Raw genomic sequence first — 54,742 nt, 5'->3', positions numbered from 1 at the left:
GGGACGCCCAGGACGTGCCCGGGATCGGCGCGTACCCGGAGATCCACTGGCAGGTCGACCACCCCAGCTTCGCCTGTTCCCGTGCCCCCGGCCCGACCGACCGGCGCTACCAGGCCGTGGTGCGGCTGGCCGACGCCGACGCGCGTGCCCTGAGCGCCGCGTGGGCGTGGACGCCGGTGGCCGGCACGGCGCCCGAGGTCTGGCCGGGCCTGACCGCGTACGTGCCCGACGGTGTGCGCTGGCACCGCAGCGTCGACCGGGACGCCGCGGGCGGCCCGGAGCTGCGCTTCGACCCGCAGCGGTCCCTGGTGCTGTTCACCGTCGCCCAATCCTGACCGGCGTCTCCCGGCGGCGGTTGAGTGCCGGTGAGCATCACCGGGGCCTGCCGGGGGTACTGCGGTGGCACGTGCGTGACAGTCGGGAGGTGTGCGGTGGGGGACGGGGCGCGACGCCGGCGGCGGGGGCCCCTGGCCGGGCTGGTGGTGGCCGCCCTGGTGGCGGCCGGCTGCATGGGCGGCGGCGGTTGGGAGCAGGGCGAGCCGCAGCAGCCCGCGCCCCGGCAGAGCGGGCAGCCCGCGTCGACGCCGGAGGCGGAGACCACCCGGGCGGACGGCACCACGAGCGTCGCCGAGTTCCAGAAGGACATCCAGGACGCCCGGCGATCGGCCGAGCAGTACTGGGCGGCGCAGTTTCGGGCCTCCGGAGAGCGGTTCCGACCGATCCGGCGGTTGGTGCCGTACACCCGCGAGGGTGAGGTGTCCTGCGCCGGGCAGGGGCTGCCGCGCAACAACGCCGTGTACTGCTCGGCCGGCGACTTCATCGCCTACGACGTGAACTGGTCGGTGGCGGCGTTCCGGCGCATCGGCGACGCGTTCCTGTTCTACCTGCTGGGCCACGAGTACGCCCACGGCGTGCAGGTGCGCCTCGGCATCCGCTACAACTTCACCATCCAGCAGGAGTTGCAGGCCGACTGCATGGCCGGGGCGTACCTGGGTGACAGCGTCCGCTCCCGCACGTTGACGTTGGACGACGGGGACCTGGAGGAGTTCCGGGAAGGGCTGCTGGCGGTCGGCGACGACCCGGACCAGCCGTGGTTCGCCGAGGGTTCGCACGGCACCGCCGAGCAGCGCGCCGACTCGTTCTTCCGCGGCTACGAACGGTCGTTGGACGCCTGCGACCTCGGCTGAGCGCCGGCGCGGGCGGGCTGGCAGGATCGACGGGGTGCGCGTACCGAAGGAAGCTCCGCTGAGTGGCCCACATCCCGCTGCCGTGCTCTTCGACATGGACGGCACCCTGGTCGACAGCGAGAAGCTGTGGGACGTCGCCCTGCAGGAGCTGGCCGCCGTGTACGGAGGCACCCTGTCCGACGAGGCCCGGCGGGCGATCGTCGGCACCGGGATGGCGGACGCCATGCGGATCGTGCACGACGACCTGGGCCAGCCGGAGCGGGACGTGGGAGCCAGCGCCGACTGGATCAGCGTCCGGATCCTCGACCTGTTCCGTACCGGGCTGCGGTGGCGTCCCGGCGCGCTCGCCCTGCTGCGGGCGGTACGCGCCGCAGGCATCCCCACCGCGCTTGTCACCTCCAGCGGCCGGTCCCTGGTCGAGGTGGCCCTGGACACGTTGGGCCGGGACAGCTTCGACGCCGTGGTCTGCGGGGACGAGGTGGGTGCGGCCAAGCCGCACCCGGAGCCGTACCTGACCGCCGCGCGTCTGTTGGGTGTGCCGGTGGAGCGGTGCGTGGCGATCGAGGACTCGCCGACGGGCGTGGCGAGCGCGTTGGCGGCCGGGGCGGCGGTGCTGGCCGTGCCGGCGGAGGTGCCGCTGCCGGCGACCGACGGCGTGCACCAGGTGGACAGCCTGACGGCCGCCGATCTGGAGTTGCTGACCGCCCTGCTGAGCCGTTAGGAAGGGTCCCTTCTTATCGCCCAGGCGATAAGAAGGGACCCTTCCTTCACTCACTCGTGGGCGATGGCGCCCAGGACGTTGATCCGCGCGGCGCGGATCGCCGGCAGCACCGCGGCGACCACGCCGATGATCGCGGCCAGGACCAGGAACGTCACCATCTGCCCCCAGGGCAGGATCAGATCGGTGATGCCCTCGTCCCGCAGTGCCTCCACCACGGCCGCGCCGAGGCCGGCGCCGACCACCACGCCGAGCAGCGCGCCGAAGATCGAGATGACCACCGCCTCGACCGTGATCATCCGCATGGTCTGCGCCCGGCGCAGGCCGATCGCCCGCAGCAGACCCAGCTCGCGGGTCCGCTCCAGCACCGACAGGGCGAGCGTGTTGATGATGCCCAGCACCGCGATCACGATGGCCAACGCCAGCAGGATCTGGATCATCTGCAGCAGGGAGTCCAGCTGGCTGGTCTGCTGCTTGATGAACGCGGCCCGGTCGGCCACCGACACCTCGGGGCTGTCCGCCAGCAACCGCTCGACCTGCGGGCGCACCGCGTCGACGGACGTGCCCGGGGCGAGCTGGACGAAGCCCTGGATGGGTTGCGGGATGGCGAAGTCCACCGCCGCCTGCGGGGGCAGGGTCACCGGGTTGGTCAGCTGCGAACTTACGTAGATGCCGCTGACCGTGTAGGTGCGGGCCTCGCCGCGGGACAACTGCACCGGCACGGTGGAGCCGACCGACAGGTTGCGGGCCTTCGCGGTGTCCTCGTTGACCAGCATCTGGCCCGGGGCCAGTCGGCTGATGTCACCGGCGACGGCCTTCGCCCCGAAGATGGCCTGCAACGCGGCGACGTTGCTGGGTGCGGCCACCCAGGTGCGCTCGCCGCCCACCACGGCCATGTCGCCGTACTCGCCGTCGACGAGCCGCACCCCGGGGATCGCGGCCGTCCGCTCCAACACCGCCGGGTCGAAGGTCGCCGGACGCGCCCCGGACGACGGACCGGCGATCACCAGCTCGGCCTTGATGGTGTCCTCGGCCAGGGCGCCGATGCTGCCCTTGGCCGAGTCGAGGATCACGGTCACGCCGGTCACCAGGGCGATGCCCACCATCAGCGCCGCCGCGGTGATCGCGGTCCGGCGCGGGTTGCGCCCGGAGTTCAGCCGCCCCAGCTTGCCCGGCACCGACCAGGAGAAGAGCATGCCGAGCAGCCCGACCACCGGCCGACTGATCAGCGGCGTCAGCAGTGCCACGCCGATGAACGTGAACAGCACCCCGCCGAGGATGGTGGCCAGGGTGTTGCCGCGGACGTGCCCCCCCAGGCCGAGGAAGAGCAGCACCGCGCCGATCCCGGTGACCACCGCGCCGCTGACGGTCACCTTGGTCAGCGGCCGGTCCGGCGTGGCGACGTCCTGCATCGCGGCGATCGGCGGGATCCGCGAGGCGCGCACCGCCGGCAGCAGCGCCGCGAGCACCGTGATCAGCATGCCGACGGCGAACGCGCCGATCACCGCCGACGCCGGTACACCCAGCCCGGCCAGGGTGAGCCCGCCGGCGAGCTGCCCGAACAGGTACGCCAGCAGCGCGCCCACCCCGATGCCGGCGGCGAGCCCCAGCACCGAGGCGATCAGGCCGACCGCGAGGGCCTCCAGCACCACCGAGCCGATGACCTGCCGGCCGCTCGCGCCGATGGCCCGCATCAGGGCCAGCTCACGGGTGCGCTGAGCCACGATGATCGAGAAGGTGTTGAGGATCAGGAACGTGCCGACCAGCAGCGCCACCGCGGCGAAGCCCAGCAGGATCTTGTTGAAGAACGACAGCCCCTCCTTCAGGCCGGCCGAGGCGTCGTCGGCGAGTTGCTCGCCGGTCTTCACCTGGTAGTCGGCGCCGAGGGTGCGGGCCACCTCGTCCCGCAGCGCCTGCGGCGTGGTGCCGTCGGTGGCCCGCACGCTGACGCTGCTGAACACGTCCGGCTTGCCGAGCATCAACTGTTGCGCGACCGGGGTGGTGAAGCAGATCTCGTTGGCACCGCCGATCGAGTCCCGGCCGCCGCTGTAGCCGAACACGCCGACCAGCGTGAACTCCTTCTTCGGCACCAGGGTCAGCACGCCGACCCGGTCGCCGACCCGCACGCCGGCGGCCTTGGCCAGCGCGGCGTTGACCACGATCTCGTCGTCCGCCTGCGGCGGACGACCCTCGCGCATGGTCAGCAGGCCGCTCTCACCGGGCCAGTTCTCGCCAAGCTGCGGCGGGCCGAACGAGGTGACCGCCTTGCCGTTGCTGCCGATCAGGCGGGCACCGTCGGCGGCGACCACGCCCTGAGCGTCCGCGACACCCGGGATCGCCTTCACCCGGTCGAGCAGGGCGGCCGGCACCGAGGTGCTCACCGGCGCGCCCCCGGTCATGGACGCGTCGATCTTCGGCTTGGCCTCGACGCTCACGTCGAGTTCGGAGTAGGCGTCGGCGAAGACCGAGTCGAAGGAACGCCCCAGCGTGTCGGTGAGCACGAACGCGCCGGAGACGAACATCACGCCGAGCACCACCGCCAGGCCGGACAGCAGCAGGCGCAGCTTGCGCGCCAGCAGGCTCTTCAGGGTCGCCCGCAGCATCAGTTGCCCACCTCGACCGGGGCGTCCAGCTTCTTCATGGTGTCCAGGACCGTCTCGGCGGTCGGCTCGATCAGCTCCGAGACGATCTGCCCGTCGGCGAGGAAGACCACCCGGTCGGCGTACGCAGCCGCGTTCGCGTCGTGGGTGACCATCACGATGGTCTGGCCGTGCTCGCGTACCGAGTCGCGCAGGAACCCGAGCACGTCGGCGCTGGAGCGGGAGTCCAGGTTGCCGGTCGGCTCGTCCGCGAAGATCACCTCGGGACGGGAGACGAGCGCCCGCGCGCACGCCACCCGCTGCTGCTGACCGCCGGAGAGCTGCGCCGGGCGGTGCCCGAGGCGATTCCGCAGGCCCACCGTGTCGATCACCGTGTCGTACCAGGCGGGGTCGGGCTTGCGTCCGGCGATGGACAGGGGCAGCAGGATGTTCTCCTGTGCGGTCAGCGTGGGCAGCAGGTTGAACTGCTGGAAGATGAAACCCACCTTGTCCCGGCGAAGCTTGGTCAGGCCGGAGTCGTTGAGGCCGGTCACGGTCGTGTCGCCGATCAGCACGGTGCCCTTGGTGACCGTGTCCAGGCCGGCCAGGCAGTGCATCAACGTCGACTTGCCGGAGCCCGACGGCCCCATGATCGCGGTGAACCGGCCGCGTTCGAACTCGGCGCTGACCCCCCGCAGCGCGATGACCTGCGCCTCGCCGCTGCCGTACACCTTCCACACGTCGTTCGCCCGGGCTGCGGCCTGGGGCTCGCGGCCTACCGTCGCGGTCACGTCCATCTACCTCTTCCGTCCGTCTGCTGATCCGCACCGCCCCCGCTGGCCGGTGCGGCCGATCCCATCCTGGGGGCGCGGAGTCGGAAATCCCTCCGCCCACGGATGGAACCTCTGCCGATCTTTCGGTGCGGGTCGACCCCGACACGACCTCAGGGTGACTCTCGGGCCGGCCGCCCGACCCGACGCGGAAATCCCACCTCCCGCAAGGGTCAACACGCCAGCTTCATTGCTGGTCACGGTAGGTGAGTGGCGCCACCTCACCCGCGCTCCGGACCAGGCCCGTCTCGTACGCGAGCACGACCGCCTGCACCCGGTCGCGCAGACGGAGCTTGGTCAGCACGTGCCCGACGTGGGTCTTGACCGTGGTCTCACCGACCGACAGCGCCCGGGCGATCTCCGCGTTGGACAGTCCCCGGGCCACCTGCGTGAGCACCTCCCGCTCCCGGTCGGTCAGCAGGTCCAGCGCCTTCGCCGGGGTGGCCGACGGGTCCGGCAGCAGGTGGGCGAAGCGGTCCAGCAGCCGGCGCAGGACGCGCGGGGCCACCACCGCCCCGCCGGCGGCCACCGTGCGGATCGCCGCGATCAGGTCCGCGGCCGGCAGGTCGCTGGTGAGGAAGCCACTCGCACCGGCACGCAACGCCCCGACGACCTGCTCGTCCTGCGCGAACGCGGCGAGGATCAGCACCCGTACCGGCAGCCGGGCGGACACGATCGCACCGGTCGCGGCGATCCCGTCGCGTCGCGGCATCCGCAGGTCCATGAGCACCACGTCCGGCAGCAGCCGCCGGGCCAGTTCCACCGCCTCCACACCGTCACCGGCCTCGCCCACGACGTCCAGGCCGCCCTCGGCGCCGAGCACCGTCCGGAGGCCGGTACGCAGCAGTGGCTGCTCGTCGGCGAGCAGGACCCGCACCGGTCGGGACGCGACGCCGTCGGTCATGGATCCCCCTCGTCGTCCGGGGCGGGGTCGGGCCGCCGGCCACGCCGCGCACACGGCCGGTGCCGGACCGGTTCCGCCCCGACCACCGTAGGGGGCGACAGGTGTCCGCGCGCCCCGCGGGGCGTGCCGGTCCCGCAGGGTGGCCGCCCCGGTCGAGGTGCGTCGGCGTGACCGAGAGGCGCCGTCCGAGGCCCGGCCCGGGTGTGCGGGCTCCGCCGGGTGTGCCGGCCCTGGCCCGGGTGTGCGGGCTCCGCCGGGTGTGCCGGCGTCGGCGCGTCAGCCGGGGGCCGGCGCTCCGGCCGGGGTCACTCGTCGGCGCCGGGGGTCGCCGGGCGGGACCGGGCGTCCACGAGCGGGTCGGGCGCGGCGACGGCCACCGGGAACGGCGGCGGCGTCCCGCCGAAGGTCGGGCACCGCGCCTGGTGGCTGCACCAGTCGCAGAGCCGACTCGGGCGGGGACGGAAGTCCTGCCGGGCGGTGGCCTGCTCGATCGCCCGCCACAGCGCCACCACCGTGCGCTCGAAGCGCACCAGTTCCTCGGCGTCCGGTGCGTAGTCGCAGATCTCGGCGTCCTTGAGGTAGAGCAGGCGCAGCACCCGCGGCACCACCCCCCGGGTGCGCCACAGCACCAGGGCGTAGAACTTCAACTGGAACAGCGCCCGCGCCTCGAACGCCTCGCGCGGCGCTCCGCCGGTCTTGTAGTCCACCACCCGCAGCGCGCCGTCGGGCGCCACGTCGAGCCGGTCGAGGTAGCCCCGGATGAGCAGCTCGCCGTCGACCACCGCGGAGATCAGCGCCTCGCGCTCGGCCGGCTCCAGCCGGCGTGGGTCCTCGACCGCGAAGTAGCCCTCCAGCAGCGCCGCCGCCGAGCGCAGGAAATCCTCCCGCCCGGCCGTGTCGCCGTCGGCGAACAGCGTGGCCAGCTCCGGCTCCTCGGTGACCAGCCGGTCCCACTGCGGGGTGACCAGGTCACCTGCCGACTCCGGGGTGCGTGCCGTCGCCGGCAGGTCGAACAACCGCTCCAGCACGGCGTGCACGAGCGTGCCCCGGGCCTGCTCGACCGTCGGGCGTTCGGGCAGCCGGTCGATGCTGCGGAACCGGTAGAGCAGCGGGCAGGTCTTGAAGTCGGCCGCCCGGGACGGCGACAGGGAGGCCCGCACCGTGACCGGCACCGGGGTCGCCGTGTCGTCGCCGTGGGTGTCGATCACCTGGTCCGCCGTCATGCCCGGAAGGTTAGGCCACGCGTGTGACAGAGCCGACGTCGCCGCACCGGAGCATGATCGGCGGCGCGTAGCATCGGGCCGGTGCGACAGCGGAGCCGACCACCGCGCCGGCCGGGGCTCAGCCTCGGCCGGGTCTTCGGGGTGCCGCTGCGCGCGAACGCCTCGATGCTGCTGCTCACCGTCGTGGTCACCGTGCTGTACGCGGGACTTGCCCGCCGCCAGCTCGACCTCGGCCCGCTCGGTGGCTACCTGGTCGGCCTCGCCTTCGTGGTGTCGCTGCTCGGCTCCGTGCTGCTGCACGAGCTCGGGCACGCGTTGACCGCGCGCCGGTACGGCATCGGTGTGCGGGGGATCACGCTGGAGTTGCTCGGCGGCTACACCGAGATGGACCGGGACGCGCCCACCCCGCGGGTCGAGTTGCTGGTCTCGCTGGCCGGCCCGGCGGTGTCCGCCGTGCTCGGCGCCGGCGCGGTCGCCGCCACCCTGGCCCTGCCCGCCGGCACACTCGGCCACCAGCTCGCCTTCCAGCTCGCGGTCTGCAACGTTGTGGTGGCGGTCTTCAACAGCCTGCCGGGCCTGCCGCTGGACGGCGGGCGGGCGCTGCGCGCCGCGGTCTGGGCGTTCACCCACGACCGGCACCGGGGCACCGTGGTGGCCGGCTGGGTGGGGCGGGCGGTCGCGCTGGCCACGGTGGCCCTGGTGGTGGCGCTCACCCTGCGTCGGGCGCTGGCCCCGCTGGCCCTGCCGCTGCTGCTGCTCGTCGCGTTCACGCTGTGGCGCGGCGCCGGCCAGTCCATCCGGCTGGCGCAGATCGGCCGCCGGCTGCACCTGGTCGACCTGGCCCGGCTGGCCCGTCCGCTGCTGCCGGTGCCCAGCGGCACCCCGCTGGCCGAGGCGCAGCGCCGTCGCGACGACGCCGCGCGCCCGGACGCGGCGTTGGCCGTGGTCGACTCCGCCGGCCGTACCGTCGCCCTGGTCGACCCGGCGCGCGCCGCCGCCGTTCCGCCGGACCGGCGGCCGTGGCTCGCGGTGGACGAGGTGGCCCGTGAGCTGGCCGCCGTGCCGAGGCTGCCGCTCGCCGCGGACGGCGAGCAGGTCCTGGAGACCGTGCGGACCCACCCGGGCGCGCAGTACGTGGTGACCGCAGGCGAAGATGTGGTCGGCGTGCTGCACATTGCGGATCTCGCCCAGCTCCTGGAACCCGAACGGAAGACGAACACGTGACCGCAGAGAACCCCACCGCCCCGGCGTTGCCCCCGGTCCACCGGGGGCCGTTCTGCACCGGCGACCGGGTCCAGCTGACCGACCCGAAGGGCCGGATGCACACCGTGACGCTGGAGCCCGGCAAGGAGTTCCACACCCACCGCGGGATCCTCCAGCACGACACCCTGATCGGCCTGCCCGACGGCAGTGTGGTCACCACCGCCGGGGGCGGCACCGCGTTCCTGGCGCTGCGGCCGCTGCTGTCGGACTACGTGCTCTCCATGCCGCGCGGCGCCCAGGTGATCTACCCGAAGGACTCGGCGCAGATCGTCGCCATGGGCGACGTCTTCCCCGGGGCCAAGGTGCTGGAGGCCGGCGCCGGCTCGGGCGCGCTGTCCTGCTCGCTGCTGCGGGCCGTCGGCACCGAGGGCGAGCTGCACTCCTACGAGCTGCGCGACGACTTCGCCCAGATCGCCCGGCGCAACGTCGAGGCGTTCTTCAACGGCCCGCACCCGGCGTGGCGCCTGCACGTCGGCGACGTCGCGCAGTGCGCCGAGACCGGCTTCGACCGGATCATCCTCGACATGCTCACCCCGTGGGAGATGCTCGACATGGTCGAGCGGGCGCTCGTGCCCGGCGGCGTGCTGATCGGCTACGTGGCCACCACGCCGCAGCTGTCCGAGTTGGTCGAGGCGCTGCGCGAGCGCGGTGGCTGGACCGAGCCGCGCGCCTGGGAGTCGTTGGTCCGCGACTGGCACGCCGAGGGCCTGGCGGTCCGCCCGGACCACCGGATGATCGCCCACACCGCGTTCCTGGTCTCCGCGCGCAAGCTCGCCCCCGGGGTCACCGCGCCGCCGCGCCGGCGTAAGCCCAGCAAGGGCGCCGAGGCGTACGCGCAGCGCCGGGACGCCCTGCGCGCCGCCGCGGCGGCCCGGTCGGCGGAGGAACCCGGACAGCCCTGACCCCCGCCGCGCGGGGGCGCGCACACGGGCGGATCATGTCCCGATGGGGACGGCACGAAGCGGGCGGAGACGGTGGGGATGAGCGAGCGGATCGGGACGCGCGCCGGGCGGCGTGCCCGTCCCGGCGACCGGGACCGGTGGGAGCACGCGCGCGGCGGCGACGCGGGCCGGTGGGAGGTGGCGTGAGCGATCCCGGCTACGGCAACGGCGAGCTGCCCGCCGTCTTCCCGGACTGGTCGCCCTATACCGACCTGGAGTCGGCCACCCGGGCGTACCTGCGGGACCCCGACATCGCGTTGGAGGCGCTCGACGGCGTGCTGCGCGGCGCGTCGGTGCTCGGCTTCACCCTGGAACGCTTCGTCAACGAGGTGAACGGGGTGTGGCAGGAGGCCGTCGTCTGCGACGGCAGCCGCCTGGTGCTCTGGCACGGCGAGGACGTGCCGCCGGGGGAGGGGCCGCCGGGCGCGATGACGTCGTCGCTGCGGGTGGTGCCGCTGTCCACCGTCACCGAGGTGGGCTGCCGGCGGCGACTCATGCGCGCCGACAACGGCACCGTACGGGTCGACAGCATCGACGTGTATCTGCTGCTCAGTTCGCTCGACGAGGCGCCGCCGAGCGACGAGGTGGTGGGTGCGCCCCGGCACGACGCGCTGCGCTTCGGCAAGACGCTCGACGACGGTGGCGCCGGGCAGATCGCCCGGTTGGAGGAGTTCGCCCGACTGGTCGCCTCGGTCGTCGGTCGGCCCCTGCTCTGACCGACGACGCCAGCCGGGACAGACACCGGCCGGGACGCACACGGCCCGGACAACACGAGGGCCGGGGACAGCAGCCCCCGGCCCTCGTGCACGCTGACGAGCTCAGTCCTCGGCCTCCGGGCCGGCCACCTCGACGCCGTCGCTGCCGCGCACCACGTGGATGCACTCACCCGGGCACTCCTTCGCCGAGTCGATCACCTCGAGGCGCAGGTGTTCCGGCACGTCAGTCCGGGCGCCCGGGGTCTGTCGCAGTTCGCCGTCCGGGCCCTTGACGTACGCCAGGCCGTCGACGTCGAACTCGAAGACCTCCGGCGCGTACTGCACGCACAGCCCGTCACCGGTGCAGAGATCCTGGTCGACCCAGACCTGCAACTGGTCGGTCGCGACGTCGGTCACGAAGCACCCCCCATGTTCTCCCGTCCCACACTCCGACGGTACCCGAACCCGGTTACCCGCCCCGCGACCAGCCCTTCCCGATCAAGCTTCGGTGACGAGCGCGTTGCTGTGGACCGAATCGGGCTCATAGCGGCTAGTGTTAGCTCAGAACGTTCAAGCCCCCGGGGAGGTGGGACGTGGCACGCAGCGACGACGCGGACTCGCGCGCCGCACGGTGGGAGAAGGAAGCCCACGATCTCTCCACGCAGGTCGCGTTCCTGCAAGAGGAACTCGCCCTGGTGCGGCGCAAGTTGACCGAGAGCCCCCGACACGTACGGCAGCTCGAGGAGCGGCTGGCCGGCACCCAGGCCCAGTTGGCGCGGCTGACCGAGAACAACGAACGGCTCGTGAGCACCCTCAAGGAGGCTCGCGCGCAGATCGTGACGCTCAAGGAGGAGATCGACCGGCTCGCCCAGCCACCCAGTGGCTATGGCGTCTTCCTGGCCAAGCACGAGGACGGCACGGTGGACGTGTTCACCGGCGGGCGCAAGCTCCGGGTGGCCGTCTCGCCCTCGCTCGAGACCGACGAGCTCCGTCGTGGCCAGGAGGTCCTGCTCAACGACGCGCTCAACATCGTCGACGCGTTCGGTTTCGAGCGGGTCGGCGAGGTGGTCATGCTCAAGGAGATCCTGTCGGGTCCCGACGGCCGCCCGGGTGACCGGGCGCTCGTGGTGTCGCACTCCGACGAGGAGCGCATCGTGCACCTCGCCGACACCCTGATCGGCAGTCCGATCCGGGCCGGCGACTCGCTCATGATCGAGCCCCGCTCGGCGTACGCCTACGAGCGGATTCCGAAGAGCGAGGTCGAGGAGCTGGTCCTGGAGGAGGTGCCCGACGTCAACTACGAGGACATCGGTGGCCTCCAGTCGCAGATCGAGCAGATCCGCGACGCGGTGGAGCTGCCCTTCCTGCACGCCGACCTGTTCCGTGAGCACCAGCTCCGGCCGCCGAAGGGCATCCTCCTCTACGGCCCGCCCGGCTGCGGCAAGACGCTCATCGCCAAGGCGGTGGCCAACTCCCTCGCCAAGAAGATCGCCGAGCGCCGTGGCGAGGAGAAGCACACCAGCTTCTTCCTCAACATCAAGGGCCCGGAGCTGCTCAACAAGTACGTCGGCGAGACCGAGCGGCACATCCGGCTGATCTTCCAGCGGGCACGGGAGAAGGCCGGTGAGGGCACACCGGTGATCGTGTTCTTCGACGAGATGGACTCCGTGTTCCGCACCCGCGGTTCCGGTGTCTCCTCCGACGTGGAGAACACCATCGTCCCGCAGCTGCTCAGTGAGATCGACGGCGTGGAGGGCCTGGAGAACGTCATCGTCATCGGCGCCTCCAACCGGGAAGACATGATCGACCCGGCGATCCTGCGCCCCGGACGACTCGACGTGAAGATCAAGATCGAGCGCCCGGACGCCGAGGCGGCCAAGGACATCTTCTCCAAGTACATCCTCGCCGGTCTGCCGTTGCACGCCGACGACCTGGCCGAACACGGCAGCGACCCCCAGGCCACCGTCGCGGCGATGATCGACGCGGTGGTCCTGCGGATGTACTCCGAGACCGAGGAGAACCGTTTCCTCGAGGTCACCTACGCCAACGGGGACAAGGAAGTCCTCTACTTCAAGGACTTCAACTCCGGCGCCATGATCCAGAACATCGTGGACCGCGGCAAGAAGATGGCCATCAAGGAGTTCCTCACCTCCGCTCGCAAGGGCCTGCGCCTGCAGCACCTGCTCGACGCCTGCGTCGACGAGTTCCGGGAGAACGAGGACCTGCCCAACACCACAAACCCCGACGACTGGGCCCGCATCTCCGGCAAGAAGGGCGAGCGGATCGTCTACATCCGTACGCTCGTCTCCGGCGGCAAGGGCACCGAGGCCGGCCGGTCCATCGAGACCGCCAGCAACACCGGCCAGTACCTGTAGCCCGTCGACCGACGAAGGCCCGCGGCGCGCCACCGCCGCGGGCCTTCGCCTGTGCCGGGCGTGACCGCCACACCCGACGGCGGCAGCCGCCACGCCCCCTCGATGCGTAACGGCGACTACGCTCGACGTGACGGGGACCGGGACGGGCGAGCGGAACGGGCAGGTCGATGAGCGTTAGACGAATCATGGGCACCGAGGTCGAGTACGGGATCTCCGTGCCCGGCCAGGCCGGGGCCAACCCGATGGTCACCTCCTCCCAGGTGGTCAACGCCTACGGCGCGCGGCCGGAACTCAACCGGGGCGGCCGGGCCCGCTGGGACTACGAGGAGGAGTCGCCGCTGCGCGACGCCCGCGGGTTCACCTACTCCGGGGCGGCCTACGACCCCGCCGAGGCGCTCGCCGACGAGGACCTCGGCCTGGCCAACGTCATACTCACCAACGGCGCACGGCTCTACGTGGACCACGCGCACCCGGAATACTCCACCCCCGAGGTGACCAACCCCCTCGACGTGGTGCGGTGGGACAAGGCGGGGGAGCGGGTGATGGCCGAGGCGGCCAAGCGGGCCGCGACCATCCCGGGCACCCACCCGATCCACCTCTACAAGAACAACACCGACAACAAGGGCGCCAGCTACGGCGCGCACGAGAACTACCTGATGCGCCGGCAGACCCCGTTCGCCGACATCGTGGCGTACCTGACGCCGTTCTTCGTGACCCGCCAGATCGTCTGCGGTGCCGGACGGGTGGGCATCGGCCAGGACGGCGGCCAGAGCGGGTTCCAGATCTCGCAGCGGGCCGACTTCTTCGAGGTCGAGGTGGGGCTGGAGACGACCCTCAAGCGGCCCATCATCAACACCCGGGACGAGCCGCACGCGGACGCCGACAAGTACCGCCGGCTGCACGTCATCATCGGCGACGCCAACCTGTCCGAGATCTCCACGTTCCTCAAGGTCGGCACCACGTCGCTGATCCTCGCCATGATCGAGGAGAAGGCGCTCGGCGCGGACCTGGGCATCGCCGACCCGGTGGCCGAGCTGCGTGCGGTCAGCCACGACCCGTCGTTGAAGCACCTGATGCGGATGCGCGACGGCCGCCGCCTCACCGCGCTGGACGTGCAGTGGGCCTACCTGGAGCGGGTCGGCTCCTTCGTGGACGACCGCTACGGCCAGGACGTCGACCCGCAGACGGCCGACGTGCTGCGCCGCTGGGAGAGCGTGCTGGACCGGCTCGGCCGGGACGCCTTCGAGTGCGCCGACGAGCTGGACTGGGTGGCGAAGCTGCGGCTGCTGGAGGGCTACCGGGAGCGGGAGAAGCTCGGCTGGGGCTCGCACAAGCTGCAACTTGTCGACCTGCAGTATTCCGACGTGCGGCCGGAGAAAGGGCTCTACCACCGGCTGGTGCAGCGCGGCTCGATGAAGACGCTGCTCACCGACGAGCAGACCCGTACCGCGATGACCGAGCCGCCGGAGGACACCCGGGCCTACTTCCGGGGCCGCTGCCTGGACCGGTACGCCTCGGAGGTGGTGGCCGCGAGTTGGGACTCGGTCATCTTCGACGTGGGACGCGAGTCGCTGGTGCGGGTGCCGATGATGGAGCCCGAGCGGGGCACCCGGGCGCACGTCGGTGAGCTGTTCGACAGGTGCGAGAGCGCCAAGGACCTGCTGGAGACGCTCACCGGCGGGTGAGGGTGGTGCCGGAAGGCCCGCCGGGTGCCGGAAACGGGCGCACGGCGGGCCGTTCGTCGCTCCTGCGGGGTAAGTTGATCGCAGGCGATCGTGGAGGAGGCACCACCATGGCGACGCAAGAGGGTGGGCAGACCCAGTCCGGCAAGTCCCGCGAGGAGGTCGAGGAGGTCACCGCGCAGGCCAACCCCGAGGTGGCCGAGCGGCACGCCGAGATCACCGAGGATGTCGACGACCTGCTCGACGAGATCGACTCCGTCCTGGAGGAGAACGCGGAGGAGTTCGTACGGGGCTACGTGCAAAAGGGTGGACAATAGGGCATCGTCCGTCGAATCGGATATGCGCAAGGCGCCTGACGACCGAGACGGCTGCCGGTGCCCCGACGGCCGGGGTCGCCGCCGCATGCCGTGCTTCCCGCCGGGTCGTGCTTCCCGCCGGGTCGTGCTTCCCGCCGGGTCGTGCTTCCCGCCGGGGCGAGCTACGCCGAGCGTCCGGAGGAAAGCGGGCAACCGCACGCCCCGCCACCACGGGAGGGCAACCAGACACGCGGCCGCCGCCACGGCGGTAGCCGCGAGTATCACCCGCGTCGCCGGCGCGGCGTCGAGGAGAAGGAGTTCCAGGAGCTCCTGGCCGTGTGCTTGATCTGTCGGCGTCCCGATCCGGAACATCTGGACCACGATCATCGCACCGGATGGGTACGCGGGATACTCTGCTTCAACTGCACCGGTGGTCCTGGCCGGTCCGGGGGCCGCCCCGACAGGCCGGCCAGGGCGATCACGTACCTGAGAGGAACCACGTGGCAGCGGGTTTTGATCCATCCGGGCGTCTTCCAGATGTGTTCACCAACGCGGGGACGTCCTCCTTCACCGCTTTCCTGAGCAAGGTCGCCCCCGAGATGCTGCCCGGCCGCCGGCCGCTGCCGCCCGGCATGGCCGCCGACCTGGCACCGCACGCGACCACCATCGTGGCCATCGTGGCCGCCGGCGGTGTGGTCATGGCCGGCGACCGCCGCGCGACGATGGGCAACCTGATCGCCCAGCGCGACATCGAGAAGGTGCACCCCGCCGACGCGTACTCGCTCGTCGGCATCGCCGGCACCGCAGGCATCGGCATCGAGCTGATGCGACTGTTCCAGGTGGAGCTGGAGCACTACGAGAAGATCGAGGGCGCGATGCTGTCCCTCGACGGCAAGGCCAACCGGCTGGCCTCGATGATCCGCGGCAATCTGGGCGCGGCCATGCAGGGCCTCGCCGTGGTGCCGCTCTTCGCCGGCTTCGACCTTGCCGCGAGCGACCCGGCCGGAGCCGGACGGATCTTCAGCTTCGACGTGACCGGCGGCCCCTACGAGGAGCACGGCTACGACGCGATCGGCTCCGGCTCGCTGTTCGCCAAGTCCGCGCTCAAGAAGCGCTTCCGGGCGGGCCTGTCGGTCGACGACGCGACGCGGCTGGCCGTCGAGGCGCTCTACGACGCGGCGGACGACGACACCGCCACCGGCGGTCCCGACCTGACCCGACGGATCTACCCGGTCGTGATGACCGCGACGGCCGACGGCACCCACCGGCTCACCGACGCCGAGACGGCCGCGATCGCGGAGGGCGTCGTGGCCGGCCGGATGGAGAACCCCGGCGGCTGACCCCGCTCGTACGTCCCGCAGTTCCGCATCAGTTGGTGAAGAAGGAGAACCGCCGACGTGGCCATGCAGTTCTACGCCTCCCCCGAGCAGATCATGCGCGACCGCTCCGAGCTGGCCCGCAAGGGCATCGCCCGGGGCCGTAGCGCGGTGGTCCTGAGCTACGCCGGCGGGGTGCTCTTCGTCGCCGAGAATCTCTCCAGCACGCTGCACAAGGTCAGCGAGATCTACGACCGGATCGGCTTCGCCGCGGTCGGCCGGTACAACGAGTTCGAGAACCTGCGGCGCGCGGGCGTGCGGATGGCCGACCTCAACGGCCTGAGCTACGACCGCCGGGACGTGACCGGCCTGGCGCTGGCAAACGCGTACGCGCAGACGCTGGGCGCGATCTTCACCGAGCAGTCGAAGCCGTTCGAGGTGGAGATCTGCGTGGCGGAGGTCGGCGCCACGCCGGAGGACGACTCGCTCTACCGGGTGACCTACGACGGTTCGGTCAACGACGAGCCGGGCCGGATGGCGATGGGTGGTCAGGCCGAGGCGATCACCGGGGTGCTGAAGAACGAGCACCGGCCGGAGATGTCGTTGTCCGAGGCGGTCCGCGCCGCGATGAAGGCGTTGAGCAGCGTGGGTGGTGAGGGCGGGGCCGCCCGCACCATCGCCGCGAACCAGCTTGAGGTGGCGGTCCTGGACCGCGGCCGGGTGGGGCGGACCTTCCGTCGGATCACCGGTGCGGCGCTCACCGCGCTGCTGGAGGGCGACGCGGAGGCGGACGTCGCGCCGGCGCCCGGCCGGGCGAAGACGCCGACGACGCCGACCGACGAGGCGAAGAAGCCGACCACGTCGGCCGGCTCGGCCGACCTGGAGGGCAACCAGGAGGATCAGTCCGGCCGGTGACGTCCGCTGCCGACCCCGCCACTTCCTCGAAGTGGCGGGGTTCGTCGTCGGTGGAGCCGCCACCTCGCCGAACCAGCGCAGATGGACGCGACGACGACCGCGGGCCCTGCCCATCGGAGGCTCCGGGCGGCTAGTGTCTCATCATGGAGCGGCGAATCTTCGGCCTCGAAACCGAGTACGGCGTCACCTGCACCTATCGCGGGCAGCGCCGGCTTTCCCCCGACGAGGTCGCGCGGTACCTGTTCCGGCGGGTGGTGTCGTGGGGCCGGTCGAGCAACGTGTTCCTGCGCAACGGCGCCCGCCTCTATCTCGATGTGGGATCACACCCGGAGTACGCGACGCCGGAGTGCGACTCGGTCACCGACCTGGTGGCCCACGACCGGGCCGGCGAGCGGATCCTGGAAGGACTGCTCATCGATGCGGAGAAGCGGCTGCACGACGAGGGCATCGCGGGCGAGATCTACCTGTTCAAGAACAACACCGACTCGGCCGGCAACTCCTACGGCTGCCACGAGAACTATCTGGTGTCCCGGCACGGCGAGTTCGGCCGACTCGCCGACGTGCTCATCCCGTTCCTGGTCACCAGGCAGTTGATCTGCGGCGCCGGCAAGGTGTTGCAGACACCCCGCGGCGCGGTCTTCTGCCTGTCCCAGCGGGCCGAGCACATCTGGGAGGGCGTCTCCTCGGCGACCACCCGCAGCCGTCCGATCATCAACACCCGCGACGAGCCGCACGCGGACGCCGAGCGCTACCGCCGGCTGCACGTCATCGTCGGCGACTCGAACATGAACGAGGTCACCACTCTGCTGAAGGTCGGCACCGCCGACATCGTGCTGCGGATGATCGAGGCAGGGGTGGTGATGCGCGACCTCACCCTGGAGAATCCGATCCGGGCGATCCGCGAGGTGTCGCACGACATCACCGGCCGGCGCAAGGTGCGGTTGACCTCCGGCAAGGAGGTCTCGGCGCTGGAGATCCAGCAGGAATACCTGGCCAAGGCGACGGAGTTCGTGGAGCGCCGGGGCGGTGACCAGACCGCCAAGCGGGTGGTGGAGCTGTGGGGGCGGGTGCTGAGCGCGGTGGAGAGCGGCGACCTGGGCCCGGTGGCCCGGGAGATCGACTGGGTCACCAAGCTGAAGCTGATCGAGCGCTACCAGCGCAAGCACGACCTGCCGTTGTCGCACCCCCGGGTGGCGCAGATGGACCTCGCCTACCACGACCTGCGGCGCGGACGCGGCCTGTACGGGCTGCTGGAACGCCGGGGCGACGTGGACCGGGTGGCCACCGACCCGGAGATCTACGAGGCGAAGGAGACACCGCCGCAGACCACCCGGGCGCGGCTGCGCGGTGAGTTCATCCGGCACGCGCAGGAGAAGCGGCGGGACTTCACCGTGGACTGGGTGCACCTGAAGCTGAACGACCAGGCGCAGCGCACCGTGCTGTGCAAGGATCCGTTCCGCGCGTACGACGAGCGGGTGGAGCGGCTGATCGCCAGCATGTGACGTGGAGGCGGCCGGTGCCCGGCCCGGCCGAGCCGGGCACCGGTACGCTGGCGTCGCGATGGACACTTCCGAACCGCAACCACAGGGCCGTGAGCGCGGCCGGGCCGCCGGACGCGAGCGTGACGGCGGCGCCGAGAAGCTCAACTGGATCGACCGCCGGCGGGAGAAGATCCGCGCCGAGGTCGAACGCAACCGGCGCGGTGACTACACGGTGCCGACCTGGGTGTTGGCCGTCGCCCTGGTGCTGATCGTGGGCGCCTGGCTGGGACTGGTCCTCTTCCTCGGCTGAGCGCGGTACGCAGCCGAGCGGGTGCGCGGCTGAGCGCGGCACGGCACCGAGCGGGAGCCTCGGGTGCTCAGCCGAGCAGGCCGGCGGCGTACCGGCCGGCGGCGGCCGCGGCCAGGAAGTAGGCGTGGTCGGAGTCGAGCCCGCGACCCATCGTGGACAGGCCGACCGGGCTCGCCCGCAGCGCCGCGTCGAGGCCCTCGGTGGGAACGGTGACGATCCGGTGCCGGGCGGCCAGCGGCGCCAGCGCGGCGGCCACCTCCGTGGCCAGGTCGGCGTCGAGGCCCTCCGGCACCACCAGGTCCGCCGGGGCCAGCGCCACCCGGCCGTACGCGGTCAGGCTGTGGTGGGAGACGCCCCGGTGGCGGGGCCGGGGGTCGGCGTCGGAGATCCGCAACGAACCCACCGGGCGGCCGCCCAGCGTGACGACCGCGTTGACGGCCTCACCGACGGCCACGCCGGAGAAACCCCAGCGGGTGCCGGTGCCGAGGTTGCCCGGCCCCTGGGCGACGATCGCCAGGTCGGCGTCGAGCACGTGCCGGGCCGCGAGCAGGCCGCTGTGCAGGGTGCTGGCCTCCAGGTCGCCGCCGAACGCCTGGCCCACGGTGATCGTTCCGGCGAGGTGTCCGGCCAGACCGGCGAGGGTGCGGGAGAACCAGGCCGGCAGCGCGCCGCCGTCGGTGAGCAGGTACGCGACCCGGGCGCGGGGGGCGTCGGCGTGCACGCCGGCCAGGATCGCCGGCAGCGCCGAGTGCAGGTCGGCGGTGACCACAGGCATGTCCTGGACCGAGTCGGCGGCGGCCAGCCGGGCGTGGTGCGGCGAGGCCTCCTCGTCCACCCCGAGCAGGATCGGTTGCAGCGGGGTGTAGCGGGCCTTGACCAGGTGACCGGTGTCGCGGCTGTCGCCGGCCTGCGGCGGGTCGGCGGGCAGCCGGTCGGGCAGCGCGACGACCAGGGCGTAACCGCCGGTGCCCAGCCCCATCAGCAACGCGCCGGCGTTGAGCAGCACCCGGTCGCCGGGTTCCGGCTCGCCGACGAGCGGCGGGTAGGCCAGCGCCCGCATCCGGGTGCCGTCGGGCAGGTCGACGTCGAGTTCGACCGCACCGGCCCACCGTCGCCGTACCGTCGTGACCGTGCCGGACCGCCATCGCACCATGCGGTGCACCGTATCGGCCGATGCGGTGGCCCGACCCGGCCGGGTCAGGCGTCCCGGCCGGGCGAGGGTTCCTCCTGCGTGGTCCGGGCGCGTGGGCCGGTCTCGCGGGACCGGGTGGGGTCGAGGAAGACGTACGCGATCTCGGGGAAGTGTCCGGTGAGCCGGCGTTCGGCCTCGTCGGCGGCGGCCTCGATCTCGGCGCCGGTGGCGTCGTCCCGGAAGTCGACCTTGGCGGCGACGAGGATGTCCTGGGGACCGAGGAACATGGTCATCAGTGTGTCGACCCGGTCCACCGTCGGGACCGCCGCCAGTTCCTGCTCGATGCGCCGGTGCAGCGGGCCCGACACCGCGCGGCCGACCAGCAGCGAGATGTTGCTGTGCGCCAGGACCGCGGCCACCACGAGCAGCAGCACGCCGATGAGGATCGAGGCGACGCCGTCGTACAGTTCGTCGCCGGTGAGGTGGGACAGGGTGAGCCCGCCGGCGGCGATCAGCAGGCCGATCAGCGCGGCCGTGTCCTCCAGGAAGACCGCCTTGACCGCGGTGTCGGCGGTCGACCGCAGATAGCGGCGGGAGGTGGTGCGCCAGCGACGCGACTCACCGCGCACCTGCCGCACCGCCCGGGCCAGCGACACCGACTCGATGGCGAACGAGACGGCCAGCACCACGTACGAGGTCAGGTAGTTGCCGCTGTGCTCGTGCACCAGGATGGTGGTGACGCCGTGGGTGATGGCGAAGCCGGCGCCGGCGACGAACGTGAACAGCGCGGCGAGGAACGCCCAGACGTAGCTCTCCTTGCCGTACCCGAACGGGTGCCGGGGGTCGGCGGGTCGCGCCTCCCGGCGAAGCGCCAGGTAGAGCAGCACCTCGGTGGTGGTGTCGGCCACCGAGTGGACGGCCTCGGAGAGCATCGCCGCGGAGCCGGAGAGCAGACCCGCGACGAGCTTGGCCACGGCGATGGCGAGGTTCGCGGCGCCGGCCACCACGACCGTGCCCACGCTCTCGGTCTTGACCTGTGCGTCCGCCACCCGTTCAGCCTATGACCGACGCCGATCCGCCGCCCGGCGGGACGAACGGCCGCAGGTGTGCGCCGCGCCCGCGCGGGTGCCCGCGCCGCACGCGCGGGCTGCTAGCGTTTGCACGTGTCCCGGACCCGCACCGAACGCCTGGTCAACCTGGTGATCTGCCTCCTGTCCACGCGGCGCTTCCTGACCGCCGCCCAGATCGCCGCGACCGTGCCCGGTTACGAGCACGACCCGGACGACGCCAAGGACCACGAGGCGTTCCAGCGCAAGTTCGAGCGGGACAAGGCCGAGCTGCGTGAGCTGGGGGTGCCGCTGGAGACGGGCACGGCGAGCGTGTTCGACGCCGAGCCGGGCTACCGCATCGCCGCCCGCGAGTACGCGTTGCCTGACATTCCCCTGGAGCCGGACGAGGCCGCCGCGGTGGGCATCGCCGCCCGGTTGTGGCAGCACGCCGGCCTGGCCGCCGCCGCGTCGTCCGGGTTGGCGAAGCTGCGGGCCGCGGGCATCGACGTGGATCCGCAGGCCACCCTGGGCCTGGAGCCGATGGTCACGGTCGACCCGGCATTCGCGCCGCTGACCGCCGCCGCGCGGGACCGGCGGGAGGTCAGCTTCGACTACCGGGTGCCCGACCGGGACGCGTCGAGCCGCCGCCGGTTGCAGCCGTGGGGCGTGGTCTGCTGGCGTGGCCGGTGGTATGTGGTCGGCCACGACCTGGACCGGGCGGCGGCCCGCTGTTTCCGGCTGTCCCGGGTGGTGGGCGCGGTCCGCGTCACCGGGGAGCCGGCGGCCTACGAGCCCCCTGTCGGGGTCGACCTGATCAGTCACGTGGCCCGCTGGTCCGGGCCGGTGGAGCGCACCGGCCGGGCCACCGTGCTGGCCGCGCCGGGGCGTGCCGCCGGGTTGCGCCGGTGGGCGGTGGAGTGCCGGTCCGGGCCGGACGGCGACCGGCTGGTGCTGCCGTACGCCGACGCCGACTACCTGGCCGGCCAGATCGTCGGGTACGGCCCGGACGTGCGGGTGGTGGAGCCGCCGGAGGTGCGGGAGGCGGTCATCCAGCGGCTCAAGGAGGTCGTCGCCCGGCACGAGGAGCTGGCCGTGGCCGGGGGTGCCCGGTGACCCGCCCGGCGGCCCGTGCCGGCCGCGCCTCCGCCGACCGGCTGGCCCGGCTGCTCAATCTGGTGCCCTACCTGCTGGCCCGCCCCGGCATCGAGATCGCCGAGGCGGCGCACGACCTCGGGGTGACCGAGAAGCAGCTGCGGGAGGACCTGGAACTGCTCTGGGTGTGCGGGCTGCCCGGCTACGGCCCCGGTGACCTGATCGACATGGCGTTCGACGGCGACCGGGTCACCATCACCTACGACGCCGGCATGGACCGCCCGCTGCGGCTCACCCCGGACGAGGCGCTGGCCCTGGTGGTGGCGTTGCGGATGCTCGCCGAGACGCCCGGGGTGGACAACCGGGAGGCGGTCGAACGGGCGCTGGCCAAGATCGAGAGCGCGGCCGGCGACCTGGCCGGCGCCCCGGTGGAGGTGCGCCTGCCCGGCGACACCGCCCGGGTGCGCGAGCTGCGCGCCGCCGTCGAGCGGGGCCGGGCGCTGCGCATCACCTACTACACACCGGCGCGGGACGAGACCACCGAACGCACCATCGACCCGCTGCGGATGCTGATGGTCGGCGGCCGGGCGTACGTGGAGGCGTGGTGTCGCCGCGCGGAGGGGGTCCGGATGTTCCGGGCCGACCGCATCGACGCCGTGACCGAGCTGCCCGAACAGGCCGTCGTGCCGCCGCAGGCCCGTCCGCACGACCTCCGCGACGGCGTGTTCCGCCCGTCAGCCGACCTGCCGCTGATCACTCTTCGGATCGGTCGGGGGGAGCGGTGGATCACCGAATACTATCCGTGCGAGCGGGTCGAGTCCGACGGCGAGCAGTGGCTGGTGTCGCTGCGGGTCACCGGCCTCGACTGGGCCCGGCGGTTCGTGCTCGGACTGGGCCCGGAGGTGACCGTGGTGGCTCCCCCCGAGCTGGCCGAGCAGGTGCGCGAGCAGGCGGTGGCCGCGCTCGACGCGTACGCCACCCCGCCGACCGACGCCGTCGGACCGGCGCCCGTCGACCCTGCGCCCGTCGGCCCTGCGCCCGCCGGTGTCCCGACCGGCAGCGCCGACCCGGCGGCGGCCGGCGTCACCCGATAGGCTGACCGGCGTGGTGATCTGGATCGTGCTCGGCGTCGTGCTGTTCGCGCTTGTCGTCCTGGCCCTGGCCATTCGTCCGGTGGTGGCACGACTGCCCCGGCTGCGCCGTTCGGCGCTGGCGTTGCAACGCCGGGCGGCCGAGGCCGAGGCGCTGCGCACCGCCGCCGAGGAGTTGCAGGCGCGGGCCGAGTCCCTGCAGGAACGGGTGGCCGTCGCGCAGGAGCGCCTCACGGTGATCAAGGCCAGGCGCGGCGACTGATCGGCCCACCAGCTCACCTGGCGCTCGCCGGCCGCGTGTTCCGAGGCGGTTCCGCGCCGAAATGCGCGGATCGGAACGGTTGACGGGACGCTGCGGGTTAGTCGAAACTTCACGGATCGGGACCGCGCCGGCGGACCCGGTGGGGGTGGCAAGCCGTCGCGAGGCACGTACGATGGGCGGCGACCACCCCGTCACCGACACAGAGCGACTGGAGCTTCCCATGGGTGCCCTCAGGCCGTGGCACATCGCCGTACTCGTGGTCGTGCTGATCCTCCTCTTCGGCGCGAAGCGGCTCCCCGACGCGGCACGCTCGCTGGGCCGTTCGCTGCGGATCATCAAGGCCGAGACGAAGAGCCTGCACGACGACGACGATCGTGACCTGGCTGAGAAGGCCGATGCGCAGACCGCCTACCAGCCGCTCCCGCCGCAGCAGCAGGTCGCGCAGCCCCAGCAGCAGCCGTACGTGCAGCAGCCGCAGCAGCAGTACGCGCAGCCGCAGCCCCAGCCTCAGCAGCAGCCGTACGCCCCGCCGGTCGACCCGGTGCAGCGCGTCCGCGAGAACTGATTCGAGAGGGCCTCAACCACCGTGGCCTTCGGGTTGAAAAAGCGCGGGCCGAGCACGTTCGAGCGCGCGGCCGACGGCTCGATGACGCTCATCGAGCACTTCCGTGAGTTGCGGAAACGGCTGTTCCGGGCCTCCCTGGCGGTCGTCGGTGGCCTGATCCTCGGCTTCTGGCTGGCCGACCCCGTCTTCCTGTTGCTCAAGCAGCCCTACTGCCGGCTGCCCGGCACCACGGACGCGCTGGGCAACTGTCAGGACCTGTTGGCGCTGGCCCCGACGACGGGTTTCGTGCTCAAGCTGAAACTGGCGCTCTGGCTCGGTCTGATCATCGGCGGGCCGGTCTGGCTCTACCAACTCTGGGCGTTCATCGCTCCGGGCCTGCACCGCAACGAGCGCAAGTGGGCCTACGTGTTCGTCGCGATCGCCGCGCCGCTGTTCGCGGCCGGCGCGGCGCTGGCGTACGTGGTGGTCGACAAGGGCCTCGGGTTCCTGATGGAGTCCGGGGTGGGCGGGCTGTCCAACCAGTTCGAGGTCAGCGCCTACATCGCGTTCATCACGAACATGATCCTGCTGTTCGGGGTGGCGTTCGAGTTCCCGCTGATCCTGCTCATGCTCAACTTCGCCGGGGTGGCCAGCGCCCGTCGACTGCTGAGCTGGTGGCGTGCGGTGATCTTCGTGTCGTTCGCCTTCGCCGCGATCGCCACGCCCGACCCCGGGCCCTTCGGCATGACGTTGCTGGCGCTGTCGCTGTCGCTGCTCTACTTCGTCGCGGTCGGGGTGGCGTTCCTCAACGACAAACGCAAGGGTCGTGGCCGGGAGGTCTACGCGGGCATCGCCGACGACGAGGTGTCACCACTGGACCTGTCGAACGAACCGGTGCCCACGGGGGGCCGGATCGAGGCGTCCGCGCCGATCGGCGTGCCCGAGCCCGTCGCCGCCCCGGCGCCGATCGAACGCCGCTACGACGACATGACCTGATCGGCCGGACGCCGCCCCGCGAGAAGGGGTGGCGTCCGCCCGTCCCGGTGCGCCCTCGGGCCTTGCCGCAACTCCCGGCCCGCTTAGACTCTGCTGACCCGTCGAGCCCCCCGGGCGGTGTGCCGGGGCGGGTCGGCGCCCCGTCCCCCGGTCAGCGCGCTGACCTCCGCTGCGGAGAGCCCGATGAAGAGCCGTACCCCCGCCGTCCTGACCCTCCTCTGCGCCGTCGCCGCGCTCACCGCCTGCGGTGACGACAAGCCCGCGCCGAAGGGCGAGCAGGTCCCGGTGACCGCCACCGACACCAGCTGCGAGGTCACCACCACGCTGTTCACCCCCGGCACCGTCACGTTCACGGTGACCAACCGCGGGCAGCAGGCCACCGGCGTCTACGTCTACGCGCGCGAGGGTGACGCCTTCACCAAGGTGGTCGCCGAGGTGGCGGACGTGCCGCCGGGGCGCACCGGGGACCTGCGCGCCTCGCTGCAGACCGGGTCGTACGAGATCGCGTGCAAGCCGGGACGGCAGGGCGACGGCATGCGAACCCGGATCACCGTGTCCGACGACGGCAGCCTGGCCAGCGCCGCGGCCGAGACGGCGTACGATAGGTCGGTGGCGATCGAACTGACCGGTGACGCGATCAACGGGGCGGACGCGCTGATCGCCGAGCCGGGCGAGAAGCTGGCGTTCAAGGTGACGAACAAGACCGCCGGGGCCCGGACGCTGTACGTGCTCAACCCCGACGGCAAGCGGGTGGCCGAGATGAAGGCGGAGGCGAACGGCACCGCCGAGACGGTGGTGACGCTCGGCGCGGCCGGCGACTGGACGTTGAAGGTCAAGGGCGACGGGGTGCCCTCGATCAGCAAGCGGCTGGTGGTGCGCTGAGGCGGCGCGACTCCGCCGGAGCAGGTACTGATCCGGGTGCATCCACCGGGGACGGTCCGGGCGAAGCATGGGTCGTGACGACAAGTCACGGACCTGGTCGCTTCGACGAAAGGCTCCTCGATGAACATCGCTCGTCTCGCCGCCCGACTGGCCGTGGGTGCCACGGCTGCGGCGGTGGCCACCACCGCCGTCGCCGTGCCCGCCCAGGCCGGCGGCAAGCAGCCGGGCACGCGGTCGCTGGCCGCCGTGCTCACCGCCGACAAGAGCGGATTCGACCGCAACCCCGCCGACTTCGACGTGCTCACCAAGGCGGTGCTGACGGTGTTGCAGGCGAAGCCGAACTCGCCGGTGAAGGTGCTCACCGACGGCACCGTCGCGTTGACCGCGTTCGTGCCGAGCGACTACGCGTTCCGTGAGCTGGTCCGCGACATCACCAACGCCCGGAAGCTGCCAGGTGAGAAGGCCACCTTCGACGCGGTTGCCGGCCTCGGCGTGGACACCGTGGAGAGCGTGCTGCTCTACCACGTGGTGCCGGGCGCGACGATCGACCGGAAGGCGGCGCAGAAGGCCGACGGGGCGGAGCTGCCGACCGCTCTCGGTGCGACCGTCGAGGTCGACGTGCAGCACTGGTGGTTCGGCCGCCAGGTGCGTCTGGTCGACGCCGACACCAACGACCGCGACGCGCGGGTGGTCTGGTACGACATCAACAGGGGCAACAAGCAGATCGCCCACGCGGTGGACCGGGTGCTGCGCCCGATCGACCTGCCCTGACGGCCTTCGCGCCCGGACGGCGCCCGGCATCTCCTGCCGGGCGCCGTCCGCGTGCGTCGGGCGGGGTGGTCGCGGCCTCTGGTGAGCGGCGCGACGCGTGTCGTACGGTGCTCGCCGTGACCGCGCCCGAGCAGGCTCCGCCCGGCCCTGTCGCCGTGCTCGCGAATCCGACCGCCGGTCGGGGCCGGCACCGGGGTCTGCTGCCCCGGATACTGGAGCGACTCGGCGCGGCCGGCCGTCCGGTCGAGGTGCTGCGCGCGCGTTCCGCGCAGGAGGCGGAGGCGGCCTGCCACGCGGCGGTCGCGGGCGGCGTGGGGGCGCTCGTCACGGTAGGCGGGGACGGCACCGTGCACCGCGCCGTGCAGGCGGTGGCCGGCACCGGCGTGCCGTTCGGCCCGGTCCCGGCGGGCACCGGCAACGACTTCGCCGTGGACACCGGCTTCCCGGCCGACCCGATGGCCGCCGTCGACGTGATCGCCGCGGCACTGGCCGCCGGCCGTACCCGTGCGGTGGATCTGGCCCGACTGTCCCACGCCGGCGTCGAGGACCGCTGGTACGCGGCGGTGCTGGCCGCCGGGTTCGACGCGATCGTCAACGAGCGGGCCAACCGGATGCGCCGCCCGCGCGGGCCCCGCCGGTACGACCTGGCCATCCTGGCCGAGCTGGCCCGGCTGCGCCCGCGTCGCTACCGGCTGACGCTCGACGGCGAGCCGCACGAGGTGGACGCGGTGCTGGTGGCGGTCGGCAACACGGCCAGCTACGGCGGTGGCATGCGGGTCTGCCCGGATGCCGACCCGGCCGACGGGTTGCTGGACGTCGTGGTGGGGGGCCGTTTCGACAGGCGCACCCTCATCCGGGTCAAGCCGCGGATCTACCGGGGCACCCACGTCACGCATCCCCTGGTCCGGACGTACCGGGCCCGGACGGTGGAGGTCGCCGCCGAGGGCATCACCACCTACGCCGACGGGGAGCGGGCGCTGGACCTGCCGGTGACGGTCACCGCCGTGGCGGCGGCGTTGCGGCTGCTGCGCTGACCGCCGCGGACTCCGCGACCGGCGGCGGCGGGGACGCGGACCGCACCGCCGGTGGGGTGGCGGCCCGGACCGCGCCGGCGCTCGCGACGACCACAAGCGCGATGGCGAGCACCTCGACCGGGTGCAGGGCCTGGTCCAGCACCAGCCAGCCGGCCAGCGTCGCGACCGCCGGACCGAGGCTCATCAGCACCGCGAACGTCGCGGTGGGCAGCCGTCGCAGCGCCACCAGCTCCAGCGTGTACGGCAGCACCGAGGCGAGCAGCGCCAGCACGGTGCCGAGCCCCAGCAGCACCGGATCGGCCAACCGGCCGCCCGCGTCGACCAACCCGATCGGCAGCGTGACGAGCGCGGCCACGGCCAGGGCCAGTGCCAGCCCGTCGGCCCGGGGGAAACGCGCGCCGACCCGCGCCGAGCAGACGATGTACCCGGCCCACATCGCGCCGGCCGCCAGCGCCAGCGCGGCGCCCACCGGATCCAGCCGGTCGAATCCGCCCCGGCCGAGCAGAACCACTCCGGCCAGCGCGAACCCGGCCCAGCACCAGGCCGCGACCCGTCGCGCCCCGAGCACGGACAGCGCGAGCGGGCCGAGGACCTCAAGCGTGACCGCCGGGCCGAGCGGAATCCGCTCGATCGCCTGATAGAAGATCGAGTTCATGCCGGCCAGGGCCAGCCCGAACGCGACCACGGCACCCCAGTCATGGCGGCCGTACCCGCGCAGCCGGGGCCGGCAGACCGCGAGCATCAGCAACGCGCCGATGCCAGCCGCAGCGTCACCGCCCCGGCCACGCCGGTGCGGGGGAACAGCAGCGCGGCCACCGCGGAGCCGAACTGCACCGACAGCGCGCCGCCGAGCACCAGGGCGACCCCGGTCTGACGGCCGGACGGGCGCGGCAGGACACGACGGGTCATGGCCGTGACGTTAGCCGGTGCGACGTGGCGGGGCCGCGCCGTTCAGCCGGCTTGGGCCAGGTCGAGCACCGCGCCCAGACCGTTGGGGCGACCCGGGTCGGCGCAGGGCAGCACGAGCACCCCGCAGCCGGCGGCGACCGCGCCCGCGTCGGCCGGGGTGTCGCCGACCATGAGGGTGCGCTCCGGGTCGACACCGAGCATCCCGCAGGCGCGCAGGAAGATGCCCGGGTCCGGCTTGCAGCGGCCCACCTCGTACGACAGCGCGTACGCGTCGATCAGTTCGTCGAGGCCCCAGGCGGTGAACAGCGGACGCACGTCGAAGCCGATGTTGCTGACCACCGCCACCTTCACCCCGGCGCTGCGCAGCGTGCCCAGCACGGGGGCGGTGTCCGGGTAGGGCACCCAGCCCTGCGGTACCAGGACCCGCTCGTAGAGCGCGTCGGCGAACCCGTCGATGCCGGTGTCCACGGTCTCGGCGAGCCCGGTGTACGCGCCGCGGTGGGCGTGCGCGTAGAGGTCGCGGTCGGCCCACAGCTCGGCCAGCCGGGGCGGGACCCGGGCGGGCAGCGGGCCGCCGGCGCGTCCGGCGGTGAGCAGCCGGTCGGCCAGCGCGGTGGCCCGGATCCGGTCCAGGTCGACCCCGCAGGCGTCCGCCGCGGCGAGCACCCAGGCAAGCGGCTCCTCCACCTGTGCGAGGGTGCCGTGGAAGTCGAACAGGACCGCCTCGACGGGCCGGCGCGACGGGCCCGGTCGGACGGTGTCGTCGGCGTCGCTCGAGGCGGGGGGCAGTTCGGTACGGTCCGGCACGTCGTGCACCCTACCGACCCGCGCCGACGGCCCTGTCGGACGGCCTTGACCGGTACTCGTCGGTCGTACCGATTAATCTTGGGGCATGTCGAGCCCCGCCGAGCGGTACGCCGCGGCACGCCGCCGGGCCGCGCAGGCCTCCGCCTTCCCGGCCCTGGACGAATTCTCCCGCGACCTCGGGTTCGATCTCGACGACTTCCAGCGCGAGGCGTGCGAGGCACTGGAGCGGGGCAGTGGGGTGCTGGTCTGCGCGCCCACCGGCGCCGGGAAGACCGTGGTGGGCGAGTTCGCGGTGCACCTGGCGCTGCGCGGCCGGCCCGGTGCCCCGGCGGACGTCGACCCGCCGACCACCCGGCGCAAGTGCTTCTACACCACGCCGATCAAGGCGCTGTCCAACCAGAAGTACCACGATCTGGTCGCCCGCTACGGCGCCGAGCAGGTCGGGCTGCTCACCGGCGACAACGCGATCAACGGGGACGCGCCCGTGGTGGTGATGACCACCGAGGTGCTGCGCAACATGCTCTACGCCGGCTCAGCCACGCTGCGGGGCCTGGCCTACGTGGTGATGGACGAGGTCCACTACCTGGCCGACCGGTTCCGCGGCGGGGTCTGGGAAGAGGTGATCATCCACCTGCCGGAGTCGGTCACCCTGGTCTCGCTGTCGGCCACCGTCTCCAACGCCGAGGAGTTCGCCGACTGGCTGGTCACCGTGCGCGGGGAGACCGCCGTGGTGGTCTCCGAGCACCGGCCGGTGCCGCTGTGGCAGCACATGCTCGTCGGCAAGCGGATGTTCGACCTGTTCCACGACGCCGACGCGGCCCGCAAGCACGACGTCCACCCCGAGTTGCTGCGCAACACCCGCGACACGATGCGCCGGCTGGAGCTGGGCGAGGGACGCAGCGCCGGGCCGGGCGCCGGTCGGCGTGGCCCGCGGTGGCGGGGGCCGATGCGTCCGGACATCGTCGACCGGCTCGACCGGGAAGGGCTGCTGCCGGCCATCCTGTTCATCTTCAGCCGGGCCGGCTGCGACGCCGCCGTGCAGCAGTGCCTCGCCGCCGGGCTGCGGCTGACCTCGGCGGAGGAGCGCGCGGAGATCCGCCGGGTGGTGGAGTCCCGGGTCACCGCGATCCCCGGCGAGGACCTGTCGGTGCTGGGCTACTGGGAGTGGCTCGACGGCCTGGAGCGGGGACTGGCCGCCCACCACGCCGGGATGCTCCCGGCGTTCAAGGAGGTCGTCGAGGAGTTGTTCGTCCGCGGCCTGGTCAAGGCCGTGTTCGCCACCGAGACCCTGGCCCTGGGCATCAACATGCCGGCCCGCTGCGTGGTGCTGGAACGGCTGGTGAAGTTCAACGGCGAGGCCCACGTCGACCTGACCCCTGGCGAGTACACCCAGCTCACCGGTCGGGCCGGTCGCCGGGGCATCGACGTCGAGGGGCACGCGGTGGTGGTGTGGTCGCCGGAGACCGACCCGCGGCACGTCGCCGGGCTGGCCTCCACCCGCACCTATCCGTTGCGCTCCAGCTTCCGCCCGTCCTACAACATGGCGGTCAACCTGGTCGGCAGCGTCGGCGCGGCCCCGGCGCGCGAACTGCTGGAGTCCTCCTTCGCGCAGTTCCAGGCGGACCGGTCGGTGGTCGGCCTGGCCCGGCAGGTGCAGCGCAACACCGAGACGATCGAGGCGTACGGCGCGGAGGCCGCCTGCCACCACGGTGACTTCGACGAGTACTTCGCGCTGCGGGTGGCGATCGCCGACCGGGAACGGGCGATCGCCCGGCAGGGGCAGACCCAGCGCAAGGCCGCGGCGGTGGCCGCCCTGGAACGGCTGCGGGTCGGCGACGTGATCCGGGTGTCGTCCGGTCGGCGGGCCGGCCTGGCCGTGGTCCTGGACCCGGCCACCGGCGGGTTCGGCGAGCCCCGGCCGCTGGTGCTCACCCAGGACCGCTGGGCCGGGCGGGTCAACCCGGGTGACTTCACCACCCCGGCCGAGGTGCTCGCCCGCATCCGGGTGCCGAAGCACTTCAACCACCGTTCCCCCGCGGCCCGGCGGGACCTGGCCGCGGCGGTCACCGGGACCGGCCTGGACCGGCACGGCGGCCGACGGGGCGGGCGGTCCCGGCAGAGCGCGGGGGAGGACCACCGGCTCAGCCAGCTGCGCGTCGAGCTGCGCGCGCACCCCTGCCACGCCTGCCCGGACCGGGAGGACCACGCCCGGTGGGCGGAGCGGCGGCGCCGGATCGAACGCGACACCGAGGAACTGCGTGAGCGGGTGTCCGGGCGGACCGGGTCGCTGGCCCGCACCTTCGACCGGATCGTGGCGTTGCTGACCGCGCGCGGCTACCTGGCCGCGGACGGCGAGGTCACCGACGCCGGCCGGACGCTGGCCCGGATCTGGACCGAGGCCGACCTGCTGGTGGCCGAGTGCCTGCGCCGCCGGGTGTGGGACGGGCTCTCCCCGGCCGAGCTGGCCGCCGCCGTGTCGGTGGTGGTCTTCGAGGCTCGGCGGGACGCCGACGAACGGGCGTCACTGCCCCGCGGCGCGGTGGCGGACGCGGTGGACGAGACGTTGAAGCTGTGGGGGGACATCGAGGCGGACGAGGCGGCGCGCGGCCTGACGGTCACCCGGGAGCCGGATCTGGGCTTCGCCTGGCCGGTCTACCGGTGGGCGCGCGGCGAGGCGCTGGCGAAGGTGCTGTCCAGCGGCCATCAGATCGACGGGGAGATGCCGGCCGGTGACTTCGTCAGGTGGGCGCGGCAGGTGGTGGACCTGCTCGGTCAGCTCGCCGACTCCGGCGGCGCCTCGACCGAGTTGCGCGCCACGGCCCGGCAGGCGATCGCGGCCGTCAACCGGGGCGTGCTGGCCTACCATGCCGCCACCTGACAGCTCCCTTCAGTCACGACGAGGTGGGCCGTCGGCGTGTCGTCAGGTGCCGGGGGACCACGCGGTGAATATCCCGGGGGTCGGGTAAGCCGCTGATCAGGGCCTGCACGATCATTGCCCGGGGCGTCGGACCAGGCGTCGGCAGTCAAGGTGAGGGAAGGAACGCCGTGGGCGAGATCAATCACTTCGAGTACGGGTGGATCACGCCCGCGCTCAGTTACGCGTTGTCCGTGCTCGGCTCGGCGCTGGGCCTGGTCTGCGCCGGCCGGATCCGGACCGCCACCGGCGCCGGTCAACGCGCCTGGTGGGGCCTGCTCGCCGCCTGGGCGCTTGGTGGCACGGCGATCTGGGCGATGCACTTCATGGCGATGCTCGGCTTCGCCGTGGGCGGCACCCGCATCCGTTACGACGTGCCGCTGACCGCCGCCAGCACGGTGATCGCGGTGGCGGCGGTCGGTATCGGCCTGGCCGTCGTGGGTACCGGGCGGCTCACCGCGGTCCGACTGGTCGCCGGTGGTGTCTTCACCGGCGCCGGGGTCGCCGCCATGCACTACACCGGGATGGCCGCGATGCGTCTGGACGGCTCGTTCGGCTACGACCCGCTGCGGGTGACGCTGTCCGTGGTCATCGCGGTGGTGGCGGCCACGGCGGCGCTCTGGCTGGCCATGACCGTGCGCCGAGGGCTCGCCATCGCCGCCTCGGCGCTGGTCATGGGCATTGCCGTGAACGGCATGCACTTCACCGGCATGAGCGCGCTGTCGGTGCACCCGCACGAGAGTCGGGGGCCGGTGTCCGGCACCGAGGTGAGTGCCCTGCTGGTGCCGATCGTGCTGGCCGTGATCTTCGGCGTGGTCGGGTTGGTCTACGCGCTGCTCGCCGCGCCGTCCGACGACGACCGGGCCGGCGCCGCATACGTGGCCGCCCGGTACGGCGAGGCGCCGCAGTCCGACCCGGCCGAGCCGGCGCCGGACCCGGTGGGCCTGCGCGCCCACTCGACGTTGGCGCAGCCCGGCGTGCGGTTCCCCACGCGTCGCGGCACCGACCCCCAGCCGTGATCGGCTGACCACGACCGTCCGGTCAGCCGGGTGGCGTGGCCAGGGCGTCGACCAGGCGTCGGCACGAGCCGGCCAGGTTCCACCGCTGTGCCAGGTCCACCAGGCGGTCCGGGTCGGCGGGTGAGGCGGGCAGGGACGGGTCCACCGCCGGCAGCGGCACGTCGGTGGCGACCCGGACCACCGTGGGCGCCACGGCCAGGTAGCCGCGGGCAGCGTCGAGTTTGGCCCGCAGCCCGGGGGCGAAACCGGAGTCGGGATCGTCGAGGGCGGCCAGGATGCCGTCCAGCCCGCCGTAGCGGTCGATCAGCCGGGCGGCGGTCTTCTCACCCACCCCGGGCACGCCGGGCAGGCCGTCGCTCGGGTCGCCGCGCAGCGCCGCGAAGTCGGCGTACCGGTCGGCGGGCACGCCGTAGCGGCCGCGGACCGCCGTGTCGTCGCAGTCGTCCAGCTTGGCCACCCCCCGCCCGACGTAGAGCAGTCGCACCTCGCGGGCGTCGTCGACGAGCTGGAACAGGTCACGGTCGCCGGAGACCACCTCGACCGGGCCTGGCTGGGTGGTCGAGAGCGTGCCGAGCACGTCGTCGGCCTCGTAGCCGGTGGCTCCGACGGCGGGGATGCCGAGCGCGTCGAGGACCTCCAGGATCATCGGCACCTGCGGGGAGAGCGTGTCCGGCACCACCTCGCCGCCCTCGGGCGCGACCCGGTGCGCCTTGTACGACGGCAGCAGCTCGACCCGCCACGCCGGCCGCCAGTCGTAGTCCAGCGCGCAGATCATCCGATCGGGCTGGCGGGTGCGCACCAACTGGGCGAGCATGTCGAGGAACCCGCGTACCGCGTTGACCGGCTGGCCGTCGTCGGTCTTCGCGGCCGACTCCGGGATGCCGAAGTAGGCCCGGAAGTAGAGGCTGGGGGAGTCGATCAGCAGGATCGGAGGTCGCTGTGCCACGCCCGACAGCCTGGCACAGCCCTGCGACGACGTGGGGGAGGCGGCGGGGGGCCGGAAATCCGGGCGCGCGAGCCGGCGTTCCTGCGCAGACTGGCGGGATGTCGTTCGTACCCGGTCTGGTCCTGGCCCGCCGCTTCCACGACGAGGTGGTGGCGCCGCTGCTGAGCCGGCGGCTGCCGGCCCTGCGGTACGCCGCCGGGCTGCTCGACGGCGGTTCGGAGCTGTTGGGCCTGGACACCTCCCGCTCGACGGACCACGACTGGGGTCCGCGTACCCAGGTCTTCGTCGGGCGCGCGGAGGACGTCGCGCCGGTCCGGGCGGTGCTCGACGCGGAGCTGCCGGCGCGGTTCCTCGGCTGGCCGGCCCGGTTCGCCGGCGGTCCGGCGGACCGGCTGGGTGTGGCGCGGACCGGCGGTGACCGGCACGGGGTCGACGTCCACGAGCTGGTGCCGTGGTGGCGTGGACGCCTGGGTGTGGACCCGCGGGCGGGCCTGACCACCGACGACTGGCTCGCGACGCCGACCCAGCGGTTGGCGGAGCTGACCGGCGGCGCGGTCTTCCACGACGGGTTGGGCAGTGCGCTCAGCACGATCCGCGCCGCCCTGTCCTGGTATCCGGACGACGTGTGGCGGTACGTGCTGGCGTCCGGCTGGCAGCGGGTGGCCCAGGCCGAGCATCTCGCCGGCCGGTGCGCCGAGGTCGGCGACGACCTGGGCAGCCGGGTGGTGACCGCGGGGCTGGCCCGGGACCTGATGCGCCTCGGTCTGCTGGCGCACCGGCGCTGGCCCCCGTACGCCAAGTGGCTCGGCACCGTGTTCGCCGCGCTGCCGGTGGCCGCGCCCGCGACGGACGCCCTGGCGGTCGCGTTGGGCCCGGGCGACTGGGCGGTGCGGCAGGTCGGCCTGGCGGGGGCGCTGGAGACGGTGGCCGACTGGACCAACGGCACCGGCCTGGCCACCCCGGTGGATCCGACGGTGCGGCCGTTCCACGCCCGGCCGTTCCTGGTGCTCGACGCCGGCCGGTTCGTCGCGGCGCTGCGCGGTGCGATCAGTGATCCGTGGCTGCGGGAGCAGCCGCCGGTGGGTGCGGTGGACCAGTTCGTGGACAGCGTGGACGTGCTCACCCGTCCGGACCGGGCCCGCCGGGTCGCCTCGGCGCTGCGACCACCGCCGGTCGGGACGCCGGCACCGGTTGTCGGGCCCGCGGCGGGGGCCTAGACTGCACTTCGAGCCACATCTATATGTGGCTGTCTGTCTCGTCTCCGAGGGTCCGGGCCGCCTTCGCAGGCGCCTCGCCGGCGGCACGCCGCGACGCGTCAGTCCGGTGTGCGTCCCACCATCGGAGGAGATCCCATGCTGTCCAGAAGGAGCAGGCTCCGGCTGCTCGGTGCGGGGCTGGCCGCCGCCGGGCTGGCCGTCGGTGCGGCGCTCGCCGTCCCGGGGCCGGCCTCGGCCGCCACGCTGACCGAGGTGACGAACTTCGGCGCGAACCCGAGCAACCTGCGCATGTACCTGTACGTCCCGGACACCGTCGCGCCACGCCCGGGGCTGCTGGTGGTCAACCACTACTGCACGGGCAGCGGCCCGGCCATGTACTCAGGCACCCAGTTCGCGGCGCTGGCCGACCGCTACGGCTACATCGTGGTCTACCCGTCGGTGACCCGCAGCAGCAAGTGCTTCGACGTCTCGTCCCCGCAGGCGCTGCGCCGCGACGGCGGCAGCGACCCGGTCGGCATCAAGTCCATGGTCGACCACGTGCGGCAGCGCTACCCGGTGGACGCCGAGCGGATCTTCACCACCGGCACCTCGTCCGGCGCGATGATGACGAACGTGCTGCTCGGGGACTACCCGGACGTGTTCCGCGCCGGGGCGGCCTTCGCCGGTGTGCCGTTCGGCTGCTTCGCCACCACCAACGGCTCGGAGTGGAACAGCGAGTGCGCCAACGGCCAGGTGTTGCGGACCCCGCAGCAGTGGGGTGACCTGGTCCGCAACGCCTATCCGGGGTACACCGGTCCGCGTCCGCGGATGCAGCTCTGGCACGGCACCAACGACGAGACGCTGCGCTACCCGAATTTCGGCGAGGAGATCGACCAGTGGACGAACGTGCACGGGCTGAGCCAGACGCCCGCGTACACCGACAGTCCGCAGGCCGGCTGGACCCGCACCCGCTACGGCGGCACCGGCGGCACCGCGCCGGTGGAGGCGATCAGCATGCAGGGCGTCACGCACAACCTGCCGGTCGACGCGGCGCAGGCCATCCGGTTCTTCGGCCTGGACTCCACCACCACGCCGCCGCCCACGACGCCGCCGCCCACGACGCCGCCGCCCACCACGCCCCCTCCCACCACGCCCCCGCCGACCACGCCCCCGCCGACCACGCCGCCGCCGTCGGGTGGCTGCCAGGTCGGGTACGTGGTGAACGCCTGGAACACCGGCCTCACCTCGTCCGTGACGATCACCAACACGGCCACCACGGCGGTGAACGGCTGGAGCCTCGCGTTCACGCTGCCCGCCGGGCAGACGGTCACCGGTGGCTGGAACGCCACGTACGCCCCGGCCAGCGGCGCGGTGACCGCCCGGAACGTGTCCTACAACGCGGCGATCCCGCCGGGTGGCTCGGTCACCATCGGTTTCCAGGCCAACCACACAGGTGACACCGGCCGGCCGGCCGCGTTCACGCTCAACGGAAGTCCCTGCGCGACCGGCTGACCGACGCGACCTCACCTCGTCGAGGTGGCGGCATCCCGACCACGGTGCTGCCGTCACCCCGGCGAGCCGGCGCCAACGGTTCGTCCCCGGCGGGCGAGCCGTCGCGCAGCCGGGCGGCCGCGACACCGAGCAGCGGCCGGTAGATGCGTACCGAGTCGGCGAGCGCGGAGAAGTGCGACCCGGAGTTGCCGGCGTGGTAGCGGGTGGCGATGTCCACCTGCTCGATCGGCAGCCCCACGCGGGCGGCGCCCAGCAACACGTTCATCTCGTACTCGAAGCGGTCGCCGGGGACGGTGGCCAGCCAGGGGAGCAGGCCGGCCGGGTAGGCCCGCAGTCCGGTCTGGGTGTCCCGCACGTCCCGGCCGGTGGCCAGGCGGAACGCCAACCGCGTCGCCGTGTTGCCGAACCGGCTGCGGGCCGGGACCTGCCCGTCGAACCGGCGGACGCCGAGTGTCGCCGCGCCGGTGACGCGCATCCGCTCGACCACCCGGCACACGTCCGGCACGTCGTGCTGGCCGTCGGCGTCCACACAGACCACGTCGTGACCCCCGTGGCGGGTCGCGGCGTACCGGAAACCGGTGCGCAGCACCACGCCCTTGCCCCGGTTGGCCCGGCGGCGCAGCACGGTGGCGCCCCGGTCGCGGGCGGCGGCGAGCACCCCGTCGGCCGCCGGGCCGCTGCCGTCGTCGACCACGAGCACGCACACCCCCGGCAGCGCGGCGGTCAGCTCGGCGACCAGCGGCGGAAGCCGGTCACCGGGTCGGTAAGCGGGCACGAGCACGATCACGGGACCTCCCGGCTGCCTCGCCCGCCGGCACGTCCCGCCGGGTCGATCAAGGGCCGTCCTACCCCCGGCCGGCGTCGGTGAACCCACGCCGGTCAGGGCGCGGACAGCAGGCGCCCGATCCGCTCCGCCGCGCGGGTCAGGCCGCGCTCGCGCCGCAGCAGCGCCTCCGGGGTACGCACCCCGAGGTACCCGAGTCGGCTGGCCAACCGCGCGGTCCGCTCACGGCGCACCGGCACCGGGTCCGGGGCGGTGACCGGCACGTCCCGCAGCGCCGCTCCGGACAGCCCGAGCACGCGGGCGGCGAGCAGCCGGATGCGGGGCAGGTGCCACGGGTGGGAGACCAGTCCGAGGGGTCGGTCCGGGGTGAACCGCACGGCGCCGAGCAGTCCGTCCTGGACGGTGTGGACCAGGTTCTGCGCGGTGGTGCGGGACCGGGTCTCGGCGGCCGAGGGGACGTACGCGTCGAGACCGGCGTCGCGCGCCAGCGCCCGCATCAGCTCGGCCTCCCGGCAGCCGGGTGGCGGACCCGGCACCCCGGCCGGCCCGTGCGGCCAGCCGCCGGTGAACACCACCCGCGACCCGGGTGCATGGCGGAACTCCTCGGCGTGGGCGCGGACGTAGGCCACGGCGGCCTCGGTGCGCGCGACGCTCTCGGCGGTGAGTCGGTAGCCGTCGTCGCCAGCCACCACCCCCCGGCCGAAGACCAGCAGCACCGTCGCGGTCGTCGTCATCCACCCACCGTACGACTCAGTCCTGCTCCGGCGGCCAGGGCGGGGCGCCGACCCCGGTGAGGCGGACGCCGCCCCACGGGTCCACCTCGGTCAGCCGGGCGCGGGCGACCCGGTCGCCGACGCGGACCTCCACGTCGCGGCGGCCGGAGCGCAGCAGCCGCACCATGCGCGGTTCCGGTTCGATCCGCCCGGCCCAGTGGTAGCGGCCGTCGACCGGCTCCCACCGGCCACCGCCGTGCAGCCGGACCGTGGTGCCGGCGATCTCGGCGGCACCCTGCCAGCTCACGTGTCGGTCCGTGCGTGCGCGCGGGTCAGCTCGGTGGGCAGGTCGGCGGCGCGCCGCACCCCCTCGATCCCGTTCCACAGCAGGGTGGTGAGGTAGTCGGTGAGGGCGGCCCGGCTGATCGGCTGGCCGTGGGTGGTCCACCAGTCGGCGACCGACTGCACGAACCCGACCAGGCCGTACGCCCACGGTTCGGCCGGGCCGGCATCGAGGCCGAGCGCGCGCAGCCGGTCGCCGATGACCCGGGCCAGCCCGGTGGCGACCTGCCGGCTGGTGCCGGTGACCACCTGCTGGATGCCGGGGTGGCCGGACTCGTGGACGAGGAACCGGTAGAGCGTCGGCTCGTACTCCACCACGCTCAGGTACGCGTCGATGGTCGCCTCCACCAGCGCCCGCTCCTCGCGGACCTGCGCCACGGCGGGGGCGACCGCCGCGACCACCCGGGCGGCGACCATCTCGCTGACCGCCAGCCAGAGCTGGGCCTTGTCGGTGAAGTAGCGGTAGAGGACCGGCTTGCTCACCCCGGCGGTGGCCGCCACCTGGTCCATGTCGACGGTCGGCCCGTGCCGCAGCAGCGCCTGCACGGCGGCGGCGACCAGTTCCCGTCGCCGGTGCTCGCGGTGCTCGGCCCACCGGTCCCGCCGGTCGCCGCCGGTCGCGGCCGGCTCGGGCGGGCGATCGGGGCCATTGACATCGGTGGAGGTGCGTCGCATGCTACCACTCGTAACAGTTACTTCAAGTTACGTCAATATGGAGGGGCCATGGAGGGGACGTCTGCCGGGTTCCCGCGGGAGGCGGTGGCCGAGCGCCTGCTCGCCGCCTCGGTGCGTACCAGCTACGACCCCGCGGTGGACCTCGACTGGTCGGCGCCGCCGGTGCCCGGGGCGTACTGGCTGCCGCCGGAGCGCAGCAGCCTCTACGGCACGTCGCTGTGGGAGGCGATGACGCCGGAGCAGCGGATCGAGCTGACCAAGCACGAGGTGGCCAGCGCGGCCTGCGCCGGCCTGTGGTTCGAGACGATCCTGATGCAGATGCTGATCCGGCAGTACTACGACGCCGACCCGACCAGCCGGCACGCCCAGTACGCGCTCACCGAGGTCGCCGACGAGTGCCGGCACTCCATCATGTTCGGCCGGCTCATCGAGACCATCGGCGCGCCGGTCTACCGCGCCGACCCGGTCGACCACCTGCTCGGCCGGTGGCTCAAGGCGACCGCGACCGGCCCGCAGATGTACGCGGCGATCCTCATCGCCGAGGAGATCCTCGACTCGTTCCAGCGCGAGATCATGGCCGACGAGTCGTTGCAGCCGCTGATCCGGATGGTGTCCCGGATCCACGTGGTGGAGGAGGCCCGGCACGTCCGGTTCGCCCGGGACGAGTTGGCGCGGCAGGTCGAGGAGGCCGGCCCGGTCGGCCTGCGGTACGCCCGGCTGGTGATCGGCCGCGCCGCGTACTCGATCACGCGGCGCCTGGTGCACCCGCGCGCGTACGCGGCGGTCGGCATCGCGCCGGAGGTGGGCCGGGCCGCGGCCCGGGCCAACCCGCACTGGCAGGCCACCCTGCGATGGTCCGCCCAGCGCATCGCCGACCACCTGACCGGGCTGGGACTCATCGCCGGTCCGGGCCGGCTGCTGTGGCGGCGGGCCGGGCTGATCGAGGGCTGACCGGCGGCGACCCGAGGGGGGAAAGAGTCGCCGCCGGCCGCCCGGCTCAGGAGGTCGGGAAGTTGTCGGGGGTGCGGATGCGGTTGCGCAGCAACGTGCCGGACTCGGTCAGCGACGCCGGGTTGCCGAACGTGCCGGCCGCGCAGGTGCCGGGCCTCAGCGCCGCGGAGCCCTCGGCCGCGTCGGAGAACGTCCAGTTGGCGTAGCTGATCTTCAGCCGGTCGAGCAGGTCGAGCCAGGCGGTGCTGCTGGCGGTGTCCACCGCGCCGTCACCGGTGTAGGTCACCGTGCCGAACTCGGTGACGAACAGCGGCAGCCGGGCGGCGGCGCGCTGCACCTCGTTGCGGTAGTTGTCCCCGTGCGAGGCGGCGTAGAAGTGGAACGTGTACATGACGTTCTCCGCCCGCACCGGGTTGTTCACGATCTCGTCGGAGTTGCCGCCCTCGGACACGCCGAGCGAGGACCAGCCCCGGGTGCCGACGATGACCACCGCGTCCGGGTCGTTGGCCCGGATCACCGGGATGACCTGCTCGGCATAGTTGCGGATGGTGGACCAGCTCACCCCGTTGGGCTCGTTGGTGATCTCGTAGATCACGTTCTTCTTGGCGGCGTTACGCGCCGACACCGCCGCGAAGAACGTCTTCGCGCGGTCCAGGTTGTACATCGGGTCGCCCGGGGTCAGCGTGTGGAAGTCGATGAGCGCGTACATGCCGCGCGCCTCGGCCTTGTCCACGAGCGTGTTGACCTGGTTGGTGAAGCCGGCCGGGTTGGTCTCGTAGCCCTGCTCCTGCACGTACATGGAGATGCGCAGCAGGTCGGACTGCCAGTCGTCGGCCAGCACGTCGAGCGAGGCGTCGGTGTAGCAGTTGGCGAACCACTGGAGCCCGTGCGTGCTCATGCCGCGTAACTGGATCGGCCGGCCGTACTGGTTGCAGAGGTTGACCCCGCAGACCCGCAACTGCCCGTTGATCGCCACCGGGGTGGTGCCGGTCGGCGGCGGCGCGGTGGTCGGTGGCGCGGTGGTGGTCGGCGGGGGTGTCGTCGGGGTGCTGACGCCGCCGGTGCAGGTGGTGCCGTTGAGTGTGAACGAGGTGGGGTTCGGGTTCGACCCGGTCCACGAGCCGTTGAAGCCGACCGTGGTGCTCGCGCCGGTGCCGAGCGCGCCGTTGTAGTCCATGCTGCGGGCGGTGACCGCGGAGCCGCTCTGCTGCCAGGTGGCCGACCAGCCCTGCACCACGCGCTGGCCGCCGTCGGGGAAGGTGAAGCCGAGCGTCCAGTTGGTCACCGGGTCGCCGAGGTTCTTCACCGCCACGGTGGCGGTGAAGCCACCCTGCCAGGAGTTCGTGGTGTAGGTGACGGCGCAGCCGGTGGCCGCCATCGCGTTCGTCGACGGCAGTACGGCCGTTGCCGCGAGGGCGAGCGCGCCGACCGCGCCGCCGAGGAGCAGATGCCGCCGGGACGGGTGGGGAATGGAGAACATGCGGGAAGGTCCCATCTGGTGGGTGTGATCGGACGGTGCCCGTCGTGAATCTGCCCGGACAGCCGACGCGGCGGCCTGCGGGAGCGCTCCCACGCAGAGGGTAGAGGTGGATGCCGATGCGTGCAACCGGCGGCGGGTCAGCGGGCGGCGCGCCGCCCGCCGTAGAGCCGCAGCGCGTTGCAGACGTCGAACACGCCGGGCACGTCCCAGGCCAGTTCCCCGGCGATCCGACGGGTCTCCGGCGCGGCCACCATCCCGGCGAGGATGACCACCCGATTCTGCACCGTGATCGTGATCTGCTGGCGCCTGGTGCTCCAGTCGGTGCTCAGTCGCTGCGCGACGGCGGCGGCCAGCCGGGTGTCCGCGTCCCGGGGCCCCGACCCGCCGTGGGGGAACGGGAGCTCGGGGTACGGCCAGGGCATCACCACGGGGACGGCTCCTTCTGTTCGGTCCGCAGAGCGGGTCCAGCGGCGAACTCCGGCACCGGGACGCGGCCGTCGACGACGGCGAAGAGGCCGTCGAGCCGCATGGTGTGCAGCACGGTGAGCACGAATCGCGACGGGGAGACCAGGCACAGCCGCCGGCCGTCCCGCCGGGCGTCCTGGTGGGCGCGGACCAGCAGGCCCAGGCCGGCGGAGTCGATCACCTCCAGCGCGGAGAGGTCGACGAGCTCGCGGTCACCGTGCACGGAGCGCTCCGCCAGCGTCCGGCGGACCGCCTCGGCGGGATCGACGTCGCGCGCCGCCGGTGGGCCGACGACCTGCTCCAGGTCGTCGATGCCCAAGCCGTCGTCGGCGATGGCCGCCCGGACGCTGCACCGGGGGCAGTGGTGCGGGCCGGACGCGAACGGGGAGCCGACCCAGTCGTGCTCGAACACCAGCGTCCACACCACCTCGGCGTCGGGCAGCGTGGTGCCGGCGCCGGTGACACTGTCCCCGCAGCCGTCACAGATCAGCATCATCAGGTGGTCCGACGGTACGACTGTCACACCTCCTCCTTCCGCGGGGCGGACGGCCCGGGATGTGCCCGCCCGTCCGCCGTGGGGCCCGCGGCCAGCACGGCCACGATGACCGCGATCGCGGCGAAGCCGGCCTGCACCACGAGCGGCAGCAGGGCCGACGCGTCGGGGCGGCGGTCCACCAGCCCGACCACGATCGCGCCGAGCAGGGCGGCGGCCACGCCGAGCGCCAGGGTCAGCCAGACCGGGGCGGCCTTGCGACCCGGTACGGCGAGGCGCCCCGCGCCGCCGACGGCGAGTCCCACCACGAGGGCTCCGACGAGTGTGCTCCCGGTCATCACTTCTCCTCGGGGGGCGCCGCGACCCGGGCCCGGCCCCGCGCGGACGGGCGCGGCGTGTCCACGACGGGCACGCTGGCGCCCAGCCCGGACCGCCGCAGGATGCTCCTGATCCGCGGGTGCGGGTTGCTCAGCGTGAGGGTCGCGTTGCGGCGCGCGAGGCGGCGGTGCACGTCCAGCAGCAACGCGATGGCGGCCGGGTCCACCTGCCGGCACGCCGACAGGTCGATCGTCAGCTCGCGGGGGCGCAGCGCCAGCACCCGGTCCAGCACGTGTGCGACCTCGGGCAGCCCGGTGAGGGCCAACTCGTCGGTGATGTCGACGCGTACGTGCGGCACGGCGGAGTCCGGCGGGGACGGCAGGGTGGTGGGCATCAGGTCGCTTCCATGGAAGATCAGGATCGATCCCCACACTGCGTAGTGATCGTGGAGGTCACCGGACGGTTGCATGACGGTTCGATGACAAAAATCGCGAACGGGCCACGCGGTTGGGTGGCTGTTGCCCGGCCGGTCATGATGCCCATATGACGGCCGTACTGGTGATCGAGGACGACGACCGTATCCGCCTGGCGCTGCAGCTCGCTCTGGAGGAGGAGGGCTACGACGCGCGTGGGGCGGCGACCGCGGAGGACGGGTTGCGCCAGCAGCGGGAGAACCCCGCCGACTATGTACTGGTCGACCTCATGCTGCCGGGAATCAACGGTTTCGAGGGAATCCGTCAGCTTCGGCGGGACGACGACGTGCCGGTGGTGGTGATCAGCGCCCGCGACGACACCCACGACATCGTCGCCGCGCTGGAGGCCGGCGCGGACGACTACGTGGTCAAGCCGGTGGCGATCAAGGAGCTGTCGGCCCGTCTGCGGGCGCTGCGGCGGCGGGTACGCACGGTGGCCGGACCGGCGCCCGCCCAGTTCTTCGGTGACCTGGAGATCAGCGCGGAGGCCGGCGAGGTACGCCGCGCGGGCCGCCCGGTGCCGGTCACCAGGACCGAGTTCCGGCTGCTCTGCGAACTGGCCGAGCACGCCGGCCGGGTGCTGTCCCGCCAGCAGCTGCTCAGCCGGGTGTGGGGCTACGAGACCGGCGACGAGCGCCTGGTCGACGTGCACGTCGGCCGGCTGCGGCAGAAGATCGAACCGGACCCGGGCAACCCCCGTCACCTGGTCACCCTGCGCGGCCTCGGCTACAAGCTCCAGCGATGAGCCGCCCCGGCCTGCGCACCCGGGTCACCGCCGCGTTCGCGGTCGGGGCGCTGCTGCTCGCCGCGCTGATGGCGCTGTTCTCCTACGACCTGACCCGCCGGTCGCTGCTCGACGAGCGCGAGCGCACCGCGGTGCGGGCCGCCTACTACGACGCCGCGGTGGTCCGCTCCGGGCTGGACACCGGCACCCCGGACGTGGTGGCCGTGCTGCGCACGCTGGACACCGGCAGCGCCCGGCGGCCCCTGCTGCACCTGCGCGACGGCTGGTACGCCCGCACCGCCGACGTCGGCGCCAGCTCGGTGCCGGTGGAGTTGCAACGGGTGGTCGCCGCCGGGCAGCCGGCGGTGCAGCGCATCCAGCTCGACGGGCAGCCCACGCTGCTGGTGGGCGTGCCGCTGCCCGGCGCGCTCGGCTACTACGAGCTGACCTCGTTGCGGGAGGTCGAGGAGACGTTCCAGGTGGTGGGGCTGGCGCTGATCGCGGTGGCCATCATGGTGGCCGGGGCGGGCGCGGCCCTGGGCTGGTACGCCACCCGGCACAGCCTGCGGCCGCTCACCGCGGTCGCCGACGCGGCGGAGCGGATCGCGGCCGGCGACTTCGCCACCCGGTTGGACCCGACCACCGACCCGGACCTCACCCGGCTCTCCACCTCCTTCAACGAGATGGTCGACGAGCTGGTCCGGCGGATCGACCGGGACCGCCGCTTCGCCGCCGACGTCAGCCACGAGCTGCGTTCCCCGCTGCAGACGCTGGCCGCCGCGGCGAGCGTGCTGACCCGTCGGCGCGAGCACCAGGACGAGCGCACCGCGACCGCAGCCGGCCTGGTCGCCGACGAGGTGACCCGTTTCCAGCGCCTGGTCGACGACCTGATCCAGCTGGCCCGTACCGAGCAGCCGGCACACCGCGAGACGGTGGACGTGGTCGAGTTGGCCCGGGCCACCTGCCGGGAGCGCTCGCTGCCGGAGAGCCTGGTCGTGGTGCCCGACGGCGTCCCGCACCGGTGGTGGGTCGACAGGCGTCGTTTCGCGCAGACCCTGCTGAACCTGGTGGAGAACGCGCAGCGGTACGGCGGGGGACCCGTCGCCGTCCGCCTGGACGCGCGCGACGGCGTCGGTGTGCTGGAGGTCGACGACGACGGCCCGGGTGTGCCCCCGGCCGACCGGGAGGCCATCTTCGACCGGTTCGTCCGGGGCCGGGCGGCGCACGACCGCGCCGGCACCGACGGCACCGGCCTCGGGCTCGCCCTGGTCGCCCAGCACGCCGCCGCACACGGCGGGACGGCGGCGGTGCGGGACCGCGACCGGGGCGCCCGCTTCCGGGTGGAGCTGCCGGGAGCGGTCCGATGATCGGGTGGCGCCGGTCGAGGGCTGCCCGTGGTGGCGCGTCGTGGCGCCCCTTGACCGCTGGACGTACGCCGGCCCGCCGGTTGCTGCCGGCGCTTGTCGTGGCCGCGCTGCTGGCCGGCTGCGGGGTGCCGGTGGACGACGAGCCGCGGCTGGTGCAACCGCCGGCGGGCCCGTTCCCGTCGCCGGCCGGCACCACGACCGCCGACCCGGACGGGCGGGTGGACGAGCCGTTCTGTTTCGTCCGGGGTGACGAGTTGGTGGTGGTCAACCGCCGGGTGGAGGGGTTGCCGGGGGTGGACACCCACCTGCAGCACCTGCTGGCCGGGCCGGACGGCGGGGAGCGCCGCCGAGGGTTGGCCACGGCGTTGCCGGGCACCGTGTCGGTGGCCGGTGCGACGCTGAGCGGGACGGTGGCGACCGTCGACGTGCGCGAGGCGGGTGAGGAGATCGGCCGCAGCGACGAGGTGCTCGCGTTCGGGCAGATCGTGTGCAGCCTCACGCAGCGACCGGACGTCTACGGCGTCGCGTTCCGTCGGGGCGGGCAGCCGCTGGAGGTGCCGCGCGCGGACGGGAGTGTCTCGGCGCTGCCGCTCACCGCCGCCGACTACCGGCCGCTCCTCTCAAGATAACGACGTCTCTGACGCCCTTGTCCGAATATGACATCGAATATCCATCGTCCGTTCGGTTGATTCAGCCGCCACCTTTGGTCTAGTGTGGCTGGCACGACCGGTGTGGGAGGCCACCCGTTCTCCGAGGACAGGAAGGGCAGCATGACCACGATGACCATGGCACCGACCGCTACCGAGGTGCAGCGCGCGCCGCAGGCCGGCGAGGAGTCCCGCGCCAGCGAGCTGATCGCGGCACTCGCCACCCTGCCCGCCGACCACCCGAAGCGGGCCGCACTGCGCAGCGAGGTCATCGAGGCGTGGCTGCCGCTGGCCAACCACCTGGCCGCCCGCTACAGCGGCCGGGGTGAGCCGGCCGGCGACCTGGCGCAGACTGCGGCGCTGGGCCTGATCAAGGCGGTCGACCGGTTCGACGCCTCCCGTGGGGTCGACTTCGCCGGCTTCGCGATCCCGACCATCCTCGGCGAGATCAAGCGGCACTTCCGCGACCGCACCTGGAACATCCGGGTGCCGCGTCGCCTGCAGGAGCTGCGGCTGCGCATCTCCGAGGCGAACAGCACGCTGACCCAGACGCTCAACCGGGCCCCGACCGTCGCCGACATCGCCACCCACCTCGACGTCACCGAGGAAGAGGTGCTGGAGGGCCTGGAGGGCGCCCGCGCCTACAACGCGGTCTCGCTGTCCACGCCCATCGGTGACGGCGACAGCGCCACCGAACTCGGCGACACCCTCGGCTCCGAGGACAACGAGTACGAGCTGGCCGAGCTGCGTGCCTCCCTGGGGCCGGCGCTCGCCACCCTCGACGAGCGGGAGCAGAAGATCCTCACGCTGCGCTTCTACGGCAACCTGACCCAGAGCGAGATCGCGGCCCGGGTGGGTGTCTCCCAGATGCACGTCTCGCGGCTGCTCGCCCGCGCCCTGACCAAGCTGCGGGGCCAGCTCACCGAGGCCTGATCCGCCCGTATTCCGCTCCCGCGACCCCCGCCGGCCCGTCCGGCGGGGGTCGCGCCGTTCCACCCCCACCACCGCGCCTGCCCGGTTCGCCGGACTGCTTCCGCCAGCGGGGGTACCACCGCGGGACCGCCGATGGGGCGGGGATCAGTGGGGGAGGGCTGTGGACAGGCGGCGGGCGGCCTCGCCCATCTGCCCGGGGGACGCGGCGGCGTAGGTGAGGCGCAGGTGCGGGGCGGGGGGTTCGGCGGCGTACCACGGGCGGCCGGGGAAGACGGTGACGCCCGCCGTGGCGGCTGCCGCCGTCACCGCGATGTCGTCGGTGCCGTCCGGCAGCCGTACCCACAGATGCAGCCCACCGCGTGGAACGTCGCGCGGAGTCAGCGACGGCAGGTGCCGGTCCAGCGCCGAGAGCAGAGCCTCCCGGCGGGCCCGCAACTCCCGGCGCACGGTGCGGCGGTGCCGGTCCCAGGCCGGTGCGGTGAGGAGCTCCAGCGCGGCCTGTTGCAGCGGCCCGGCCACGAAGAGGTCGTCGAGCAGGCGGGCGGCGCGTAGCCGGGCACCGGCCGGCCCGCGCGCGCCGATCGCGGCGATCCGCAGGCCGGGTGCGGTGGACTTGGTGAGCGAACGCAGGTAGACGACGTGTCCGTGCGGGTCGTCGGCGGTGAGCGGCGGCGGGGCCTCGCCGTCGACGGTGAGGTCGCGGGCGTAGTCGTCCTCGACCAGGAAGGCGCCCGCGTCGCGGACCGCCTCGGCGACCCGGGCGCGCCGGGCCGGTGCGAGCGTCGCGCCGTGCGGGTTGGCGTACAGCGGCTGGCAGTAGAACAGGCGGGCGCCGGTGCGGGCGAACGCGGCGGCGAGCTGGTCGGGCCGTACCCCGTCGGCGTCGGCGGGCACCGGCACCACGCGCAGCCCGGCCGCCCGCGCGGCGGCGAGCGCGCCCAGGTAGGTGGGGGACTCGACCAGCACCGTGTCGCCCGGTGTGGTGAGCGCCCGCAGCGTCGAGGAGAGCGCGGCCTGCCCGCCCGGGCAGATCACCATGTCCTCGGCGCGTAGGCCGCCACCCGCCTCCCGGGCGAACCAGGCCCGCAGATCCGGCCTCCCCTCCGCCGGGCCGCGCTGCCAGGCCGCCGGCTGCCGGGCCGCACGGGCGAGCGCCGCACCGAGCGCGGCGGCGGGCTGGAGGTCCGGGTCCAGATAGCCCCCGGTCAGCGGGATCGCTCCCGACGGCGGCAACGCCAGCAGCGCCTGCATCTCCTCCTCGCCATCCCGCCGCGAGCCCAGCGCGACGGTCTGCCACGACAGGTCCGCCCGCGGCGGGTCGGCGCGCCGGGCCGCCACGTACGCGCCGCGGCCCGGCCGTGTCTCCACCAGCCCGTCCGCGACGAGCCGGCGGGTCGCCTCGGCGACGGTGACGGGGGAGACGTGGTGGTGCCCGGTCAACTCCCTGACCGACGGCAGCCGCGTACCGGGAGCGGCCTCCGCCGCCAGCGCACCCAGATGCCTGGCGACACGATCGATAGCGCTACCATCAGCCATGACGGCAGAGAGTAGCGCTACTGCGCGGACGACGGTAACTGCGGGGCCGCGTGCCGGGGTCGCCCTCGGTGCGCTGGGGGTGCTGGCGTTCAGCATGTCGCTGCCGGCCACCCGCGTCGCGGTACACACACTCGACCCCTGGTTCGTCGCGTTCGGACGGGCGGTCGGGGCGGCGCTGCTCGGGTGGGCCTACCTGCGGCTGACCGGCGCGCCGCGCCCCACCCGGGACCAGTGGCGACGGCTGGCGGTCGTCGCGCTGGGCGTCGTGGTCGGCTTCCCGCTGTTCACCTCGCTCGCCCTCACCACGCAGACGTCCGCACACGGCGCGGTGGTCGTCACGGTGCTGCCCGCCATGACCGCTGTGTTCGCGGTGCTGCGCGCCGGCGAGCGGCCGCCGCCGCTGTTCTGGCTCGCCGGCGCCGCCGGGCTGGCGCTGGTGCTCGCCTTCCTCGCCGTGGGCGGCTCGATCAGCGGGCCGCTGTCGTTCGCCGACGTGTTCCTGCTCGCCGCCGTGGTGCTCTGCGGCCTCGGGTACGCCGAGGGCGGCCGGCTGGCCCGCGAACTCGGCGGCGCCCGCACGATCTGCTGGGCGTTGCTGCTGTCGCTCCCGGTCACCGTGCCGGTCACCGCGGTTGCCGCGCTCGTCGACCGGCCGCACGGCGGTGTCGCCGCCTGGTCCGGGTTCGGCTATCTCACAGTGGTGTCGATGTTCCTCGGCTTCTTCGCCTGGTACGCGGGGCTGGCCCGGGGCGGCATCGCCAGGGTCGGCCAGATTCAGCTCGTCCAGCCGGTGCTCACGCTGCTCTGGTCGGCGCTGCTGCTCGGTGAGGCGGTCACGCCCGGCGCGCTCGTGGTGGCGGGGGCGGTGCTCGCCTGCGTCGTGCTCATCCAGCGCACCCGGGGCGGCGCGGTGCCGGCGCGCGCCCCGGGCGGGCCGCCGTCAGCAGGCCGGGACGGTGCCGGTCACGCCGGAGACGTACGCGTGGCTGACGAAGTGTCCTGACGCGAGACGGTTCCACTGGCTGGTGGTCCGGTAGGGGCCGCTCACCGACTGGCCGACGACCGAGCACTCGATCGGCACGTTGGCGTAGGTGGCGGCCAGGCCGACGACGGGGTTGCTCGTGGCCGGGCCGGAGCGGATGTTGAGCGGGCCGCTGCCGATCCGTCCCCGGGTGCCGGTGCCGGTCCAGAGGTAGGCGACGTCGACCCAGGCGTTGTCGGTCAGCAGCAGACCGTCCCAGAACGTGCCGTCGGCGAGGTCGATGCCGGCCGGGCTGGCCACCACGCGTCCGAACTGGTCCCTGCCCCCGTTGTAGCCGCTCTGGTAGGCCGCCTGTGCCTCGGGCCGGCCCTGCGGCAGGTCCTTCCACGTCTCCCGGACACCGCCCGGGTTCCAGTAGTCGTCCCTGGTGTTCCACGGTCCGATGTCCCAGACCGGCGCGTACTCGCAGCGGCTCCGGGTCGTGGTGCACACCCGTACGGTGTAGTCGCCGGTGTTCTTCGGCGCGAGGCCGCGGGCCGACGGCAGCGCGACGAAGTGGTCCCGCGAGACGATCACGTGCCCGTTGGCGGTGGTGCCGCCGACCAGGCCCTCCCGGGTGGCGTACACCCGGTAGGTCAGGCCCGGGGTGGCGGCCGCGACGGCGGGTACCGAGTCGGCGACGAGCCGGACCGTGCGCAGGGTGGGCGTGGCGGACGGCCGTTCGGCAGTGAGGACCACCCGGATCTGCACCCGGGTGACCGGCTGGTCGAAGACGGCCCCGCCGGCCACGGGCTGCCACTCGGTCCAGGCGCCCGATCGCCAGCCGCGTGCCGCCACCTCGACGGCACCGCCCGGGCCGGGGGTGGCGGCGATGTCGGCCCGGACCCGGTTGGCCGGTACGGCGAGCGGGTGGGGCGCGGTGACCAGCATGCCCTCGGCCACCGGCCGGCGCTGTGCGGCCGGGCGGTTCTGCGCGTCGGCGAGGCGCAGTCCGGCGTCGGTCCAGCGGATGTTGACGTCGTCGGAGTCGACCACCCGCAGGTCGGCGTTCCACGTGTCGCCGGTGGCCGGCTCCGCTGCCAGAGGTGCGGCCGGTGCCGGCGAGACGGCCAGAGGTGCGGCCGGTGCCGGCGAGACGGCCAGGGCGGCGGCGAGCACGCCGGCGACCGCCGCCAGCGGGCGGGTCCTGCGGGGATGGGGCATGGCGCTCCTCGTAGGGCATGACGTAGACGAACTTCGATCTCCACGGTGAGGTGCAGGTAACCATCGATCTCGGATCCCGTCAAGCGTCGGCACGACCCCCGTGGAGTGCAAAAAACCTGCAAACGCCAGCTCTTGCCTTTGTGGAAAGCGCTTTCATACGATTGCGTTACATCGATGTTTCATGTGCCGGCCGGGCATCGCAGATGAAACGACATTCGCCGGCGGCGCGCCTGATCGCGTCGTGGCTCCTCATTATTCCCATTCGGTGACTGCCGCTGCTCGGCGACAGTCCCCGCATGCTCGAAAAAGGAATGAGTCGACATGAGAAGACCAGTCGCACTGCGACTCCATGCGGCCCTGGCCACGGCGGTCGTGGGAATCGCCGTCGCCGTGGCGCTGCCGTCCCCGCAGGCGTCGGCGGCGGCCGGCAGCGCCACCGGCTTCGCCACCCAGAACGGCGGCACCACAGGCGGCGCGGGCGGGCAGACCGTACGCGCCACCACCGGCACCGCCATCCACGCGGCGCTGTGCAACCGGGCCAGCAGCAGCACCCCGATCGTCATCGAGGTGACCGGGACCATCAACCACGGCAACACCAGCAAGGTCTCCGGATCGAGCTGCAACACCGCGGACGGCGTGATCGAGCTGAAGCAGATCAGCAACGTCACCATCATCGGGGTGGGCGGCGGTGCCGTCTTCGACCAGCTCGGCATCCACATCCGTGACTCCCGCAACATCATCATCCAGAACGTGACCGTCCGGAACGTGAAGAAGTCCGGCTCACCCACCTCCAACGGCGGCGACGCCATCGGCATGGAGAGCACGGTCCGCAACGTCTGGGTCGACCACGTCACGTTGGAGGCGTCCGGCGGGGAGTCGGAGGGCTACGACGGCCTGTTCGACATGAAGGACGACACCCAGTACGTGACGTTGTCCTACAGCATCCTGCGCAACTCCGGTCGCGGCGGTCTGGTCGGGTCCAGTGAGAGCGACCGCGGGAACGGCTACATCACCTTCGACCACAACCTCTACGACAACATCGACTCGCGTACGCCCCTGCTGCGCGGCGGCATCGCCCACATGTACAACAACCACTACAACGGGCTGCGCGAGTCGGGCATCAACTCGCGGGCCGGGGCCCGGGCCAAGGTGGACAGCAACTACTTCCGCAACTCCAAGGACGTGCTCGGCACGTTCTACACGAGTGAGCGCGGCACCTGGCAGGTCAGCGGCAACATCTTCGACAACGTGACCTGGTCGTCCCCGGGCAGCGACAACTACCCGGCCGGGCCGAACGTGACGTCCACGACCACCGTGAGCATCCCGTACTCGTACCGGCTCGACGGGGCGAGTTGCGTGCCGGACATCGTGCGGCAGACCGCCGGCGCCAACACCGGCCTGCGGGTCTCCGACGGCAACTGCACGCCGCAGAGCCCGGCGCCGACCACGCCCGCGCCGACCACGCCCGCGCCGACCACGCCGCCGCCGGCCACCACGCCGCCGCCGAGCGGGATCAACCTGAGCCTCGCCTCGGGAGCCGGCGCCGACGGTTCCAGCAAGGCCGACGGGACCAGCTACGGCAACGTGCGCGACGGCAACCTCGGCACCTACTGGTCGCCGGCCGGATCGACCGGCACCGTCTCCGTCAAGTGGGGGGCCGACACCCGGGTGTCGCGGGTGGTCATCCGCGAGCCCTCGGGCACCCAGGGCTCGATCGGGTCGTGGCAGCTGGTCAACAACGACACCGGGGCGGTCCTGGCGTCCGGCAGCGGCGCCGGCTCGATCACCTTCGCCGCAACCTCGCTCCGTAAGATCAACTTCAAGATCAACAGCTCGAACGGTACGCCGCGGATCGGCGAGTTCGAGACGTACGCCAGCTGACAGCACGCCGAGCGGGGGCGGCCGATCCGGCCGCCCCCGCCCTGTGCGTGTCGCCGCTCAGAGGGTGAGCACGACTGTGGAGATGCTCCGTGCGCCGACGGTGACGGAGACCTGGTTGCCGTTCACGGCGGCCGGTTGGCCCGCCGCGCTCGCGTTCTGGGAGGTGGCCACGTACTCCGCCCCGCTGATGTTCTGCGGCGCCTGGATGACCGCGTTGTTCACCGCGCTCGTCGACCGGTTGAGGATCACCAGCGTGATCTTTCCGTCGCCCTGGTAGGCGGTGACCTCCAGCGGCGAGGCCTTCGAACTCTTGCTCAGGCCGACCCGCTGGTAGCCGGGACGGACGTACTTGGCGTACTGCGAGAACGCGTACCCGCGCTTGAGCGGGGCGCCCGCCACCGTGCCGTACGCGGACTCACCGTCACCGATGAACGAGTAGTAGCGCTTGCCGTACCACCAGACGTACGCGCTCCAGTTCGACTCCATCGACTTGTGCACGGTGCGCATGATGTCGTCGAGCGTCTCGTTCCACGCCGCCGTGTTGCTGGGGTTGCCCCAGATGTTCGAGCCGCCGCCGTCGGCCTCGTGCAGGTTCCACTCGGTCATCCACACCGGCTTGTTGTACTGCTGCGCCAGCGTGTACGGCTTGAGCCGGCCGGCGGCCTCGGTGCCGTACAGGTGCCCGCCGATGTAGCCGATGTTGTTGCGGGCGGCGGCGTCGTTGAGCGTCGGGTCGGTGTAGCCGTAGTTCAGGTTCACCGCCTCGGCGACCATCAGCCTGGTGTTCTGGACCTTGGCGCCCTGTTCCCGGACGAAGGTCTGCAGTTCGGTGCCGCTCCAGTCCATCGAGTCGTAGTCCGGGTGCCAGTCCGGCTCGTTCTGCACCGACGTGACGTCGACGGCCACGCCCTGGTTACGCATGTACTGGACGTAGCTGTTGAGGTGGTTGGCGTAGTCGTCGTAGTAGTCGGTGCGCAGCTTCCCGCCGTTGATCCGGCTGTTGTTGGTCTTCCAGGCCGCCGGGGCGGTCCACGGCGACGCCATGATCTTGACGTTTGAGCCGTACGACTTCGCGGTCTTCAGGGCGTTCACCTGGGTCGGCCACTCGCCGGACACCGGCGAGATGCCGGTCCGCACGATGGACAGTCCCAGTTGGTTGGGGCCCAACCCGACGAGCGTCTGGGTTTCGGCGGTCGACCACGCGCCACCCCAGATGGACACCGCGGCCCCGAACCCGTCGATGTTCTGGTAGCGGGTGGCGGCGTTCACCGTGATGTCCGCCAGCCCGGTCGGCGGCGGGCTGCTCGGCGAACTGGTGGGGGAACTGCTCGGCGAGGTGCTGGGTGACGTGCTCGGGGACGTGGTCGGCGTCGTGGTGCCGCCGGTGCAGCTCACGCCGTTGAGGGCGAAGCTGGTCGGGGCCGGGTTGCTGCCGGTCCACGAGCCGTTGAACCCGAACGAGGTGGTGCCGTTTGTCGGGATCGACCCGTTGTAGTCGACGTTGCGGGCGGTGACCGCGCCGCCGTTCTGTGTCACGGTGGCGTTCCACGCCTGGGTGACGGTCTGGCCGGCCCCGTAGGACCAGGTCAGCGCCCAGCTCGTGACCGGGTCGCCGAGGTTGGTGACGGTGACGTTCGCGCCGAATCCGCCCTGCCACTGCGACGACACGGCGTAGTCCACCGCGCATCCGGCGGCCGCCGCGCCGGCCGGCAGCGCCGCGGCGAACGCGGTCGATGCCAGCAGGACGGCGGCGGCGGACACCACCGCGGTACGGGTCGTTCGATGTCTTCTCATCGGACCTCTCTTCGATGGCCGGATCGGGTTCACCGTTGCAGGGTGAGTAGTCCGGGTCGGTAGGGCAGGAGGCCGTAGTCGCCGCCGGAGTTGGGCGAGCGGCCCTGGTA

At 73.0% G+C, this 54,742-nt stretch carries 56 protein-coding genes (1 of these 56 cut by a window edge); 33 read left to right on the top strand and 23 right to left on the bottom strand.

The features are described from left to right. The 3 genes from ACLQ2X_RS25525 to ACLQ2X_RS25515 form a co-directional block, all read left to right on the top strand. Positions 1–335, top strand: the 3' portion of a protein-coding gene (locus tag ACLQ2X_RS25525; protein WP_425683612.1) for a hypothetical protein. Its footprint begins 166 nt before the window's first position; only the last 335 of its 501 coding nucleotides appear in the window; the start codon falls outside the window, past its left edge; it ends in the stop codon at positions 333–335. Positions 336–431: 96 nt separating this feature from the next. Further along, positions 432–1,187, top strand: a complete 756-nt coding sequence (locus tag ACLQ2X_RS25520; RefSeq protein ID WP_425683611.1) for a neutral zinc metallopeptidase — start codon at positions 432–434, stop codon at positions 1,185–1,187. 82 nt (positions 1,188–1,269) lie between these two features. Next, positions 1,270–1,908 (top strand): HAD family hydrolase, encoded by a 639-nt coding sequence (locus ACLQ2X_RS25515; RefSeq protein WP_425683610.1) that lies wholly within the window; start codon positions 1,270–1,272, stop codon positions 1,906–1,908. 50 nt (positions 1,909–1,958) lie between these two features. On the opposite strand, the gene ACLQ2X_RS25510 is transcribed toward ACLQ2X_RS25515, so the two are convergent. From ACLQ2X_RS25510 to ACLQ2X_RS25495, 4 genes are all read right to left on the bottom strand, one after another. Beyond that, a complete protein-coding gene (locus ACLQ2X_RS25510; protein WP_425683609.1) occupies positions 1,959–4,508 on the bottom strand; it encodes an ABC transporter permease in 2,550 nt (849 codons plus the stop codon). Next, a complete protein-coding gene (locus ACLQ2X_RS25505; protein ID WP_425683608.1) occupies positions 4,508–5,275 on the bottom strand; it encodes an ABC transporter ATP-binding protein in 768 nt (255 codons plus the stop codon). The genes ACLQ2X_RS25510 and ACLQ2X_RS25505 overlap by 1 nt, the downstream gene beginning before the upstream one ends. Before the next feature lie 226 nt (positions 5,276–5,501). Then, entirely contained in the window at positions 5,502–6,218 is a 717-nt protein-coding gene (locus ACLQ2X_RS25500; protein ID WP_425683607.1) for a response regulator, read from the bottom strand. Positions 6,219–6,523: 305 nt separating this feature from the next. Then, positions 6,524–7,441: a RecB family exonuclease gene (locus ACLQ2X_RS25495; RefSeq protein ID WP_425683606.1), complete on the bottom strand. Its 918-nt coding sequence runs from the start codon at positions 7,439–7,441 to the stop codon at positions 6,524–6,526. A gap of 165 nt (positions 7,442–7,606) precedes the next feature. Between ACLQ2X_RS25495 and ACLQ2X_RS25490 the strand changes: the two genes are divergently transcribed. From ACLQ2X_RS25490 to ACLQ2X_RS25480, 3 genes are all read left to right on the top strand, one after another. After that, positions 7,607–8,665 (top strand): M50 family metallopeptidase, encoded by a 1,059-nt coding sequence (locus ACLQ2X_RS25490; RefSeq protein ID WP_425683632.1) that lies wholly within the window; start codon positions 7,607–7,609, stop codon positions 8,663–8,665. After that, complete coding sequence (locus ACLQ2X_RS25485; RefSeq protein WP_425683605.1) at positions 8,662–9,606, top strand: tRNA (adenine-N1)-methyltransferase; 945 nt, start codon at positions 8,662–8,664, stop codon at positions 9,604–9,606. Before ACLQ2X_RS25490 ends, ACLQ2X_RS25485 begins: the two co-directional genes overlap by 4 nt. A gap of 182 nt (positions 9,607–9,788) precedes the next feature. Beyond that, positions 9,789–10,361 (top strand): hypothetical protein, encoded by a 573-nt coding sequence (locus tag ACLQ2X_RS25480; protein ID WP_425683604.1) that lies wholly within the window; start codon positions 9,789–9,791, stop codon positions 10,359–10,361. Positions 10,362–10,463: 102 nt separating this feature from the next. On the opposite strand, the gene ACLQ2X_RS25475 is transcribed toward ACLQ2X_RS25480, so the two are convergent. After that, complete coding sequence (locus tag ACLQ2X_RS25475; RefSeq protein ID WP_425683603.1) at positions 10,464–10,757, bottom strand: ferredoxin; 294 nt, start codon at positions 10,755–10,757, stop codon at positions 10,464–10,466. A 176-nt stretch (positions 10,758–10,933) separates the two neighbouring features. Here ACLQ2X_RS25475 and arc point away from each other — a divergent pair, with 176 nt between their 5' ends. The 8 genes from arc (at position 10,934) to ACLQ2X_RS25435 (ending at position 18,715) form a co-directional block, all read left to right on the top strand. Then, positions 10,934–12,715, top strand: a complete 1,782-nt coding sequence (gene arc, locus ACLQ2X_RS25470) for a proteasome ATPase (protein ID WP_425683602.1) — start codon at positions 10,934–10,936, stop codon at positions 12,713–12,715. Between the two features lie 167 nt (positions 12,716–12,882). Next, on the top strand, positions 12,883–14,400 hold the full coding sequence (gene dop, locus ACLQ2X_RS25465; RefSeq protein ID WP_425683601.1) for a depupylase/deamidase Dop: 1,518 nt from the start codon (positions 12,883–12,885) through the stop codon (positions 14,398–14,400). A 107-nt stretch (positions 14,401–14,507) separates the two neighbouring features. Next, complete coding sequence (locus tag ACLQ2X_RS25460; protein WP_135239959.1) at positions 14,508–14,714, top strand: ubiquitin-like protein Pup; 207 nt, start codon at positions 14,508–14,510, stop codon at positions 14,712–14,714. Positions 14,715–14,771: 57 nt separating this feature from the next. Beyond that, the gene (locus ACLQ2X_RS25455; RefSeq protein ID WP_425683600.1) at positions 14,772–15,275 is read left to right on the top strand and encodes an endonuclease domain-containing protein; all 504 of its coding nucleotides are present in this window, start codon (positions 14,772–14,774) and stop codon (positions 15,273–15,275) included. Beyond that, positions 15,194–16,033 carry a proteasome subunit beta gene (gene prcB / locus ACLQ2X_RS25450; protein ID WP_425683599.1) on the top strand — a complete coding sequence of 280 codons (840 nt, stop codon included), beginning with the start codon at positions 15,194–15,196 and terminating at the stop codon, positions 16,031–16,033. The genes ACLQ2X_RS25455 and prcB overlap by 82 nt, the downstream gene beginning before the upstream one ends. Positions 16,034–16,090: 57 nt before the next feature. Continuing rightward, complete coding sequence (gene prcA / locus ACLQ2X_RS25445; RefSeq protein WP_425683598.1) at positions 16,091–16,924, top strand: proteasome subunit alpha; 834 nt, start codon at positions 16,091–16,093, stop codon at positions 16,922–16,924. Positions 16,925–17,067: 143 nt separating this feature from the next. After that, the gene (gene pafA / locus ACLQ2X_RS25440) at positions 17,068–18,426 is read left to right on the top strand and encodes a Pup--protein ligase (protein ID WP_425683597.1); all 1,359 of its coding nucleotides are present in this window, start codon (positions 17,068–17,070) and stop codon (positions 18,424–18,426) included. Positions 18,427–18,484: 58 nt separating this feature from the next. Next, positions 18,485–18,715: a hypothetical protein gene (locus ACLQ2X_RS25435; protein ID WP_425683596.1), complete on the top strand. Its 231-nt coding sequence runs from the start codon at positions 18,485–18,487 to the stop codon at positions 18,713–18,715. A 67-nt stretch (positions 18,716–18,782) separates the two neighbouring features. Here ACLQ2X_RS25435 and ACLQ2X_RS25430 read toward each other — a convergent pair whose 3' ends face one another. Further along, a complete protein-coding gene (locus tag ACLQ2X_RS25430) occupies positions 18,783–19,868 on the bottom strand; it encodes a DUF3866 family protein (protein WP_425683595.1) in 1,086 nt (361 codons plus the stop codon). A 44-nt stretch (positions 19,869–19,912) separates the two neighbouring features. After that, positions 19,913–20,896 carry a cation diffusion facilitator family transporter gene (locus ACLQ2X_RS25425; RefSeq protein ID WP_425683594.1) on the bottom strand — a complete coding sequence of 328 codons (984 nt, stop codon included), beginning with the start codon at positions 20,894–20,896 and terminating at the stop codon, positions 19,913–19,915. 114 nt (positions 20,897–21,010) lie between these two features. Between ACLQ2X_RS25425 and ACLQ2X_RS25420 the strand changes: the two genes are divergently transcribed. The 8 genes from ACLQ2X_RS25420 to ACLQ2X_RS25385 all read left to right on the top strand — a co-directional run bounded on the left by ACLQ2X_RS25420 (position 21,011) and on the right by ACLQ2X_RS25385 (position 27,568). Then, positions 21,011–22,009, top strand: coding sequence for a helix-turn-helix transcriptional regulator (locus ACLQ2X_RS25420; RefSeq protein WP_425683593.1), 999 nt, complete (start codon positions 21,011–21,013; stop codon positions 22,007–22,009). Further along, entirely contained in the window at positions 22,006–23,082 is a 1,077-nt protein-coding gene (locus ACLQ2X_RS25415) for a helix-turn-helix transcriptional regulator (RefSeq protein ID WP_425683592.1), read from the top strand. The genes ACLQ2X_RS25420 and ACLQ2X_RS25415 overlap by 4 nt, the downstream gene beginning before the upstream one ends. Positions 23,083–23,092: 10 nt before the next feature. After that, entirely contained in the window at positions 23,093–23,341 is a 249-nt protein-coding gene (locus ACLQ2X_RS25410; protein ID WP_425683591.1) for a hypothetical protein, read from the top strand. 220 nt (positions 23,342–23,561) lie between these two features. Further along, positions 23,562–23,906, top strand: coding sequence for a Sec-independent protein translocase subunit TatA (gene tatA, locus ACLQ2X_RS25405; RefSeq protein WP_425683590.1), 345 nt, complete (start codon positions 23,562–23,564; stop codon positions 23,904–23,906). 21 nt (positions 23,907–23,927) lie between these two features. Continuing rightward, positions 23,928–24,881: a twin-arginine translocase subunit TatC gene (tatC, locus tag ACLQ2X_RS25400; protein ID WP_425683589.1), complete on the top strand. Its 954-nt coding sequence runs from the start codon at positions 23,928–23,930 to the stop codon at positions 24,879–24,881. 183 nt (positions 24,882–25,064) lie between these two features. Continuing rightward, positions 25,065–25,763: a hypothetical protein gene (locus ACLQ2X_RS25395; RefSeq protein ID WP_425683588.1), complete on the top strand. Its 699-nt coding sequence runs from the start codon at positions 25,065–25,067 to the stop codon at positions 25,761–25,763. 120 nt (positions 25,764–25,883) lie between these two features. Continuing rightward, a complete protein-coding gene (locus ACLQ2X_RS25390; protein WP_425683587.1) occupies positions 25,884–26,534 on the top strand; it encodes a fasciclin domain-containing protein in 651 nt (216 codons plus the stop codon). 107 nt (positions 26,535–26,641) lie between these two features. Further along, positions 26,642–27,568: a diacylglycerol kinase gene (locus ACLQ2X_RS25385; RefSeq protein WP_425683586.1), complete on the top strand. Its 927-nt coding sequence runs from the start codon at positions 26,642–26,644 to the stop codon at positions 27,566–27,568. Here ACLQ2X_RS25385 and ACLQ2X_RS25380 read toward each other — a convergent pair. The 3 genes from ACLQ2X_RS25380 to ACLQ2X_RS25370 are packed head-to-tail and all read right to left on the bottom strand — an operon-like array spanning position 27,531 to position 29,284. After that, positions 27,531–28,310 (bottom strand): EamA family transporter, encoded by a 780-nt coding sequence (locus tag ACLQ2X_RS25380; protein ID WP_425683631.1) that lies wholly within the window; start codon positions 28,308–28,310, stop codon positions 27,531–27,533. The two genes, ACLQ2X_RS25385 and ACLQ2X_RS25380, sit on opposite strands and share 38 nt — an antisense overlap. Beyond that, entirely contained in the window at positions 28,310–28,477 is a 168-nt protein-coding gene (locus ACLQ2X_RS25375) for a hypothetical protein (RefSeq protein ID WP_425683585.1), read from the bottom strand. Before ACLQ2X_RS25375 ends, ACLQ2X_RS25380 begins: the two co-directional genes overlap by 1 nt. Positions 28,478–28,519: 42 nt before the next feature. Then, positions 28,520–29,284 (bottom strand): HAD family hydrolase, encoded by a 765-nt coding sequence (locus ACLQ2X_RS25370; RefSeq protein ID WP_425683584.1) that lies wholly within the window; start codon positions 29,282–29,284, stop codon positions 28,520–28,522. 85 nt (positions 29,285–29,369) lie between these two features. On the opposite strand from ACLQ2X_RS25370, the gene ACLQ2X_RS25365 reads away from it, so the two are divergent. Then, on the top strand, positions 29,370–32,162 hold the full coding sequence (locus tag ACLQ2X_RS25365; RefSeq protein ID WP_425683583.1) for a DEAD/DEAH box helicase: 2,793 nt from the start codon (positions 29,370–29,372) through the stop codon (positions 32,160–32,162). A gap of 167 nt (positions 32,163–32,329) precedes the next feature. Continuing rightward, positions 32,330–33,217 carry an MHYT domain-containing protein gene (locus tag ACLQ2X_RS25360; protein ID WP_425683582.1) on the top strand — a complete coding sequence of 296 codons (888 nt, stop codon included), beginning with the start codon at positions 32,330–32,332 and terminating at the stop codon, positions 33,215–33,217. Positions 33,218–33,239: 22 nt separating this feature from the next. On the opposite strand, the gene ACLQ2X_RS25355 is transcribed toward ACLQ2X_RS25360, so the two are convergent. Continuing rightward, positions 33,240–34,163 carry a 5'-3' exonuclease gene (locus ACLQ2X_RS25355; protein ID WP_425683581.1) on the bottom strand — a complete coding sequence of 308 codons (924 nt, stop codon included), beginning with the start codon at positions 34,161–34,163 and terminating at the stop codon, positions 33,240–33,242. 98 nt (positions 34,164–34,261) lie between these two features. On the opposite strand from ACLQ2X_RS25355, the gene ACLQ2X_RS25350 reads away from it, so the two are divergent. Both ACLQ2X_RS25350 and ACLQ2X_RS25345 read left to right on the top strand, forming a co-directional pair. Continuing rightward, entirely contained in the window at positions 34,262–35,380 is a 1,119-nt protein-coding gene (locus ACLQ2X_RS25350) for a DUF4037 domain-containing protein (protein WP_425683580.1), read from the top strand. Positions 35,381–35,515: 135 nt separating this feature from the next. After that, on the top strand, positions 35,516–36,871 hold the full coding sequence (locus ACLQ2X_RS25345) for an extracellular catalytic domain type 1 short-chain-length polyhydroxyalkanoate depolymerase (protein WP_425683579.1): 1,356 nt from the start codon (positions 35,516–35,518) through the stop codon (positions 36,869–36,871). Here the strand turns inward: ACLQ2X_RS25345 and ACLQ2X_RS25340 are convergent. The 4 genes from ACLQ2X_RS25340 to ACLQ2X_RS25325 all read right to left on the bottom strand — a co-directional run bounded on the left by ACLQ2X_RS25340 (position 36,843) and on the right by ACLQ2X_RS25325 (position 39,385). After that, complete coding sequence (locus ACLQ2X_RS25340; RefSeq protein WP_425683578.1) at positions 36,843–37,658, bottom strand: glycosyltransferase family 2 protein; 816 nt, start codon at positions 37,656–37,658, stop codon at positions 36,843–36,845. The genes ACLQ2X_RS25345 and ACLQ2X_RS25340 overlap by 29 nt on opposite strands. A gap of 92 nt (positions 37,659–37,750) precedes the next feature. Next, on the bottom strand, positions 37,751–38,389 hold the full coding sequence (locus tag ACLQ2X_RS25335) for a YdcF family protein (protein ID WP_425683577.1): 639 nt from the start codon (positions 38,387–38,389) through the stop codon (positions 37,751–37,753). A 16-nt stretch (positions 38,390–38,405) separates the two neighbouring features. Then, positions 38,406–38,675, bottom strand: coding sequence for a DUF4873 domain-containing protein (locus ACLQ2X_RS25330; protein ID WP_425683576.1), 270 nt, complete (start codon positions 38,673–38,675; stop codon positions 38,406–38,408). Further along, positions 38,672–39,385 carry a TetR family transcriptional regulator gene (locus tag ACLQ2X_RS25325; RefSeq protein ID WP_425683575.1) on the bottom strand — a complete coding sequence of 238 codons (714 nt, stop codon included), beginning with the start codon at positions 39,383–39,385 and terminating at the stop codon, positions 38,672–38,674. Before ACLQ2X_RS25325 ends, ACLQ2X_RS25330 begins: the two co-directional genes overlap by 4 nt. A gap of 48 nt (positions 39,386–39,433) precedes the next feature. On the opposite strand from ACLQ2X_RS25325, the gene ACLQ2X_RS25320 reads away from it, so the two are divergent. Further along, positions 39,434–40,336 (top strand): AurF N-oxygenase family protein, encoded by a 903-nt coding sequence (locus ACLQ2X_RS25320; protein WP_425683574.1) that lies wholly within the window; start codon positions 39,434–39,436, stop codon positions 40,334–40,336. Between the two features lie 46 nt (positions 40,337–40,382). Here ACLQ2X_RS25320 and ACLQ2X_RS25315 read toward each other — a convergent pair whose 3' ends face one another. From ACLQ2X_RS25315 to ACLQ2X_RS25295, 5 genes are all read right to left on the bottom strand, one after another. Continuing rightward, positions 40,383–41,816, bottom strand: coding sequence for a cellulase family glycosylhydrolase (locus tag ACLQ2X_RS25315; RefSeq protein ID WP_425683573.1), 1,434 nt, complete (start codon positions 41,814–41,816; stop codon positions 40,383–40,385). A 137-nt stretch (positions 41,817–41,953) separates the two neighbouring features. Continuing rightward, entirely contained in the window at positions 41,954–42,244 is a 291-nt protein-coding gene (locus ACLQ2X_RS25310; protein WP_425683572.1) for a BON domain-containing protein, read from the bottom strand. Then, positions 42,238–42,804 (bottom strand): STAS domain-containing protein, encoded by a 567-nt coding sequence (locus ACLQ2X_RS25305; RefSeq protein WP_425683571.1) that lies wholly within the window; start codon positions 42,802–42,804, stop codon positions 42,238–42,240. Before ACLQ2X_RS25305 ends, ACLQ2X_RS25310 begins: the two co-directional genes overlap by 7 nt. Then, positions 42,801–43,112, bottom strand: coding sequence for a hypothetical protein (locus tag ACLQ2X_RS25300; protein WP_425683570.1), 312 nt, complete (start codon positions 43,110–43,112; stop codon positions 42,801–42,803). The genes ACLQ2X_RS25305 and ACLQ2X_RS25300 overlap by 4 nt, the downstream gene beginning before the upstream one ends. Then, a complete protein-coding gene (locus ACLQ2X_RS25295; protein WP_425683569.1) occupies positions 43,112–43,486 on the bottom strand; it encodes an STAS domain-containing protein in 375 nt (124 codons plus the stop codon). Before ACLQ2X_RS25295 ends, ACLQ2X_RS25300 begins: the two co-directional genes overlap by 1 nt. 149 nt (positions 43,487–43,635) lie before the next feature. On the opposite strand from ACLQ2X_RS25295, the gene ACLQ2X_RS25290 reads away from it, so the two are divergent. The 4 genes from ACLQ2X_RS25290 to ACLQ2X_RS25275 all read left to right on the top strand — a co-directional run bounded on the left by ACLQ2X_RS25290 (position 43,636) and on the right by ACLQ2X_RS25275 (position 47,236). Continuing rightward, on the top strand, positions 43,636–44,310 hold the full coding sequence (locus ACLQ2X_RS25290; RefSeq protein WP_425683568.1) for a response regulator transcription factor: 675 nt from the start codon (positions 43,636–43,638) through the stop codon (positions 44,308–44,310). Next, positions 44,307–45,656: a sensor histidine kinase gene (locus ACLQ2X_RS25285; RefSeq protein ID WP_425683567.1), complete on the top strand. Its 1,350-nt coding sequence runs from the start codon at positions 44,307–44,309 to the stop codon at positions 45,654–45,656. Before ACLQ2X_RS25290 ends, ACLQ2X_RS25285 begins: the two co-directional genes overlap by 4 nt. A gap of 50 nt (positions 45,657–45,706) precedes the next feature. Further along, positions 45,707–46,285 (top strand): GerMN domain-containing protein, encoded by a 579-nt coding sequence (locus ACLQ2X_RS25280; RefSeq protein ID WP_425683566.1) that lies wholly within the window; start codon positions 45,707–45,709, stop codon positions 46,283–46,285. Positions 46,286–46,426: 141 nt separating this feature from the next. Beyond that, positions 46,427–47,236: a SigB/SigF/SigG family RNA polymerase sigma factor gene (locus ACLQ2X_RS25275; RefSeq protein WP_425683565.1), complete on the top strand. Its 810-nt coding sequence runs from the start codon at positions 46,427–46,429 to the stop codon at positions 47,234–47,236. Positions 47,237–47,380: 144 nt separating this feature from the next. Here the strand turns inward: ACLQ2X_RS25275 and ACLQ2X_RS25270 are convergent, their stop codons facing one another. Then, positions 47,381–48,772 carry a PLP-dependent aminotransferase family protein gene (locus ACLQ2X_RS25270; protein WP_425683564.1) on the bottom strand — a complete coding sequence of 464 codons (1,392 nt, stop codon included), beginning with the start codon at positions 48,770–48,772 and terminating at the stop codon, positions 47,381–47,383. Here ACLQ2X_RS25270 and ACLQ2X_RS25265 point away from each other — a divergent pair. Further along, a complete protein-coding gene (locus ACLQ2X_RS25265; RefSeq protein ID WP_425683563.1) occupies positions 48,771–49,775 on the top strand; it encodes a DMT family transporter in 1,005 nt (334 codons plus the stop codon). The genes ACLQ2X_RS25270 and ACLQ2X_RS25265 overlap by 2 nt on opposite strands. Here the strand turns inward: ACLQ2X_RS25265 and ACLQ2X_RS25260 are convergent. After that, complete coding sequence (locus ACLQ2X_RS25260; protein ID WP_425683562.1) at positions 49,713–50,957, bottom strand: hypothetical protein; 1,245 nt, start codon at positions 50,955–50,957, stop codon at positions 49,713–49,715. The two genes, ACLQ2X_RS25265 and ACLQ2X_RS25260, sit on opposite strands and share 63 nt — an antisense overlap. Positions 50,958–51,278: 321 nt before the next feature. Here ACLQ2X_RS25260 and ACLQ2X_RS25255 point away from each other — a divergent pair, with 321 nt between their 5' ends. After that, positions 51,279–52,838: a pectate lyase family protein gene (locus ACLQ2X_RS25255; protein ID WP_425683561.1), complete on the top strand. Its 1,560-nt coding sequence runs from the start codon at positions 51,279–51,281 to the stop codon at positions 52,836–52,838. A 57-nt stretch (positions 52,839–52,895) separates the two neighbouring features. Here the strand turns inward: ACLQ2X_RS25255 and ACLQ2X_RS25250 are convergent, their stop codons facing one another. Beyond that, positions 52,896–54,632 carry a cellulose binding domain-containing protein gene (locus ACLQ2X_RS25250; protein ID WP_425683560.1) on the bottom strand — a complete coding sequence of 579 codons (1,737 nt, stop codon included), beginning with the start codon at positions 54,630–54,632 and terminating at the stop codon, positions 52,896–52,898. Positions 54,633–54,742: the final 110 nt, after the last annotated feature.

This window comes from Micromonospora sp. DT31 (assembly GCF_049841795.1).
Lineage (GTDB): Bacteria > Actinomycetota > Actinomycetes > Mycobacteriales > Micromonosporaceae > Micromonospora.
The sequence above is the reverse complement of the archived record's forward strand: the minus strand, read 5'-3'. Positions and strand labels throughout refer to the sequence as shown.

Excerpts from the sequence above, each read along its gene's own strand:
- ACLQ2X_RS25510 (WP_425683609.1), bottom strand. The coding sequence starts at position 4,508 with ATGCTGCGGGCGACCCTGAAGAGCCTGCTGGCGCGCAAGCTGCGCCTG.
- ACLQ2X_RS25500 (WP_425683607.1), bottom strand. The coding sequence starts at position 6,218 with ATGACCGACGGCGTCGCGTCCCGACCGGTGCGGGTCCTGCTCGCCGAC.
- ACLQ2X_RS25495 (WP_425683606.1), bottom strand. The coding sequence starts at position 7,441 with ATGACGGCGGACCAGGTGATCGACACCCACGGCGACGACACGGCGACC.
- ACLQ2X_RS25490 (WP_425683632.1), top strand. The coding sequence starts at position 7,607 with ATGCTGCTGCTCACCGTCGTGGTCACCGTGCTGTACGCGGGACTTGCC.
- dop (WP_425683601.1), top strand. The coding sequence starts at position 12,883 with ATGAGCGTTAGACGAATCATGGGCACCGAGGTCGAGTACGGGATCTCC.
- ACLQ2X_RS25460 (WP_135239959.1), top strand. The coding sequence starts at position 14,508 with ATGGCGACGCAAGAGGGTGGGCAGACCCAGTCCGGCAAGTCCCGCGAG.
- pafA (WP_425683597.1), top strand. The coding sequence starts at position 17,068 with ATGGAGCGGCGAATCTTCGGCCTCGAAACCGAGTACGGCGTCACCTGC.
- ACLQ2X_RS25435 (WP_425683596.1), top strand. The coding sequence starts at position 18,485 with ATGGACACTTCCGAACCGCAACCACAGGGCCGTGAGCGCGGCCGGGCC.
- ACLQ2X_RS25430 (WP_425683595.1), bottom strand. The coding sequence starts at position 19,868 with ATGGTGCGATGGCGGTCCGGCACGGTCACGACGGTACGGCGACGGTGG.
- tatA (WP_425683590.1), top strand. The coding sequence starts at position 23,562 with ATGGGTGCCCTCAGGCCGTGGCACATCGCCGTACTCGTGGTCGTGCTG.
- ACLQ2X_RS25395 (WP_425683588.1), top strand. The coding sequence starts at position 25,065 with ATGAAGAGCCGTACCCCCGCCGTCCTGACCCTCCTCTGCGCCGTCGCC.
- ACLQ2X_RS25390 (WP_425683587.1), top strand. The coding sequence starts at position 25,884 with ATGAACATCGCTCGTCTCGCCGCCCGACTGGCCGTGGGTGCCACGGCT.
- ACLQ2X_RS25380 (WP_425683631.1), bottom strand. The coding sequence starts at position 28,310 with ATGCTCGCGGTCTGCCGGCCCCGGCTGCGCGGGTACGGCCGCCATGAC.
- ACLQ2X_RS25375 (WP_425683585.1), bottom strand. The coding sequence starts at position 28,477 with ATGACCCGTCGTGTCCTGCCGCGCCCGTCCGGCCGTCAGACCGGGGTC.
- ACLQ2X_RS25365 (WP_425683583.1), top strand. The coding sequence starts at position 29,370 with ATGTCGAGCCCCGCCGAGCGGTACGCCGCGGCACGCCGCCGGGCCGCG.
- ACLQ2X_RS25350 (WP_425683580.1), top strand. The coding sequence starts at position 34,262 with ATGTCGTTCGTACCCGGTCTGGTCCTGGCCCGCCGCTTCCACGACGAG.
- ACLQ2X_RS25345 (WP_425683579.1), top strand. The coding sequence starts at position 35,516 with ATGCTGTCCAGAAGGAGCAGGCTCCGGCTGCTCGGTGCGGGGCTGGCC.
- ACLQ2X_RS25335 (WP_425683577.1), bottom strand. The coding sequence starts at position 38,389 with ATGACGACGACCGCGACGGTGCTGCTGGTCTTCGGCCGGGGGGTGGTG.
- ACLQ2X_RS25325 (WP_425683575.1), bottom strand. The coding sequence starts at position 39,385 with ATGCGACGCACCTCCACCGATGTCAATGGCCCCGATCGCCCGCCCGAG.
- ACLQ2X_RS25320 (WP_425683574.1), top strand. The coding sequence starts at position 39,434 with ATGGAGGGGACGTCTGCCGGGTTCCCGCGGGAGGCGGTGGCCGAGCGC.
- ACLQ2X_RS25315 (WP_425683573.1), bottom strand. The coding sequence starts at position 41,816 with ATGTTCTCCATTCCCCACCCGTCCCGGCGGCATCTGCTCCTCGGCGGC.
- ACLQ2X_RS25300 (WP_425683570.1), bottom strand. The coding sequence starts at position 43,112 with ATGACCGGGAGCACACTCGTCGGAGCCCTCGTGGTGGGACTCGCCGTC.
- ACLQ2X_RS25295 (WP_425683569.1), bottom strand. The coding sequence starts at position 43,486 with ATGCCCACCACCCTGCCGTCCCCGCCGGACTCCGCCGTGCCGCACGTA.
- ACLQ2X_RS25290 (WP_425683568.1), top strand. The coding sequence starts at position 43,636 with ATGACGGCCGTACTGGTGATCGAGGACGACGACCGTATCCGCCTGGCG.
- ACLQ2X_RS25285 (WP_425683567.1), top strand. The coding sequence starts at position 44,307 with ATGAGCCGCCCCGGCCTGCGCACCCGGGTCACCGCCGCGTTCGCGGTC.
- ACLQ2X_RS25275 (WP_425683565.1), top strand. The coding sequence starts at position 46,427 with ATGACCACGATGACCATGGCACCGACCGCTACCGAGGTGCAGCGCGCG.
- ACLQ2X_RS25265 (WP_425683563.1), top strand. The coding sequence starts at position 48,771 with ATGACGGCAGAGAGTAGCGCTACTGCGCGGACGACGGTAACTGCGGGG.
- ACLQ2X_RS25270 (WP_425683564.1), bottom strand. The coding sequence starts at position 48,772 with ATGGCTGATGGTAGCGCTATCGATCGTGTCGCCAGGCATCTGGGTGCG.
- ACLQ2X_RS25260 (WP_425683562.1), bottom strand. The coding sequence starts at position 50,957 with ATGCCCCATCCCCGCAGGACCCGCCCGCTGGCGGCGGTCGCCGGCGTG.
- ACLQ2X_RS25255 (WP_425683561.1), top strand. The coding sequence starts at position 51,279 with ATGAGAAGACCAGTCGCACTGCGACTCCATGCGGCCCTGGCCACGGCG.
- ACLQ2X_RS25250 (WP_425683560.1), bottom strand. The coding sequence starts at position 54,632 with ATGAGAAGACATCGAACGACCCGTACCGCGGTGGTGTCCGCCGCCGCC.